Origin of the sequence: Streptomyces sp. Tu 3180 (genome assembly GCF_009852415.1) — a bacterium.
Taxonomy (GTDB): Bacteria; Actinomycetota; Actinomycetes; order Streptomycetales; family Streptomycetaceae; genus Streptomyces.
In genome coordinates this window covers 8,313,791-8,369,511 of record NZ_WOXS01000002.1, presented here as the reverse complement: position 1 = coordinate 8,369,511, position 55,721 = coordinate 8,313,791, and the positions used below count along the sequence as shown (strand labels likewise).

Annotated in this window: 48 protein-coding genes and 1 pseudogene (2 of these 49 running past the window's edge); 9 read left to right on the top strand and 40 right to left on the bottom strand. The window is 75.9% G+C overall.

What is annotated here, in order from left to right:
• Both GL259_RS37395 and GL259_RS37390 read right to left on the bottom strand, forming a co-directional pair.
• Positions 1 to 1,137 carry the 5' portion of an FAD-dependent monooxygenase gene (locus GL259_RS37395; RefSeq protein ID WP_347814643.1) on the bottom strand. 339 nt of this gene lie to the left of the window's left edge, so the window shows 1,137 of its 1,476 coding nt (coding positions 1-1,137); it begins with the start codon at positions 1,135 to 1,137; its stop codon lies beyond the left edge, outside the window.
• Positions 1,138 to 1,335: 198 nt separating this feature from the next.
• Entirely contained in the window at positions 1,336 to 2,538 is a 1,203-nt protein-coding gene (locus GL259_RS37390) for an FAD-dependent monooxygenase (protein ID WP_159538224.1), read from the bottom strand.
• Between the two features lie 368 nt (positions 2,539 to 2,906).
• Between GL259_RS37390 and GL259_RS37385 the strand changes: the two genes are divergently transcribed.
• A complete protein-coding gene (locus GL259_RS37385; protein ID WP_159538222.1) occupies positions 2,907 to 3,683 on the top strand; it encodes an alpha/beta hydrolase in 777 nt (258 codons plus the stop codon).
• A 211-nt stretch (positions 3,684 to 3,894) separates the two neighbouring features.
• Here GL259_RS37385 and GL259_RS37380 read toward each other — a convergent pair whose 3' ends face one another.
• The 5 genes and pseudogenes from GL259_RS37380 to GL259_RS37360 all read right to left on the bottom strand — a co-directional run bounded on the left by GL259_RS37380 (position 3,895) and on the right by GL259_RS37360 (position 11,827).
• The gene (locus tag GL259_RS37380) at positions 3,895 to 4,533 is read right to left on the bottom strand and encodes an SDR family NAD(P)-dependent oxidoreductase (protein WP_347814642.1); all 639 of its coding nucleotides are present in this window, start codon (positions 4,531 to 4,533) and stop codon (positions 3,895 to 3,897) included.
• A gap of 97 nt (positions 4,534 to 4,630) precedes the next feature.
• Positions 4,631 to 6,121 (bottom strand): FAD-dependent monooxygenase, encoded by a 1,491-nt coding sequence (locus GL259_RS37375; RefSeq protein ID WP_208026582.1) that lies wholly within the window; start codon positions 6,119 to 6,121, stop codon positions 4,631 to 4,633.
• A gap of 5 nt (positions 6,122 to 6,126) precedes the next feature.
• The gene (pcaB, locus tag GL259_RS37370; protein WP_159538218.1) at positions 6,127 to 7,620 is read right to left on the bottom strand and encodes a 3-carboxy-cis,cis-muconate cycloisomerase; all 1,494 of its coding nucleotides are present in this window, start codon (positions 7,618 to 7,620) and stop codon (positions 6,127 to 6,129) included.
• Positions 7,617 to 9,598: pseudogene (locus GL259_RS37365) on the bottom strand (FAD/NAD(P)-binding protein). The gene pcaB and the pseudogene GL259_RS37365 overlap by 4 nt, the downstream one beginning before the upstream one ends.
• A 693-nt stretch (positions 9,599 to 10,291) precedes the next feature.
• Positions 10,292 to 11,827: an MDR family MFS transporter gene (locus GL259_RS37360; RefSeq protein WP_243762521.1), complete on the bottom strand. Its 1,536-nt coding sequence runs from the start codon at positions 11,825 to 11,827 to the stop codon at positions 10,292 to 10,294.
• 372 nt (positions 11,828 to 12,199) lie between these two features.
• On the opposite strand from GL259_RS37360, the gene GL259_RS37355 reads away from it, so the two are divergent.
• Positions 12,200 to 13,231, top strand: a complete 1,032-nt coding sequence (locus GL259_RS37355) for a ParB N-terminal domain-containing protein (RefSeq protein WP_159538216.1) — start codon at positions 12,200 to 12,202, stop codon at positions 13,229 to 13,231.
• A 48-nt stretch (positions 13,232 to 13,279) separates the two neighbouring features.
• Here the strand turns inward: GL259_RS37355 and GL259_RS37350 are convergent, their stop codons facing one another.
• The 15 genes from GL259_RS37350 to GL259_RS37280 form a co-directional block, all read right to left on the bottom strand.
• Positions 13,280 to 14,032, bottom strand: a complete 753-nt coding sequence (locus tag GL259_RS37350; RefSeq protein ID WP_243762520.1) for a response regulator transcription factor — start codon at positions 14,030 to 14,032, stop codon at positions 13,280 to 13,282.
• A gap of 186 nt (positions 14,033 to 14,218) precedes the next feature.
• Positions 14,219 to 14,623 (bottom strand): GNAT family N-acetyltransferase, encoded by a 405-nt coding sequence (locus GL259_RS37345; RefSeq protein WP_159538214.1) that lies wholly within the window; start codon positions 14,621 to 14,623, stop codon positions 14,219 to 14,221.
• Positions 14,607 to 15,893 (bottom strand): adenylosuccinate lyase, encoded by a 1,287-nt coding sequence (gene purB / locus GL259_RS37340; protein WP_159538212.1) that lies wholly within the window; start codon positions 15,891 to 15,893, stop codon positions 14,607 to 14,609. Before purB ends, GL259_RS37345 begins: the two co-directional genes overlap by 17 nt.
• 87 nt (positions 15,894 to 15,980) lie before the next feature.
• Entirely contained in the window at positions 15,981 to 17,492 is a 1,512-nt protein-coding gene (locus GL259_RS37335; protein WP_159538210.1) for a glutamine synthetase, read from the bottom strand.
• 3 nt (positions 17,493 to 17,495) lie between these two features.
• Positions 17,496 to 18,896 carry an amidase family protein gene (locus tag GL259_RS37330; RefSeq protein WP_159538208.1) on the bottom strand — a complete coding sequence of 467 codons (1,401 nt, stop codon included), beginning with the start codon at positions 18,894 to 18,896 and terminating at the stop codon, positions 17,496 to 17,498.
• Between the two features lie 57 nt (positions 18,897 to 18,953).
• The gene (locus tag GL259_RS37325) at positions 18,954 to 20,894 is read right to left on the bottom strand and encodes a hypothetical protein (protein ID WP_159538206.1); all 1,941 of its coding nucleotides are present in this window, start codon (positions 20,892 to 20,894) and stop codon (positions 18,954 to 18,956) included.
• Complete coding sequence (locus GL259_RS37320) at positions 20,891 to 21,220, bottom strand: 4Fe-4S dicluster-binding protein (RefSeq protein WP_208026581.1); 330 nt, start codon at positions 21,218 to 21,220, stop codon at positions 20,891 to 20,893. The genes GL259_RS37325 and GL259_RS37320 overlap by 4 nt, the downstream gene beginning before the upstream one ends.
• A gap of 127 nt (positions 21,221 to 21,347) precedes the next feature.
• Positions 21,348 to 22,772: a nucleotide pyrophosphatase/phosphodiesterase family protein gene (locus GL259_RS37315; protein ID WP_159538204.1), complete on the bottom strand. Its 1,425-nt coding sequence runs from the start codon at positions 22,770 to 22,772 to the stop codon at positions 21,348 to 21,350.
• Complete coding sequence (eboE, locus tag GL259_RS37310) at positions 22,769 to 23,938, bottom strand: metabolite traffic protein EboE (protein ID WP_159538202.1); 1,170 nt, start codon at positions 23,936 to 23,938, stop codon at positions 22,769 to 22,771. Before eboE ends, GL259_RS37315 begins: the two co-directional genes overlap by 4 nt.
• Positions 23,939 to 23,942: 4 nt before the next feature.
• Positions 23,943 to 24,815: a TatD family hydrolase gene (locus GL259_RS37305; RefSeq protein ID WP_159538200.1), complete on the bottom strand. Its 873-nt coding sequence runs from the start codon at positions 24,813 to 24,815 to the stop codon at positions 23,943 to 23,945.
• Positions 24,815 to 25,405 (bottom strand): EboA domain-containing protein, encoded by a 591-nt coding sequence (locus GL259_RS37300; RefSeq protein ID WP_159538198.1) that lies wholly within the window; start codon positions 25,403 to 25,405, stop codon positions 24,815 to 24,817. The genes GL259_RS37305 and GL259_RS37300 overlap by 1 nt, the downstream gene beginning before the upstream one ends.
• Positions 25,402 to 26,247 (bottom strand): sugar phosphate isomerase/epimerase family protein, encoded by an 846-nt coding sequence (locus GL259_RS37295; RefSeq protein ID WP_159538196.1) that lies wholly within the window; start codon positions 26,245 to 26,247, stop codon positions 25,402 to 25,404. The genes GL259_RS37300 and GL259_RS37295 overlap by 4 nt, the downstream gene beginning before the upstream one ends.
• Positions 26,244 to 27,101, bottom strand: coding sequence for an SCO3242 family prenyltransferase (locus GL259_RS37290; RefSeq protein WP_243762628.1), 858 nt, complete (start codon positions 27,099 to 27,101; stop codon positions 26,244 to 26,246). Before GL259_RS37290 ends, GL259_RS37295 begins: the two co-directional genes overlap by 4 nt.
• A 116-nt stretch (positions 27,102 to 27,217) precedes the next feature.
• Positions 27,218 to 28,345 carry an inositol-3-phosphate synthase gene (locus GL259_RS37285; RefSeq protein ID WP_159538194.1) on the bottom strand — a complete coding sequence of 376 codons (1,128 nt, stop codon included), beginning with the start codon at positions 28,343 to 28,345 and terminating at the stop codon, positions 27,218 to 27,220.
• A 345-nt stretch (positions 28,346 to 28,690) separates the two neighbouring features.
• Positions 28,691 to 29,773, bottom strand: a complete 1,083-nt coding sequence (locus GL259_RS37280) for a ScyD/ScyE family protein (RefSeq protein WP_159538192.1) — start codon at positions 29,771 to 29,773, stop codon at positions 28,691 to 28,693.
• A 253-nt stretch (positions 29,774 to 30,026) separates the two neighbouring features.
• On the opposite strand from GL259_RS37280, the gene GL259_RS37275 reads away from it, so the two are divergent.
• On the top strand, positions 30,027 to 31,112 hold the full coding sequence (locus GL259_RS37275; RefSeq protein WP_159538190.1) for a methyltransferase: 1,086 nt from the start codon (positions 30,027 to 30,029) through the stop codon (positions 31,110 to 31,112).
• Positions 31,113 to 31,402: 290 nt separating this feature from the next.
• Here the strand turns inward: GL259_RS37275 and GL259_RS37270 are convergent, their stop codons facing one another.
• From GL259_RS37270 to GL259_RS37225, 10 genes are all read right to left on the bottom strand, one after another.
• Positions 31,403 to 32,905, bottom strand: a complete 1,503-nt coding sequence (locus tag GL259_RS37270) for an FAD-dependent monooxygenase (protein ID WP_208026580.1) — start codon at positions 32,903 to 32,905, stop codon at positions 31,403 to 31,405.
• 50 nt (positions 32,906 to 32,955) lie between these two features.
• The gene (locus GL259_RS37265) at positions 32,956 to 34,428 is read right to left on the bottom strand and encodes an FAD-dependent oxidoreductase (protein WP_159538188.1); all 1,473 of its coding nucleotides are present in this window, start codon (positions 34,426 to 34,428) and stop codon (positions 32,956 to 32,958) included.
• Positions 34,429 to 34,430: 2 nt separating this feature from the next.
• Entirely contained in the window at positions 34,431 to 35,375 is a 945-nt protein-coding gene (locus tag GL259_RS37260; RefSeq protein WP_159538186.1) for an aromatase/cyclase, read from the bottom strand.
• 37 nt (positions 35,376 to 35,412) lie between these two features.
• Positions 35,413 to 36,201, bottom strand: a complete 789-nt coding sequence (gene fabG, locus GL259_RS37255) for a 3-oxoacyl-ACP reductase FabG (protein ID WP_159538184.1) — start codon at positions 36,199 to 36,201, stop codon at positions 35,413 to 35,415.
• 13 nt (positions 36,202 to 36,214) lie between these two features.
• Positions 36,215 to 36,484 (bottom strand): acyl carrier protein, encoded by a 270-nt coding sequence (locus tag GL259_RS37250; protein ID WP_159538182.1) that lies wholly within the window; start codon positions 36,482 to 36,484, stop codon positions 36,215 to 36,217.
• Between the two features lie 47 nt (positions 36,485 to 36,531).
• Positions 36,532 to 37,743: a ketosynthase chain-length factor gene (locus GL259_RS37245; protein ID WP_159538180.1), complete on the bottom strand. Its 1,212-nt coding sequence runs from the start codon at positions 37,741 to 37,743 to the stop codon at positions 36,532 to 36,534.
• The gene (locus GL259_RS37240; protein ID WP_159538178.1) at positions 37,740 to 39,011 is read right to left on the bottom strand and encodes a beta-ketoacyl-[acyl-carrier-protein] synthase family protein; all 1,272 of its coding nucleotides are present in this window, start codon (positions 39,009 to 39,011) and stop codon (positions 37,740 to 37,742) included. Before GL259_RS37240 ends, GL259_RS37245 begins: the two co-directional genes overlap by 4 nt.
• The gene (locus GL259_RS37235) at positions 39,008 to 39,337 is read right to left on the bottom strand and encodes a TcmI family type II polyketide cyclase (protein WP_159538176.1); all 330 of its coding nucleotides are present in this window, start codon (positions 39,335 to 39,337) and stop codon (positions 39,008 to 39,010) included. The genes GL259_RS37240 and GL259_RS37235 overlap by 4 nt, the downstream gene beginning before the upstream one ends.
• Positions 39,338 to 39,572: 235 nt before the next feature.
• The gene (locus GL259_RS37230; RefSeq protein WP_159538174.1) at positions 39,573 to 40,271 is read right to left on the bottom strand and encodes an antibiotic biosynthesis monooxygenase family protein; all 699 of its coding nucleotides are present in this window, start codon (positions 40,269 to 40,271) and stop codon (positions 39,573 to 39,575) included.
• A gap of 52 nt (positions 40,272 to 40,323) precedes the next feature.
• Positions 40,324 to 41,793 (bottom strand): FAD-dependent monooxygenase, encoded by a 1,470-nt coding sequence (locus GL259_RS37225; RefSeq protein ID WP_159538172.1) that lies wholly within the window; start codon positions 41,791 to 41,793, stop codon positions 40,324 to 40,326.
• 166 nt (positions 41,794 to 41,959) lie between these two features.
• On the opposite strand from GL259_RS37225, the gene GL259_RS37220 reads away from it, so the two are divergent.
• The gene (locus GL259_RS37220) at positions 41,960 to 42,457 is read left to right on the top strand and encodes a nuclear transport factor 2 family protein (protein ID WP_159538170.1); all 498 of its coding nucleotides are present in this window, start codon (positions 41,960 to 41,962) and stop codon (positions 42,455 to 42,457) included.
• 51 nt (positions 42,458 to 42,508) lie between these two features.
• Here the strand turns inward: GL259_RS37220 and GL259_RS37215 are convergent, their stop codons facing one another.
• The 6 genes from GL259_RS37215 to GL259_RS37190 all read right to left on the bottom strand — a co-directional run bounded on the left by GL259_RS37215 (position 42,509) and on the right by GL259_RS37190 (position 48,614).
• Complete coding sequence (locus GL259_RS37215; RefSeq protein WP_159538168.1) at positions 42,509 to 42,928, bottom strand: TIGR03618 family F420-dependent PPOX class oxidoreductase; 420 nt, start codon at positions 42,926 to 42,928, stop codon at positions 42,509 to 42,511.
• 118 nt (positions 42,929 to 43,046) lie between these two features.
• Positions 43,047 to 43,184 (bottom strand): hypothetical protein, encoded by a 138-nt coding sequence (locus tag GL259_RS37210; protein ID WP_159538166.1) that lies wholly within the window; start codon positions 43,182 to 43,184, stop codon positions 43,047 to 43,049.
• Between the two features lie 33 nt (positions 43,185 to 43,217).
• Positions 43,218 to 44,762 (bottom strand): condensation domain-containing protein, encoded by a 1,545-nt coding sequence (locus GL259_RS37205; RefSeq protein ID WP_159538164.1) that lies wholly within the window; start codon positions 44,760 to 44,762, stop codon positions 43,218 to 43,220.
• 246 nt (positions 44,763 to 45,008) lie between these two features.
• Complete coding sequence (locus tag GL259_RS37200) at positions 45,009 to 45,830, bottom strand: 4'-phosphopantetheinyl transferase superfamily protein (protein WP_159538162.1); 822 nt, start codon at positions 45,828 to 45,830, stop codon at positions 45,009 to 45,011.
• 112 nt (positions 45,831 to 45,942) lie between these two features.
• Positions 45,943 to 47,700, bottom strand: a complete 1,758-nt coding sequence (locus GL259_RS37195) for an acyl-CoA dehydrogenase (protein WP_159538160.1) — start codon at positions 47,698 to 47,700, stop codon at positions 45,943 to 45,945.
• Complete coding sequence (locus GL259_RS37190) at positions 47,697 to 48,614, bottom strand: aromatase/cyclase (RefSeq protein ID WP_243762518.1); 918 nt, start codon at positions 48,612 to 48,614, stop codon at positions 47,697 to 47,699. Before GL259_RS37190 ends, GL259_RS37195 begins: the two co-directional genes overlap by 4 nt.
• 370 nt (positions 48,615 to 48,984) lie before the next feature.
• Between GL259_RS37190 and GL259_RS37185 the strand changes: the two genes are divergently transcribed.
• On the top strand, positions 48,985 to 49,203 hold the full coding sequence (locus GL259_RS37185; protein ID WP_159538156.1) for a hypothetical protein: 219 nt from the start codon (positions 48,985 to 48,987) through the stop codon (positions 49,201 to 49,203).
• Between the two features lie 7 nt (positions 49,204 to 49,210).
• Here the strand turns inward: GL259_RS37185 and GL259_RS37180 are convergent, their stop codons facing one another.
• Positions 49,211 to 50,281, bottom strand: coding sequence for an AfsR/SARP family transcriptional regulator (locus GL259_RS37180; protein ID WP_159538154.1), 1,071 nt, complete (start codon positions 50,279 to 50,281; stop codon positions 49,211 to 49,213).
• A gap of 659 nt (positions 50,282 to 50,940) precedes the next feature.
• On the opposite strand from GL259_RS37180, the gene GL259_RS37175 reads away from it, so the two are divergent.
• The 4 genes from GL259_RS37175 to GL259_RS37160 all read left to right on the top strand — a co-directional run bounded on the left by GL259_RS37175 (position 50,941) and on the right by GL259_RS37160 (position 55,229).
• Positions 50,941 to 51,762, top strand: a complete 822-nt coding sequence (locus GL259_RS37175; RefSeq protein WP_159538152.1) for an AfsR/SARP family transcriptional regulator — start codon at positions 50,941 to 50,943, stop codon at positions 51,760 to 51,762.
• A 169-nt stretch (positions 51,763 to 51,931) separates the two neighbouring features.
• Positions 51,932 to 52,714: a thioesterase domain-containing protein gene (locus GL259_RS37170; protein WP_159538150.1), complete on the top strand. Its 783-nt coding sequence runs from the start codon at positions 51,932 to 51,934 to the stop codon at positions 52,712 to 52,714.
• Positions 52,711 to 53,976, top strand: coding sequence for a beta-ketoacyl-[acyl-carrier-protein] synthase family protein (locus tag GL259_RS37165; RefSeq protein WP_159538148.1), 1,266 nt, complete (start codon positions 52,711 to 52,713; stop codon positions 53,974 to 53,976). The genes GL259_RS37170 and GL259_RS37165 overlap by 4 nt, the downstream gene beginning before the upstream one ends.
• Before the next feature lie 53 nt (positions 53,977 to 54,029).
• A complete protein-coding gene (locus GL259_RS37160; RefSeq protein ID WP_279578648.1) occupies positions 54,030 to 55,229 on the top strand; it encodes a beta-ketoacyl synthase N-terminal-like domain-containing protein in 1,200 nt (399 codons plus the stop codon).
• A 264-nt stretch (positions 55,230 to 55,493) separates the two neighbouring features.
• Here GL259_RS37160 and GL259_RS37155 read toward each other — a convergent pair whose 3' ends face one another.
• A protein-coding gene (locus GL259_RS37155) for an AfsR/SARP family transcriptional regulator (protein ID WP_159538144.1) crosses the window boundary here: on the bottom strand, positions 55,494 to 55,721 show its final stretch. 600 nt of this gene lie beyond the right edge of the window; the window shows 228 of its 828 coding nt (coding positions 601-828); the start codon falls outside the window, past its right edge — the gene reads right to left on this strand; its stop codon occupies positions 55,494 to 55,496.

Sequence of the window (55,721 nt, the reverse complement as noted above, 5' to 3'; positions counted from 1 at the left end):
GTGGTCGCCGGGGCAGGTGCCGTAGTGGACGCCGAGGCCGCTGACCATGCCGGCGAAGTGCTCCGCGGCGCTGGGGTCGTCCATCAGCTCGCGCATGACGGCGCGCAGCGGGTCCATCTCCTCGTCGCTGAGGTAGAGGGCGGTGGCGGCGTGGGTGTTGCGCAGCAGCTGCTCGCCGAGGGGGTGGCGTTCGGCGTGGTAGGTGTCCAGGAGGCTGTCGGGGGCGCGTCCGGTGCTCACCGCGGCGAGTTTCCAGCCGAGGTTGACCGCGTCCTGGATGCCGGTGCTCAGTCCCCAGCCGGCCAGCGGCGGGGTGGCGTGGGCGGCGTCCCCGGCGAGCAGGACGCGGCCGCGCCGGTAGGTGGTGGCCAGGCCCGCGCCGTTGCCGAAGGCGGCCATCCAGCGGGCGCTGCCGTGGTGGATGGACTCGCCGGTCATGCGCTGCCAGGCGTCGGCGACGTCGGTGAAGGTCAGGGCGGCGGAGTCGGGGTGGGGCGGCAGGCTCCGGTCGTGGATGAGGACGCGGTGGTAGCCGTCGCCGAGGCTGACGGACAGCACCATGCTGCCGCCCGGGACGTGTTCGCCGGTGGGCCGCTGGCGCGGTTCGACGCCCGTCACGTCGGCCATGTACATCCCGCGGGTGGATTCCCAGCCGGGGGCGGCGATGCCGGCGAGGGTGCGGACCGTGCTGTCGGGGCCGTCGCAGCCGACGAGGTAGGCGGCCGTGTCCCGGTGGCGGCCGTCGGGGCCGTCGAGGACGAGTTCGACGCCGTCGGCGGTCTCGGTGAAGGCGACGGCCTCGTGGCCGCGCCGGACGGTGACGCCCAGTTCGGCCAGCCAGTCGGTGAGCACCTGTTCGGTGCGTGACTGGGGCAGGCCGAGCACCCCGTGGTGGCTCTCCTCGAGCGTGTCCAGGTCGAAGCCGACGCCGCCGAAGTGGCCTCGCCGGCCGCGGCGGAAGTCGCCCAGCCGGGTGAGCAGGCCGCGCTGGTCGAGGATCTCGGCGACGCGTCTGGTGAAGCCGAGGGCCCGGGATTCCCCGGACGGCGCGGGCAGTTTGTCGTAGACGGTGACCTCCGCGCCGCCGAGCCTGATCTCACCCGCGAGCATGAGGCCCACGGGGCCGGCACCAACCACTATGACGCGATTTTCCACTGTCCGCTCTCCCTTTGCAGCGCCGAAGACACATATCCGCCCACGGCGTCGGGCGCCGATGTGGCTCTCATCATGGCATGCACGCCACCGGCAAAATAGCCGCGCCGGCGGGCCGCGGCCTCTCCACGCACCCTGATCGAGTGAGTACGGGCTTTTTCCCGAGTATTCCTCGAGCGGATTTCAAGCGGATTTCGAGTGGAATTCGAGGGCGGGCTGCGGGGGCGGGACGGGGGCGTCCCAGTCGATGCGGTGGGTGAACTGCCAGTCGAGGGGTTCGGGCCTGAGGTCGCGCGGTCCGCGTGCGAGCGGGCTGGCCTTGCTGGCGTTGGTGCGGGCGGCCAGGGCGATGATCCGCTCCACGCGGGCCCGGCGCAGCCCCTCGTAGGCGGTGAAGGCCTGGTCGTGGGGCAGGTCGCGCAGGCAGCGCGCCAGCTGCACGGAGCTCTCCACGGCCTGTGAGGCGCCCTGTCCGGAGCTGGGGGAGGCGGCGTGGACGGCGTCGCCGACCAGCACCATCCGGCCCCGGCTCCAGGTCGGCACCGGCGGCATGGTCTCCAGCGGGCCGGTGATCAGCAGGTCGGCCGCCTCGGTGCGGGCCAGCAGGTCGGCGGCGGGCGCGCAGTGGCCGGCGAACGCCCGGCGCAGCCGGTCCAGCCACTGCTGCGGCGGGGTGCGCCGGGCCTCGGCCAGGGTCAGCGGCTCGGGGTGCGGGAGGTTGACGAACCAGCCGCCGGAGGAGTCGGCGTGCACCAGGTGGCCGAAGGAGCCACCGGGGCCGTAGCTGACGTGCAGCCTGCCGTCGGTGGCGGGCAGTGCGGTGTCGGCCAGCGGGGCGGCGAAGCCGAGCAGGCCGGCGTAGTGGGGGCGGGGGGCGGCCGGGTCGATGAGGGAGCGCACCGTGGAGCGGATGCCGTCCGTGCCGATCAGGATGTCGGCGCGGGCCTCGGTGCCGTCGGCGAAGCGGGCGGTGACGCCGTCGCCGGTGTCCTCGGCGTCCACCAGCCGCTTGCCGTGCAGGGTGCGGATGCCGCGGCGGGTCGCCTCGTCGTACAGCGCCCGGTACAGCTCGCCGCGCCAGACGAACCGGGACGGCGGCAGGCCGGCCGGCAGGGTGATCTCGCCGAGCGGTTCGCCGTCGCCGTCGCGCAGGACGGTGCCGCGCATGGGGGTGCCGACCCGGCGGATGACGTCGCCGGCGCCGATCGCGTCCAGGGCGTGCACGCCGTTGGGCGCCAGGCTCAGGCCGCCGCCGATGCCGTCGGCGGTGTCGTGGTAGGCCTCGTGGACGCGGGCTTCGATCCCCGCGCGCTGGAGCGCCATGGCCGTGGTCGAGCCGGCGATGCCGCCGCCGATGACCAGTGCGGTGCGGATCTGGGGGGTCATAACTCCTGCTTCGGTCGGTCGGGGCCGTCGGCCGGCCCGCTGCGGGGCGTGGACGGTTTCGGTGTCGGCCGTGCGCGGGCGGTTTCGGTGCCGGCCGTGCGCGGCGCCGACTCGGGGTTTTTTCGACCTGCGCCGGCCGGCCGCGGGGAAGTCCCGGGGCCCGGCCGGTTCACCGGGCGAGGGTAATTCAGCGGGTCCCCGCCGACAACACCCGGCGGTATTTCCGGTGTTCGACTGCGGAATACCGAGGTTGAACAGCCGGGTGTTCAACTGCCCACGCTTTCCGCATTGACCGTCATCGAAATCCCGGGCTACTTTCCCGGGTGGAAATGAAAAGCTGACAGGAATGTGTCCCTGGGGAGTGTGTGATGCACAAGGTCGTATCGCGGGACGGCACCACCATCGCCTACGAGAAGGCCGGTGACGGTCCCCCGGTCGTGCTGCTCGGCGGCGGCTTCCGCGACCACACGGCCTTCGACACGCTCATCCCGTACCTGGCCCCCTCCTGCACCGTGTACGCCTACGACCGGCGCGGGCGCGGCCAGAGCGGGGACTCCCCCGCCTACGCGGTCGAGCGGGAGATCGAGGACCTGCAGGCGGTCATCGACGACGCGGGCGGCCGGGCGGCGGTGTTCGGCGGCTCCAGCGGGGCGATCCTGGCGCTGGAGGCGGCCCTCGCCGGTGCGTCGATCAGCCGGCTGGCCCTGCTGGAGCCGCCCTACCGGGTCCCGGGTTTCCGCACGCCGCCCGCCGGTTTCGCGCAGCACCTGGACGCGCTGCTCGCCGAGGGCCGGCGCGGTGAGGCCGTGGAGTACTTCCTCGCCGAGCACGTGGGCTTCCCGCCGGAGTGGGTCCAGGAGTGGAAGGACAGCCCGCTGTGGCGGTCCAACGAGGCGCTGGCGCACACCCTGCCCTACGACACCGCGGTGATGGGCGACGGGCGGGTGCCGGTCGAGCGGCTGGCCGGGATGCGGGTGGAGACGGTGGTCGTCAACAGCGACCACACCGGTGACTGGCTGCTCGCGGCGGCCGAGGCGACCGCGGCGGCCCTGCCGAACGGGCGGCGGCTGGAGCTGCCCGGGGTGTGGCACCGGGTGCTGCCGGAGGTGCTCGGGCCGGCGCTGGTGGAGTTCGTCACCGCCTGAGACCGGCCCGGCGCGCGCGGGGCGCGCGCCGGGCCGCCGTGCCCCCTGCCGGGGCCGGCGCCGGGGGGGACCCGGAGCCGGCCCCGGCAGGGGGCTCTGCCGTGCGCGCCGCCGGAGGGATCGCTCGCCGCGGCCGGAGGCGTCCTCCCGGCCGCGGGGGACATCCCGCCGGCCGGGGCGTCCTGCCCGGCCGGAGGGCGTCGTCCGGCCGCTACCAGGGGACCGTGCCGCTGTCGTCCTGGGAGGTGCCGGTGGGGCCGTCGGGGCCGATCAGGGCCAGGCGCACCGCTGTGGCGGCGCCCTGTTCGACCGTCTGGTGGCCGCGGTGGCCGTTCATGTCGGTGGCGGTGAAGCCGGGGTTGGCCGCGTTGACCTTGATGGGGGTGTCCCGCAGTTCCCTGGCGTAGGCGAGGGTGAGCGCGTTCAGGGCCGTCTTGGAGGACTGGTAGGTGACCAGGTTGTAGTCGCCGAACCCGGCGCGCAGGTCCGCGTTCAGGGTCAGGGAGCCCACGGCCGAGGACATGTTGACGATGCGTCCGGCCGGGGAGCGGCGCAGCAGGGGCAGCATCGCGTTGGTCACCGTCAGCACGCCCAGGACGTTCGTCTCGTACACCTCGCGCAGCTGCCCGGCGGTGGCCGCGCTGGGCGGGCCGTGGAACGTCCCGGTGATGCCCGCGTTGTTGACCAGGATGTCCAGCCGGCCGTAGCGCTCGTCGATCGCGGCGGCCGCGTCCGCCACACCGGCGGGGTCGGTCACGTCCAGCGGCAGCGGGTGCGCGTCGATTCCCTCGGCGGCGAGCGCCTCGGCCGCCAGCTTGCCGCGCCGTGCGTCGCGGGCGCCGAGCAGCACGCTCGCCCCCGCGCGCCCAGCTGGCGGGCGATCTCGCGGCCCAGGCCCTTGTTGGCGCCGGTGACCAGGGCGATGCGGTGGGGCGGGGAGGTCGCGGTCATGCCGTGGCCACCGCCTCGCCGAACCAGTGGGCGAGCGCGCCGGTCAGGCCCTCGGTGCCGCGTTCGCCGGCGCCGGCCCAGGCGATGTATCCGTCGGGGCGCACCAGGAGGGCGGCGGCGCCGTCGAACGGGTCGTCGGCGCCGGCCGTGTGCGCGGACGCGGTCACGACGTCGACCCGGTCCTGCCAGGGGGCGGCGGCCCGGCGCACCCGGGCGTCGCCGGCCAGGTCGAGCAGCACCCCGCGTGCGGTGTGCAGCAGGTGCGCGGTGGTGGTCTTCACGCCCGCCGCGTCGACCAGTTCGGCGCCGGGCAGGCGCCGGCCGAGCAGCGGGTGGCCGGGCGCCGGCATGGCGTACCGGATGTCCAGGCCGGTGACCATGCCGATGAGGTGCCGGCGGACCTCGGGCAGCTGCGTCAGGTCGGCGAACAGCTCGCGCACCGGCTGCATGTGCTCGCCGGTGATGTACAGGCTGCGCTGGGTGAGGGTGTTGACCAGGACCCGGGCGCCCACCGGGTGCCGCTCGTCGTGGTAGGTGTCGAGCAGGTGGGCGGGGGCCCGGCCCTTGACGGCCAGCGCCAGCTTCCAGCCGAGGTTGACCGCGTCCTGCACGCCCGCGCTCATGCCCTGGCCGCCGATGGGCAGATGGATGTGCGCGGCGTCGCCGGCCAGGAACACGCGTCCGCGCCGGTACTCGCGGGCCTGGCGGGTGGCGTCGGTGAACTTGCCGATCCAGCGCGGGGTGCCGCCGCTGACGTCCTCGCCGGTCAGCCGCCGCCAGGCGGCGGCGACCTCCTCGAAGGAGGGCGGTGCGTCGCCCTTGCGGGGCACGACGCCGGCGTCGTAGTAGGTGACCCGGAAGGTGTCCGGGCCCTGCTGGAAGGCGAGCACCATGCCGCCGGGCACCCGCTCGCCGTTGGGCCGCGGGCGCACCCCGCTCACCCCGACCACCTCGGCGAACGCCATCTCGATGGTGGCGTCGTGGCCGGGGAAGTCGATGCCGGCCCGCTTGCGGACGGTGCTGCGGCCGCCGTCGCAGCCCACCAGGTAGGCGGCGCGCAGCCGGGCCGGGCCGTCCGGGCCGTCCACCGTCACCCGGACGCCGTCGTCGTCGGTGTCCAGGCCGGTCACCTCCCAGCCGCGGCGCACGTCGACGCCCAGCTCGCCGGCCCACTCGCCGAGGACGGCGACGGTCAGCGACTGCGGCACGCCCTTGGCCCCGTAGGAGCCGCCCGGCACCTCCCGGTAGTCCAGCGGGACGCCGCCGAAGTGGCCGATGGGGATGGTGTCGAAGCCGCCGAACCGGGGAAGCAGCCCGCGCTGGTCGAAGGTCTCGATGGTGCGTGCCGTGAAGCCCAGCGCGCGGGACTGGTCGGTGGGCTCCGTCGACTTCTCCAGCACCACGCACCCGACGCCGGCCAGCCGTAGTTCGCACGCCAGCATCAGTCCGACGGGACCGGCTCCGACGACGATGACGTCGGTGTCCATGCGGCTCATTTCGCTCCCGGGTGAGAAGGGGGTGAGGGGGCCCGGGCGCCGGTCAGCGCCCGGTCGACCAGGGCGCCGGCCGCGCCGGTGTAACCGGCCGGGTCCAGCAGGGCGGCCGGCTCTCCGGGGGCCAGCACCCCGTGCAGCTGGGGCAGTTCGGCGAGGACGTCGGCGAGCGGGCGGGAGGTCTCGGCGGCCCGCAGCGACGCCTGCGTCAGCAGTTCCGCGGCCGCCGTCCGGCCCAGCCGCGGGGCCAGGACCGCGCTGACGCGTTCGGAGGCGATCCGGCCGCCGGTCGCCTCGAGGTTGGCGCGCATCCGGTCCGGGTGCACGGTGAGGCCGCGGGCCAGTTCCAGTGCGGTGCGGGCGGCGCCGCCGGTCAGCCGCAGGCATTCGCGCAACGGCTGCCACTCGGTGTGCCACACGCCCGCCGACCGCTCGTCCTCGGTCACCAGGCACTGCGCCAGCACCGCGGCCAGCGCGGGCACCTGCAGGGCGGCGGAGCGGATCAGCGTCGCCAGGACGGGGTTGCGTTTGTGCGGCATCGCCGAGGAGGCGCCGCGGCCCGTCTCCTGCGGTTCGGTGACCTCGCCGACCTCGGTGCGGGCCAGCACCAGCACGTCGGCCGCGATCTTGCCGAGGGCGCCCGCGGTGTGCGCGAGGGCGGCCCCCAGGTCGGCGATCGGGGTGCGCAGCGCGTGCCAGGGCAGCACGGGGGCCGCCAGGCCGGTCTCCGCGGCGAAGGCGGCGGTGAGGTCGTCGACGACCGCGCGGGCGTCCGCGTCCTCGCCGGCGTGCGTGAGGTAGCCCGCCAGCGTGCCGGCCGCGCCGCCCAGGGACACCGGGAGACGGCCGGCGACCCGCTCCAGGCGTTCGGCGGCCTCCAGCACCAGCTGCCGCCAGCCGGCCGCCTTGAGCCCGAACGTGGTCGGTACGGCGTGCAGGGCGAGCGTGCGGCCGGCCATCACCGTGTCCCGGTGGTGCGCGGCCAGCGCGGCGAGCGCGTCGGCGGTCCGGTGCAGGTCGGCGACGGTCAGGCGCAGCGCGCGCAGGGCGACGAGCATCGCGCCGGTGTCGAAGACGTCCTGGCTGGTGGAGCCCCGGTGGACGTACTCGGCGGCGTCGGGGGCGTCGGCGGCCACCGCCGCCGTCAGCGCCTTGACCAGGCCGACCACCGGGTTGGCCGTCTCGCGCGCGGCCAGGGCCAGCTGCCGCAGCTCCAGGCGTTCGGCGCGGGCCGCGGCGGTGATCGCGGCGGCCGCCGGCGCGGGGACGGTGCCGCAGCGTGCCTGGGCGCGGGCCAGGGCCGCCTCGGCGTCCAGCATGGCCTGCAGCCAGGCGGTGTCGCCCACCGCCGCCTCCACCGGGGTGCCCGCCCGGACCGGGGAGAGCAGACCGCTGTCCAGGTCGGGGCCGGCGGCGGGAGCCGTGCCGGGGGCGGTGCCGCCGTGGGGCGGGCCGGGGCGGGCGGCCGCGGTCTCGTGGCGGGCGGCCGTCATGCCGCCGCCTTCGTGGTGCCGCCGCCCAGGGAGGTGCGGCGCGCCCGCACGGCCGTGGGGTCCCCGGCGGCGGGCAGCGCGGGCAGGTCCAGCACGGCCGCCGCGATCGCGTCGGAGTCCTCCAGCGTCACCGAGCCGACGCCCGGCCGGATGCCCGCCGCCGTCACCCAGTGCACGGACTCGGTGGGCACGCCGTAGGCGAAGCGCCGCGGATGGGGCTCCCCCTGCGCGTCGAGCAGGTGGTAGGGCCGCCCGGTGACGGCCAGGCCGCCGGTCTCGTAGGAGGCGCCGTCCCGGCCCGGGACGCAAAAGGGGCGGCACTGCCCGGTGCGCAGCAGGTGCGCCAGCAGCGGATCCGCGGTGCGCCGCAGATCGATCTGCGGCAGCCGGCTGTCGATCAGCGTGGTGGCCCGCACCAGCACGCCCGGGATGTCGCTGGTCCCGGTGAAGCAGCCCCGGTCCGGGTCGGTGCCGGCCCGCGTCCCGGGGCCGAGGACCTCCAGCACGCCCGCGTCCATCAGCGCGGCCATCTCCTCGATGCGGGAGGCGGGCGGGCCGATGGACAGGTAGGCGTTGAGCGGTGTGTACCAGCCGTCCAGGTCGTCGCGGTGGGAGTCGGCGTCCAGGCCGCCGTGGTCGACGGCCAGGCGCACCTCGTTGCGCAGGTCCCGCAGCACGTCCAGGGCCGCCTTGAGCGGGCCGGAGACATTGCCCCGGCGGGCCTGGCGCACGTCCTCGTCGAGGTGGCCGCGCAGCCAGGTCCGGAAGGCCGCCGGGCCGGGGAAGGACCGGTCGGCGCAGGGGCGGGCGATCAGCTCCCAGTCCCAGCGCTCGGCCGGGCCGATCCCGAACGCCTCCAGCAGCTCCTCCCGCCGCGGGCCGGGCTCGGTGCGCAGGTAGCGGGCGGCGAGGTCGGCGGCGCGGGCCGCGGTGCCGCGGGCGGCCAGCAGCGTCTCGTAGTAGACGCTCTCGACCTCCCGGGCGATCAGCGGCCACAGGTCGGTGGCGAACCGCAGCGGCCCGCGGCCCGGGGCGCGCAGCGCCGCGATGTGCTCGGCGGTCAGCAGCCGCGGGAAGTAGCGGCCGTGGGCGCCCTTCTCGTTCTCGCCGCGCGCCTGGTAGGGCACGCCGCGGCGCGAACCGGCGTACAGGCGCGGTTCCCTGCCGGAGGGGCGGTAGACCAGGCGGCCGTCGACGCGTTCGAAGACACCGCCGCGGGCCCGGGTGAACAGCGCCATGTAGTCGAAGAAGTTCAGGCCCAGGCCGCGCAGCAGCACGCTCTCGCCGGGCGCGACGCACGACAGGTCGACGTCGGCGGGGTTGGCGGGGGGAGGTAGGTCAGGCCGTGCCGGGCGGCGAAGCCGGCCAGTTCCCGCTCGGCGGGTCCCGGGACGACGGGCAGGTGTCCCTGCGCCAGCACCACCGCGGACAGACCGGTCAGCCGGGTGCCGTCCTCCAGCAGCACGCTCTGGGCGCCCGGTGCGCCCGGTGTGCCGTCGTCGTCCAGGGCGACGGCGCGCCGGGCGTGCACCCGTACCGTCACGTGCGCGGCCGCGTTCGCGGTGACCTGCTGGAACACCCAGGCCAGGTACTGGCCGTACAGGGCGCGGGTGGGGTAGGTGTCCGGGCCCAGGTCGCGGGCCTCGGCGAGCGTCTCGTCGTCGTAGGCGGTGCCCCGGCTCGGGGTGAGCGCGCTCGGGCCGAGCGCCTTGGCCCACTGGTAGAGGCTGGGGCCCTCCTCCAGGGGGCCGGCGATGTCGACGCTGGCGTCGGTGTAGACCGTCACCTGGGAGGCGACGGTGTTCATCAGCAGGTGCCGGGACTGCGAGGGCCGCCACACCCGGCCCGGGCCGGGCGGGTCCGGGTCGACGACGTGCACGGTGACGTGGTCCCGGCGCAGGGACGTGCGCTCGTGGGCGCACAGCCGTTCCAGCACGGACAGACCGCGTGGTCCGGCGCCGACGAGGCACACTTCCATACGTCCGCTGCTCACAAGGTCACTCCGCTCGGCGTACGGGGGCGCGGGCTCGCGGCGCGGCGGGCACGCCGGGTGTCGTCCCCGAAGGTCTTGGTGAATTCCCGGAGTTCCGGGCGAAGAGAATCGGCCGCCGTCATCGGCGGTCCCGCTGGGGGGCCGGTGAAGCGTCCCGCTCGCCTCCGTGCGCACCGTCCACAGCGCCTCCTTCCAACGCCACGGTCGGCCGGGGCGCTCAAACGGGGCTCGGGTGCGGCTCGGGCCGGGGTCTGCGGGGCACGGGCCGGGACGGACGGGGGCGGCGGGCGGGAAGACGGGGGCGGCGGGCGGGCGGTGGCGGGGTGCGGGCGGACGCGCGGCACCTCCCGCCGCCGGTGGCGTGCGGGAGGTGCCGGGTGGAGCGGCGCGGGGTCGCCGCGCGGTCAGCCGCCGCCGGCGGCCGGGCCGGCGGGGTCACCGCTCGGCGGCCGTGGCGGGAGGGGCTCGGGCTGCGCGGGGTCGCCGCGCGCCGGTGGAAGGGGGCGCCGGGGTCGGCGTCCGGTCCCTCGGCTGAAGAAGGGGGGTGTCCGCGGCCGGCCGGGCCGGCCGCGTCCCGTGCGGTGGCGCTGCCTCAGTCTTGGCGGCGGCGCACGGGGTTGGCTCGAGGAACGCTCGATGCGGCAGGCCGGCGGCGCGCCGGGGCCGGGCGGGGCGGGCCTATGCGTCCGGCGTGGGGGCCGTCGCCGTGCGCAGGGCGACCTCGCGCACCAGCAGGCCGGCCAGCAGGGCGAGCGCGCCGGCGAGGGAGCCGACGAGGAAGGCGCTGTGGGTGCCGGCGGCGGTGGCGTGGCGGTAGGCCTCCTGGACCGCGGGCTCCAGGCGGGCCAGGCCGGCCGCGTCGAGCTGGGCGTCGGCCAGGGGCGGGCCGCCGGGCGCGTGCTCGGCCGTCGCCTCCAGCACGCGGCGGTTGAACAGCGCGCCCATCACGGCGACGCCGAAGGAGCTGCCCAGCATGCGGAAGAGCGTGACGGCGGCCGAGGCCACGCCGATGTCCCGGATGTCCACGCTGTTCTGCGAGACGAGCATGACGACCTGGAGCAGGCAGCCCAGGCCCGCGCCGAGCACCGCCATGTAGGCCGCCGCCTCGGTGCGCGAGGTGGCGGTGTCCATGGTGGACAGCAGCAGCATGCCGGTCAGCATCAGCGCGCCGCCCGCGACCGGGAACGCCTTGTAGCGGCCGGTGCCGCTGGTGATCCGGCCCGCCACCATGGCCGTGACGATCATCGCGCTCATCATCGGCAGCAGCAGCAGCCCGGAGTTGGTCGCCGACGCCCCCTGCACGGTCTGCTGGTACAGCGGCAGGAACAGCACCGCGCCGAACATCACGAAGCCCATCACGAACCCGGTGACCGACATCAGCGCGAAGTTGCGGTTGCGGAAGATGTGCAGCGGCAGCACGGGCTCGGCGGCCCGTGTCTGCCAGAAGACGAACGCGCCCAGGCAGGCCACCGCGGCGACGCACAGCCAGACGATGACGTCCGAGCCCCACGCGTACTCGGTGCCGCCCCAGGTGGCGACCAGGACGACCGCGGTGATGCCCGCCATGAGCAGGGCCGCCCCCGGGTAGTCGATGCGGGCGCCGGACCGGCGGGCCGGAAGGCGCAGCACCATCGCCGCCATGACGAGGACGACCGCGCCGATCGGCAGGTTGATGTAGAACGTCCAGCGCCAGCCGAGGTGGTCGGTGATCGTGCCGCCCACCAGCGGCCCGCCGATCATCGACAGGGCCAGCACGGCGGCGAGCATGCCCTGGTAGCGGCCCTGTTCGCGCGGCGGCACCAGCTCCCCCACGATCGCCATGACGCCGGCCATCAGGCCGCCGGCGCCCAGCCCCTGGACCACCCTGAAGCCGATCAGCTGGCCCATGTCCTGGGCCATGCCGCTGAGCGCCGAGCCGGCCAGGAAGATCACCACGGCGGTGAGGAAGAGTCCCTTGCGGCCGTGCAGGTCGCCGAGCTTGCCCCAGATGGGGGTGGCGGCGGCGGTGGCCAGGGTGTAGGCGGTGACCACCCACGACAGGTGCTCCATGCCGCCCAGGTCGCCGACGACGGTGGGCATCGCGGTGCCCACGATCATGTTGTCCAGCTGGGACAGCAGCATCGCGATCATCAGCGGGAGCAGCATGAGCCGTATGCGGGGCCCGCCTGCCTCCCGCCCTGCTGTGCCCGCCGCCTTCTCGATGGTCGTCGCCACGGTGCTCCCCTCGCTCGATTCGCCTGTCCGCGCGGGCGCGCGGCGTGGGCCGCCCGCCGGCCGTGCCGGGGTGCCGCCCGGACGGCGCGGGCGACCGCGCGGTGAGCAGCGCACAAAAGTCCAGCGGGGATCGCTCGTGCGCCGCTCGCGTCCCGCTCACGGATCGCCGTGCCCGGCACGGGCCGCCGGGCCCGCGGTGAGCTGGGCCTGCGTGCCCGTGCGCGGTTTTCCCGCGGCCGCGGGGGCGGGTGCGGGCGGGCCGGGCAAGGCGGTGTCAGGGGCGTGTCAGCCGCGTGTCAGCGGGCGTTGCCAGGGTCCGTGCCGGGCCTCTTCCGGCCCGTCGGCCCGTTGTGTCCACGAGGAGTCGCGGTGATGGCCCGTCAGACCGTGCGTGTGCACCCCGACAGCAGCTCGGAGCGGCTGCTCTTTTTGAAGGACGCGCTGGGCGAGGCGCCCGTGGAGCGGGTGCGGCTGGCCGACCTGACGGCCTCGTTCACCCCGCGTTCGGGCGGGGTGGACGGCGAGTGGGCGCTGGCCCTGGCGAACCTGGAGGGCGAGCTGCCGCCGATCGTCGTGCACCGCCCCACCCTGTCCGTCATCGACGGGCTGCACCGGCTGCGGGCCGCGCGGCTGCGGGGCCGTACGCACATCGCGGCCCGTTTCTTCGACGGGTCCCGGCAGGACGCGGCCCTGCTGGCGGTGGCGATGAACGTGACCCAGGGCCGGCCGCTGTCCCAGAGCGAGCGGGTCGCCGCCGCGGAGCGCATCGTCGCCGCGCGGCCCCAGTGGTCCGACCGTGCCATCGCCGTGGTGGCGGGGCTGTCCGCGAAGAAGGTGTCCGAGCTGCGGGCGCGGGCGCAGGGGCTGCCGCGGTGCGAGCGGCGGGTCGGGCTCGACGGCCGGGCCCGGCCGCTGAGCACCGTGCAGGGGCGGGAGCTGGCCGGGGAGCTGCTGCGGGCCGACCCCAAGGCGTCGCTGCGGACGATCGCGCGGCGCGCGGGGATCTCCCCGGCGACCGTCGCCGACGTCCGTGACCGGCTGCTGCGGGGCGAGGACCCGGTGCCGCCGCGGCAGCGCGGTCTGGCGGCCGGGCGCGGCGCGCGCGAGGGGCGCGAGGCGGGCGGCCGGGACCGGGAGGAGACGCGGTCGGCCGAGGAGCTGGTCATCCTCTTCGAGGCGCTGCGGCGGGACCCGTCGCTGCGGCTGAACGAGGTGGGCCGCAGCATGCTGCGGATGCTGGACGCGTGTGCGCTGCTCGCCCGCGACCGGGGACGCATCATCGCCCATCTGCCGCCGCACTGCGCCGACCAGCTGGCGGAGCTGATGCGCGGTTACTCGCAGATGTGCCAGGCGTTCGCCGACGAGCTGGGCACCGGCGCGGACCGGCCGGGGCCGGCGCGCTGAGACCGCTCCCCTCCCCCGCCGCCCCGCCCCGGGCGGCCCGGGCGTGCCTCAGCGGTGGCCGAGCTGGAAGCCCACTCCGCGGACCGTCACGATCCAGCCGCTGTCGCCGAGCTTGCCGCGCAGGCTGCTGACGTGGGTGTCGACGGTGCGGCGGGACCAGGTGTCGCCCCAGACCTGCTTGAGCAGCTGCTTGCGCGGAATGACCGTGCCGGGGTGCGAGGCCAGCAGGCACAGCAGGTCGAACTCCTTGCGGGTCAGGGTGACTTCGGCCTCGTCCACGGTGACCCGGCGGGAGTTGACGTCGATCCGCAGCGAGCCGTGCCGGATCTCCTGCACGGCGGCCGGCTGCCACTGGGCGCGGCGCATCACGGCCTCGATGCGGGCCATCAGCTCGCGCAGCCCGTAGGGCTTGGTGACGTAGTCGTCGGCGCCGGCCTGCAGGCCCAGGACGCAGTCCAGTTCGGACTGGCGGGCGGTGACGATGATGACGGGGACGCGGCTGACGGACCGGATGGCCCGGCACACCTCCAGCCCGTCCAGGTCGGGCAGTTCCAGCGTGAGCAGCACCAGGTCCGCGTCCGTGTGCGCCTGGAGGGCCGCGCCGCCGTGGGTGACGCCGACGGGCCGGTGGCCGTGGCGGCGCAGCTGGGTCACCAGCGGGTCGCCGGTGTCGGGGTCCACCACCAGGACGCGCCATGCCGCGGCCGGCGCGGCCGGCGCGGCCGCGGGCGGGCCCTGGGCCGGCCGCGGGGCGGGTGTCTGGAGCTTTGGCGGCGCCTGTGCCGTCATCGTCTGACTCATGCCTTCCCCCAAGGGTCCTGCACGGCCCGTGCGCGCTGCCGCGCACGGCAGCCGGACGCGGCCCGCCCGCGCGCAGGCGGTCACCGGGCCGCACCCCCTGTCCGCGACCCTACGGGCCGGCGGTCGAGTCCCGCTGAAGCGCGAGGCTCGACCGCGTTGAGCCGGCGGTGCCGCCCGGGACACCGCTCACGGGTTCAGCACCCACGCCGAGTGGTGCGGGGCGAATCCGATGTGCGGGTAGTACTCCGTCGCGGCGGGCGCCGACAGCAGCACGATCTTCGCCGTCGGGGCCTCCTTGCGGGTGGCGTCGATCAGGGCGCGGCCGACGCCGGAGCGCTGGTGGGTGCCCGAGACCGCGATGTCGGACAGGTAGGTGACGTAGGAGAAGTCGGACACGCTGCGGGCGATGCCGATGAGGGTGCCGGCGGCGTCCCGGGCGACCAGGACGAGGTTGGCGTTGCGCACCATCGCCGCCATCCTCTCCCGGTCGTCGGCCGGGCGCCGCTCCCCCAGGCCCGAGGAGCGGTACACCTCGAGCACCTCGTCCAGGTCCAGGGCGGCGCCCTCCACCCGCTCAGTCGTCCAGTTCACGAAGCTTCTCCAATCGGCCGCGTATCACGTCGTGGTGGGTGAGGAAGCGCTCGGGTCCGAGCGCGGGCAGGTCGATGCCCTCCCGGGCGAGGGTGGCGGCGAAGTGCTCGCCGGTGGCGACGGTGCGGTTCGCCGCGGCCTGCACCGAGCGGTAGGCCCGTTCGCGTTCGGTGCCCTCGCCCAGGAGCTCGGCCAGGACCGAGGAGCTGTAGATCAGGCCGTCGGTGGCGTCGATGTGGGCCCGCATCCGCTGCGGGTGGACGGTGAGCGTCTCCACCAGCTCGGCCGCCTTCGTGGCCTGGAAGTGGCCCACGGACAGGCTGTCGGGCAGGATGACCCGCTCCACCGACTGGTGGGCGAGGTCCCTCTCGTGCCACAGCGCCACGTTCTCCAGGGCGGTGGTGGCGTAGCCGCGCAGCAGCCGGGCCAGGCCGCACAGCCGTTCGCTGGTGGTGGGGTTGCGTTTGTGGGGCATGGCGCTGGAGCCCTGGTAGGCGCTGGTGCGGTGCTCCTCGACCTCGCGGACCTCGGTGCGCTGCAGCAGCCGCAGTTCCAGGGCGATCTGCTCGATGCACGCGCCCAGGGCCGCCACCGCCTGGAGCAGCTGGGCGTGCCGGTCGCGGGCGACGACCTGGCTGGGCACCGGCTCGACGCCCAGGCCCAGCGCCTCGCACACGTGGGCCTCGACGGACGGGTCGATCAGCGCGTAGGTGCCGACGGATCCGGAGACCGTGCCCACGGCGACGGCCTGGCGGGCGGCGGTCAGCCGGGTCAGGGAGCGGTCGACGGCGAAGGCGTAACCGCCGAGCTTGTGGCCGAACGTGGTGGGCTCGGCGTGGACGCCGTGGGTGCGGCCCACCATCACCGTGTCCCAGTGCGCGAGCGCCGTGCCGGCCAGGACCCGCCGCAGCCGCCGCCCGGCGCCCAGCAGCAGGTCGGTGGCGCGGGCCAGGGTGTGCCCGAGGGCGGTGTCGACCAGGTCGTAGCTGGTCATGCCGAGGTGGACCCAGCGCGCGGAGGACTCGGGGATGTGCTCGCAGTACGCGGCGAGGAAGGACAGCACCTCGTGGTCGCGTTCCTTCTCGATCTCGGCGACCCGGGCCGCGAGCGGGACGGGGGCGCGGCGCATGTCCGCGAGGGCCTGGGCGGGTGCGCGGCCGAGCCGTACCTGGGCCTCGGTCGCGAGGATCTCGACCTTGACCCAGGTGGCGTAGCGCGACTGGTCGGCGAAGAGGTCCGCCATCTCGGGCAGGGTGTAACGAGGAATCATCGGTCGGCCTTCGTCGGTCGGACGGGCGGGCGGTGAGGGGGGCGGGACGTGTCGTCCCGCCCCGGGCGTCCGGGGCGGGACGCTTCCTCAGTACGCCCCGAAGTACTCGCGCTGCTCCCACTCGGTGACGCGTCCCGGTGCGGGGGCCGTCTGGGCGCACCAGCCCTCGAAGCGGCGCAGTTCGCTCTCCTTGAGCTTGGCCAGGCAGGCGGCCAGGGGCGTGCCGAGCAGTTGTGCGGCCCGGCCGGCGGTGAAGGCCTCCAGTGCCTCGCGCAGGGACTGCGGGACCAGCTGGTGGGGGCCGTCGGCCGGTGCGGCGGCGGGGGCGGCCGGCGTGGCGGTGCCCGCCAGGCCCTCCAGGCCGGCGAACAGCTGGGCGGCGATGTTCAGGTAGGGGTTGGCGCACGGCTCGCCCGTGCGGTTCTCGATGTGGGCGCCGGCCCCGCTGCCGACCACCCGCAGCATCGCGGTGCGGTCCTCGACGCTGTAGCCGATGCGGGTGGGGGCGAGCGCGTGCTCGGCGGCCAGGCGCCGGTAGCCGTTGACGGTGGGCACCGACAGCACGCACAGGTCGCGTGCCCAGGACAGCAGGCCGTCGGCGTACGCCTTGCCCTGCGGGGACAGGCCGCCGGAGAGGCCTTCGGCGCCGAAGACGTTGCGGCCGGTGGCGAGTTCCACGACGGACTGGTTCAGGTGCCAGCCGCTGGGGTCGGCGGCGTCCAGCAGCGGCTGGGACATGAAGGAGGCGTGGTGGCCGCGGCGGGCGCAGAACCGCTTGGTGTGGGTGCGGAACAGCAGCATCGCGTCGGCGGTGTCCAGGGCCGGCATGGGGCTGAAGGTGGTCTCCACCTGGCCGGGTCCCGACTCGTGCTCCATCGACCGCAGCGGCAGGCCCAGGGCGAGCAGGTCCAGGGCGAGGGGGTCGGTGAGGGGGGCGACGGTGTCGTAGGCGGCGTCCAGGTTGAACTGGTAGCCGGCGTTGACGGCGGCCACGCGCGGCGCCCTGCCCTGCAGGCCGAAGCCGTTGCCCTGGTTGCCGGGTTCGTCGTCGAGGCGGCGGGTGAGGTACCACTCGACCTCCAGGCCGAGCACGGGGGCGAGCCCCTGTTCGGCGTAGCGGCGCAGCACGCGGCGCAGGACGGCGCGCGCGGACAGCGGGTGCGGGGTGCCGTCGCGCAGGTACTCGTCGCCGATCACCCAGGCGGTGCGCGGGCCGCTGCCGGGCAGCACCTGGAAGGTCAGCGGGTCGGGCACCAGGATGAAGTTGCCGGCGCCGGCGATCTCGTCGACGCCGATGCCGTGGTCGCCGAGGAAGTCGACGGCGACGGCGTGCCCGGTGTCGAACAGGAACGGGCCGGGGCTGAAGTTCATGCCGTTGCGCAGCACGGCGCGGAAGGCCTGCGGGGTCAGCGTCTTGGAGCGGGCCAGCCCGTGCGGGTCGGCGAAGGCGACCCGCACGAGGTCGACGGCGTCGAGGGCGGCCTCGACGCGCTCGGCCGCGGCGAGCTGCCCGGCGTCCCACAGCCCGTGGTCGGCGACGAACGACGGGCGCCCGACGCCGCCGTCCGCGGCGGGGGTGGACCATGACCTGGCATACATGGTTCAGGGTGTCCTTTCGCCGGTGGTGACGGGGGTGAGGTCGGCCGCGGGCGGGTGCGGCAGCGGCGCCAGCATCGCCTCCAGGCGGCGGGCCACCGTCAGGACGAGGTCGTCGGCGCCGACCGGGCCGACGAGCTGCAGGCCGGCCGGGAGGCCGGAGCGGGTCAGCCCGGCGGGCAGGGAGACGGCCGGCTGGCCGGTCATGTTGTAGGGGTAGGAGGCGGGCGCCCAGGCCAGCCACATCAGGTCGCGCGGGTCGGCCGCCCAGGCGGGGCCGATGGCGCCGGCGTCGAACGGCTCGACGGGGACGGTCGCCATGGCGAGCAGGTCGTAGCGGTCCATGACCGAGCGCAGGGTGGCGCGCAGGTTCTGGCGCACCTCCTCGGCCTGGATGACCCGCACCCCGCTGAGGGTGCGGCCGTGGCGGACGATCTCCAGACGGCCGGGGTCGCAGAAGACCTCGTGCTCGGGCGGGGTGCCGGCCGCCTCGGTGGCGGCGAGGATGTCGACGACGGCCGGGTAGAGGTTCTGGCAGCGCACCTGGACCTCCTCGACCCGGTGCCCCTCGGCCACGAGCAGTTCCCTGCCCTGCTCGGTGACCCGGCGGATCTGCGGGTCGGTGCCCTCGTACTCGATCCAGCCGATCCTCAGGGCGCGCACGTCGCGCGGGGAGTCCAGGGAGCCGAGCCCGGAGTCGGGGTCGGTGGGGTGGGGCCCGGCGATCACCTGGCCGAGCAGGGCGGCGTCGGCGACGCTGCGGGCCAGCGGGCCCTGGTGGGCGAGGCGGTCGGCGCCGTTGGGGAAGTAGGGCACCTTGCCGTAGGACGGCTTGTAGCCGACGACGCCGCAGAACGCGGCCGGGATGCGGATGGAGCCGGATCCGTCGGTGCCCAGCGCGCCCTCGCACAGTCCGGTGGCGACCGCGGCGGCGGCGCCGCCGCTGGAGCCGCCGGCGGTCAGGTTCGGGTCGTAGGGGTTGCGGGTGGGCGGGGCGACGCGGCCCACGGTGGAGGCGCTCCACCCGAACTCCGAGGTGGTGGTCTTGCCGACGACGACGGCGCCGGCGGCGCGCAGCCGGGCCACCGCGGGGGCGTCCTCGCGGGGGCGGTCGTTGGGCAGCAGCGAGCCGCGGGTGGTGGGCAGGTCGCGGGTCTGCAGCAGGTCCTTGACGGAGACCGTGACGCCCAGCAGCGGCTGCTCCCACCAGGCCTCGCGGCCCCGGTCGCGGATGCGGGCGTCGGCCCGCTCGGCGGCCCGCAGGGCCTCGTCGCCCGCGGCCGCGACGTAGGCGCCCAGCGTGTCGCGCTCGCGGATGCCCTCCAGGACGGAGCGGACGTGTTCGACGACGGTGATCTCCCCCCGGGACAGGAGGTCCTTGATGTGGCTGATGCCGCGGGCGGTCATCGGGCTCTCCTTCGCGAGCGTTCGGGGTGCGAGGCGGGGCGGGGCCCGCCGTGCGCGTCAGGACGCACGGCGGGCCGGCCCGGCCGCGGTGGGCGCCGCCGCGGGCTCGCCGCCCGCGATGGCCGACCAGTGCCAGGGCGAGTCGAACGCGGTGACCTCGACCGGCGTGCCGGCCGCGGCCAGGGCGGCGGCCAGGCCCGTGGCCCGGGCCACCAGCGCGGAGACCCGGTGCGCGGCGAGCAGGTCCTGCTCGTCGAAGGGGGTGCCCGCGCAGCGCAGCAGCCGCAGGTCGATGAAGCCGTTGAAGACCCGCCCGTCCACCCGCACGGCCTGCGGGGAGCGGATGGAGAACCGCACCTTGTTGTTGACGTGGCCGTGGTGGTGCTGGTCGGAGTAGAACGCGACGTCCGGGATCGTCGGCGGCACGAAGTGGTCGCGGGCGAGCACCTCGTCGGTGCGGGGCAGGTTGCCCGCGATGAAGTGCCAGGAGTTGTACTGCATGCGCGAGGACATCGCCCAGGCGGCGTCGGCGAGGGCGGCCGCGGAGCCGCCGAAGTGCCGTGCGGCCGTGGGGTGGGGGACCACGCAACAGAAGAAGCGGGTGATGTCCCAGTCGCACAGCTCCGGCCAGCGTTCCGCGCGCAGCGCCTCGATCAGGTCGGGCAGCGACCGCAGGCCGCGGCTCATCGTGAAGTCGGCCTCGAACACCTCGGTGACCGCGGCCACCGTCTCGTGCACGAGGTGCTCCAGGCCGGTGCCGAAGCCGCCCTGCGGGGCGGCGAGCCAGCCGGGGGCGGCGGCCAGGTCCTCGCCCAGCTCGTGCAGGGTGGTGCCGGTCAGCGGCAGCCGCTCGGTGAGGCGGGCGGTCATCGCGTCCTCGCGGGCCCGGGCCCGCTCGCCGGGGGCCTGCGCCACGCGTTCGATCTTGTGCATGAGCGCGCCGTGGATCTCGCGGTACAGCTGGGCGCCGCGGGCGGTCTCGGCGCGGCGGGAGCGCAGGGCGAGGGCGAGGTCGTTCAGGGCCGCGGCGGTGGGCGCGGCGGCGGGCGGGACCGGGGTGCCGCCGGGGACGGCGTTGTAGCCGCGCCGGATCCGCTCCAGCATGTGGGCGACGTGGTCGGTGGTCAGCTGGGTGCCGTTGGCCTCCTCGACGCGGCCGAAGCCGGCCGAGCGGATGAGCAGGGTCAGGCAGACGACCAGCTGGACGTCGTGGTCCGACCACAGGGCGAGCGGCAGGCCGTGCAGGCTGCTGAGCACGCACTCCGGGTGGCCGGGCCACAGCGTCTTGCCGGTGAGGTTGTTGGCGTCGCGGAAGTTAGTGTACTGCCGTTCCTGCTGGTAGAGCACGAACGGCGCGGTGCGCAGCGCCGCCTCCCTGGCCTGGGCCAGCAGTTCGTCGCGGCCGCGGGGGCCCTGCTCCTCCAGCCAGCGCCGGCAGTCGGCGGTGCTCTGCCGCAGGCGGGCGGCGGCGGCTTCGGCGTGCTGCCGGTAGGCGCGCAGCGCGCGGTTCGTCCAGGGCACCCGGCGCACGCCGCCGACCAGGTCGTCCTTCTTCAGCGGGCCCTGGGAGGGCACGCGCAGCACGATCCGGCCGGAGGTGGACAGGCCGATCTCGCCGAGGAAGGCGGTGCCGTCGCCGTCCTCCTCCCCCTCCCCCGCGCCGTCCGCGGCCGCGGGTGTGTCCGGGGTGCGCCAGGTCAGGCCGCACAGCGCGTGCAGCGCGGCCTCCTCGGCGGCGGTGAGCGCGCGCAGCTGGACGTCGGCGGGCACGTGGCCGTCGAGGGTGAGCAGCACCTCGACGAAGGAGCGCAGGTCGGCCTCCTGGCCGGCGCGCTGCCAGGTCCGCTGCAGCAGGCCCGGGAACCCGGCCTCGGGGTCGAACTCGCGGTCCGGCTTGACCGTGCCCGCGGGGATGCCCAGGCGGCTGGGGCGGCGGCTGATCCGCTTGCGTGCGTTGATCTGGCGGCGGGACTCGCCGCGCTCGCCGCGCCCGCTCATGTCGCGTCCCCGGCGGTCAGCTCGATGTGGTTCCACATCGTCTCGTCGGTCGGTGCCCAGTCCTCGTCGACGTAGATGCAGTCGACGGGGCACTCCAGGACGCACGCGGGGCAGCCCGAGCACAGCTCGGGGACGATCACGACGTCCAGGCCCCGGTCGAAGATGGCCCCGAACTCCTCGGGGCAGCTGCGCAGGCAGGTGTCGCAGGTGATGCACTCGGACTTCTCGATGCGGCGCGGCGGTTTCTTCCAGTTGTCGGGGCGGGTGCGCTGGGCGATCCGCTCGGCCCGCCCGGACAGCGCAGCCGACGAGGCGATCTTTTTCACGGGCAGGGACCCCTTTGGTGAGTCTTCCGGCCACAGCCGGAAACCGGACGCATCCGATGTTCGGGGCACCGCCTCGACCGGGCCCGGAGCCCGGGTGGGGGGCCGGTCGAGACGCGGCGTGCCCGCTTCAGGCCCGGGCGGCGCCGGCCGGCCGGCGCGTGCCGCCGCTCACCCCGGCCAGGTCCAGCAGCAGCTGCTTGACCTGGGTGGCGGCCATCCGGCCGGGCAGGGCGCCGGGGGCGGAGCACAGCACCAGCGGGGCGTCGTCGTCGCCCGCGGGGAGCCGGCCGTGGGTGCCGCGGACCGGGGACGGGTCGAGGGGGACGACCGCCATCCGGTAGCGCAGGCCGGCCTTCTTGCGGGCCAGCGCGGTCGCCGCCCTGACCCGCACGTAGGGGTCGGCGGGGTCGAGGAACAGCTCGGCGGGGTCGTAGCCGGGCTTGCGGTGGATGTCCACCAGCCGCGCGAAGTCGGGGGCGCGGGCGTCGTCGAGCCAGTAGTAGTACGTGAACCAGGCGTCCGGCTCGGCGACGGCGACCAGCTCGCCGGAGCGGGGATGGTCCAGGTGGTGGGCCCTGCGGCCGGCGTCGTCCAGGAGGCGGGCCAGGCCCGGCAGGTCCTCGAGCGCGGCCCGGGCGGCGTCCAGGTCCTCGGGGCGGCGCACGTAGACGTGGGCGATCTGGTGGTCGGCGACCGCGAAGGCGCGGGAGGCCGCCGGGTCGAGGTACTCCATGCCGTGCTGGGTGTGCACCTGCAGCAGGCCGGCGCGGCGCAGGGCGCGGTTGATGTCGACGGGGCGGCGGGCGGGCGTGATGCCGTACTCCGACAGGGCGACCACCGTGCGGCCCTGCGTGCGGGCCTGTCGCAGCAGCGGGGCGAGGGCCGTGTCGAGGTCGGCGGCCGCCCGCGCCGCGCGGGGGTCGTCGGGGCCGTGGCGCTGCAGGTCGTAGTCGAGGTGCGGCAGGTAGGCCAGGGTCAGGTGCGGGTCGCGGGAGGCCATCACGTACCGGGTGGCGTCGATGATCCACCGGGAGGAGGCCAGGCCCGCGCCCGGGCCCCAGTAGCTGAACAGCGGGAAGGTGCCCAGGCGTTCGGTGAGTTCGTCGTGCAGGGCGGGCGGGCGGGTGTAGCAGTCGGGTTCCTTGCGGCCGTCGGCGTAGTAGACCGGGCGGGGGGTGACGGTGTAGTCGGTGTCGGCGCCCATGGCGTACCACCAGCAGATGTTGGCGACGGTGTAGCCGGGGTGGGCGCGGCGGGCGGCGTCCCAGACGCGTTCGCCCTCGATCAGGTGGTGGCTCTGCCGCCACAGCAGGACCTCGCCGAGGTCGCGGAAGTACCAGCCGTTGCCGACGATGCCGTGTTCGGCGGGGGTGCGGCCGGTGAGGAAGGTGGCCTGCACCGAGCAGGTGACGGCGGGCAGCACGGTGTCCAGCGGGGCGCTGGAGCCGCGTGCGGCCAGGGCGGCCAGGTGCGGCATGTGGGCGAGGAGCTTCGGGGTGAGGCCGACGACGTCCAGCACGAGCAGGGGTGCGGGCCCCTCGGGGCGGGTCATGGCAGTTCCTTCAGGCCGTGGTCGGTCAGCAGGTCGCGGGCGAGGGCGAGTTCGGCGGCGATGCCGTCGGCGAGTTCGCCGGCGTCGCCCGGGCGCAGCTGGGGCGGCAGCGCCTGCCAGGTGTAGGTCTCCACCTCCAGGTGCCGGGTCAGCGGCCGGTCGCCGCCGACCAGGACGGACAGCGCGCGGCGCAGCACCGGCAGGGTGGAGGTCAGGGGCGGGGCGGGGGCCGCGTGCAGGGGGACGTGGAAGTGGGCGCGCCAGGGACGGCCGGCGGGCAGGCCGGCGCCGGCCAGGGCCTCGCCGAGGTCGTCGGTGCCGCGCAGGCCGGCGGCGGTGAGGGTGCGGGTCTGGTGCAGGAAGCGCGGCTCGGCGAACGCGGCCAGGGCGGCCCGTACCTCGGGGCGGTCGGGGTGCTCGGCGTGCAGGGCCGCGGACAGCTGGGCCTTGACCACGCCGGCCCCGGCCGCGGCCAGCGCGGGCAGGGCGGTGTGCGGGTCCTCGAAGGAGGTGGCCAGGTGGCAGGTGTCGACGCAGGCGCCGATGCGGTCGTGGCCCACGGCGGTGAGCGGGCCGATCGCGTCGGCGCAGGTCTCCACCGCGCAGCCGGGCTCGGGTTCCAGGGCGACGCGCACGGAGCGGCCGGTGGTGCGGGCCAGTTCCTCGAGGCGGCCGGCCAGTTCGGTCAGGGCCGCCCGGGCGCGGGCCGCGCGCGGCGCGTCGTGGGCGGTGCGCCAGGCCAGCGGCAGGGTGGAGATGCTGCCCTCGGTGACGTCGTCGGGCAGCAGCGCGGCCAGGATCCGGGCGAGCGCGAGGGTGTGGGCGAGCCGGCGCGGGTCCGCCCAGTCCGGCCGGTACACCCGGTACTTGACCTCGCCGGCGCCGAACCCCTCGTAGGGGAAGCCGTTGAGGGTGACGACCTCCAGGCCGTGGCGGTCCAGGGCGGTGCGCAGGGCGCGCAGGGCGCGCGGGTCGCGGTCCAGGGTGCGGGCGGCGCCGGCGGCCAGCCACAGGCCGATGCCGAGCCGGTCGCGGCCGAGGCGGCGGCGGACGGGCTCGCAGTGGTCACGGAGCTGGCCGAGGACGCCGTCGAGGCTCTCGGCGGGGTGGACGTTGGTGCAGTAGGCGAGGTGGACGACGCTGCCGTCGGGGTGGCGAAAGCGCACCGGGTCACCGCCCGGCGGGCACGGGGGCGGCCGGGGCGCCGCGCAGGATGGAGTTGCCCTCGTGCAGGTCCTGCGGTTGCGGGACGTCGAGGTCGAGGCGGCCGCTGAGGGAGTAGAAGGCGACCGGGTTGCGCCACAGCACGAGGTCCACCGTGTCCTCGCCGAGGCCGGCGGCGAGCATGGCGTCGGCGACCTTGCGGGTCTTCAGCGGGTCGCTCCTGCCCCAGTCGGCGGCCGAGTTGACCAGCACCCGCTGCGGGCCGAACTCCTGGAGCACCGCCACCATGCGCGCCTCGTCCATCTTGGTGTCGGGGTAGACGGAGAAGCCCAGCCAGCAGCCGCTGTCCCGGGCCGCGGCGACGGTCGTCTCGTTGAGGTGGTCCAGCAGCACGTGCTCCACCGGCAGGTCCGACTCGCGCACCACGTCCAGGGTGCGGCGCAGCCCGGCCAGCTTGTCGCGGTGCGGGGTGTGCACCAGCGCGGGCAGGCCGTGGTCGGCGGCGAGCTGCAGCTGGGCGGCCAGCGCGGCGTCCTCGGCCGGGGTCATGGAGTCGTAGCCGATCTCCCCGACCGCCACCACGCCGTCCTTGACCAGGTAGCGGGGCAGCTCCTCCAGGACCGGCGTGCAGCGCGGGTCGTTGGCCTCCTTGGGGTTGAGGGCGAGCGTGCAGTGGTGGGCGATGCCGTACTGGGCGGCGCGGAAGGGCTCCCAGCCCAGCAGGGCGTCGAAGTAGTCCAGGAAGGAGGCCACCGAGGTGCGGGGCTGGCCGAGCCAGAAGGAGGGCTCCACCACCGCCCGCACCCCCGCGGCGTGCATCGCCTCGTAGTCGTCGGTGGTCCGCGACGTCATGTGGATGTGCGGGTCGAAGATGCGCATTACCGTTCCTCCTCGGTCAGGGCGAGCACGTGGTGCAGGTCTTCGGGGACCGCGCGGTTGGCGGCGGTGCGCTCGCCCGCGAACGCGCGCAGCATGCGGGCCAGTTCCCCGTCCCCGCGGGCCCGGCCGGCCAGGGCGAAGACGCAGCTCACCGGCGTGCCGGTGAACAGGCACTTGAGCACCGCGTGCCGCCAGGCGTGGGCGTCCAGGTGCCGGGCGGCGTACGGGCCGAGGGCGGCGGCCAGCAGGCGGGTGTCGTTGGTGCGCAGGGCGTCCTCGAGCAGCGGCACCCCGTGCGCGGGTTCGAGGCCGAGCCGCGGCAGGGCCAGCAGCACGGCGCGGCGTTCGGCGGCCGTGCCCTGCCGGTACAGCCGGGTCACGGTGGCCGCGTCCGGCCGGGCGGCGGCCAGCAGGTCCACCCGGGCGGCGTCGCCGAGGGCGCGGCAGCGGCGGCCGGCCTGCGCGAAGCGCAGTTCCCATCCGGGGTCCCCGGCGGCGGCCGCGGCGCACGCCCGGGCGAGCCAGCTTCGCTCGTCCTGGGCGGGGCCGGGCGCGGCCGGGGGGCCGGCGGGGGTGTGGAGGGCGGTCATCGGGTGCCTCCGTTTCGCAGGAAGGGCAGGCAGCGCGCGGCGAGTTCGGGGCCGGCGTGGGAGTGGCGGGGCAGTTCGACCACGGTCAGGCCCCGGTAGCCGGTGGCGGCCAGGGCCGCGAGGACGGGCGGGAAGTCGATCTCGCCGTCGCCGAAGGGGAGGTGTTCGTGGACGCCGCGGCGCATGTCCTCGATCTGCACGTGGCGCAGCCAGGGCGCGGCCTGGCGCACGCAGTCGGCGGGCGGGTCCGGTTCGAGGCACTGGCAGTGGCCGATGTCCAGGGTCAGGCCGAGCGGGGGCGGGTCGCCGAGGTCGGCCCGCAGCCGGTGGAAGTCGGCGAGGGTGGCGAGCAGGTGGCCGGGTTCGGGTTCGACCGCGAGCGGGACGCCGGTCCGCCGCGCGGCGTCCAGGACCGGTTCCAGCGCGTGCGCCAGGCGCTTCCAGGCGGTGTCCGCGTCGGTGCCGGCCGGCGGGACGCCGCTGAAGCAGTGCACGGCGTGCGCGCCGAGGTCGGCGGCGACGCGGACGGCCCGGACGAGCAGGTCGACGCGGCGGGCGCGGTCGTCGGGGTCGGGGTCCAGCAGGGACGGGCCGTGCTTGCGGCGCGGGTCGAGCACGTAGCGGGCCCCGGTCTCCACGGTGACGCCCAGGCCGAGCGCCTCCAGCCGGCGCGCGACCCGGGCGCTGCGGGCGGCCAGGCCGGGGGCGAGCGGGTCGAGGTGCATGTGGTCGAGGGTCAGGCCGACGCCGTCGTAGCCGAGGTCGGCGAGCAGGGCGAGCGCGTCGTCCAGGCGCAGGTCGGTCAGCCCGTTGGTGCCGTAGCCCAGGCGCAGCCGGCTCATGTGGGGCTCACCTTGCGTGCCAGCCGGGCCGCGACCGGGGCCAGCGCCGCGGTCAGCAGTCCGGCCGCGGGCGCCCCGGCCCGGGCCGCCAGCGCCCCCTGCAGGCAGACGGTGGCCCGGATCCCGGCGCCGACCGCCCGCTGCAGGAGCACGGGGGACGGATGCAGGGCGGCGTGCGCCAGGGGCCGGGCGGCCGTGGCGAGGTAGCCCAGGGCCAGGGCGGTGCGTACGGCCGGGCGGTCCGCGGCCGGACCGGGTGCGGCGGGGCGGGGGGCGGGGGGCAGCAGGCTCGCGGTCACGGCCGCGGTGGCCGCCAGGGCCGTGAGCGGGGCCGCCGGTGAGCCGCCCTCGGTCTCGCGGCGGGAGACCAGGGTGACGGCGCAGGTGTGGCCGGCCAGGGTGGCCGCCGGGACGAGGGCCGGGCGCAGCGGGCGGCCCGCGGCGGCCGCGCCCAGCAGCAGGTCCAGGCCGCGGGCGGCGGCCATGGCGGCGGGACCGGCCGGGGTGTGCTTCAGCTTCAGGTCGTACGCCCACACCGTGGCCGCCAGCGGCACGGCGACGGCGAGGGCGCGCCGGCCCGCGCAGGCGGCCAGGGCCAGGCCCGCCGCGGTCAGCGTGCCCGCCGCGGTGAGGGCGGCCCGCGGCCGGACGCGGCCCGAGGGCAGCGGGCGGTGCGGGCGCGCCACCGCGTCCTCGGCGCGGTCCGCCCAGTCGTTGAGGGTCATGCCCGCCTCGTACAGGCACACCGAGGCGCCCACCGCGAGGACGGCCGGCCGGCCGGGCCGCGCCCCGGCGGCCGCGGTGCCGGCCAGGACGTCGCCGGGCACCGTGAACACCGCGGGCAGCCGCAGCAGTTCGGCCCAGGCCCGGGCCGTGGCGGCGGGGACCGCCGGGCGGGCGGCGGCGGCCGCGGCGGCGGTGTGCGGGGAGCCGGGGCGCGGGCGCCGGGCCAGGCCGGCGGGGGCGGGGCTCACCGGTGCTCCCCCAGCCGGCCGGCGAACGCCAGCAGGGCCGCGTACTGCTGGGCCAGGGACGTGCCGTCGCCGTCGGGGTCCTTGAAGTAGAAGCCGAGTTCGGGGCGCGGCCCGGACAGGCCCGCCTCGTGGGCGCGGGCCAGCAGGCGGGCCAGGTCCAGGACGAGCGGCGCGGCCAGCGCCGAGTCGCAGCCCTGCCAGATCGTCTGGAGCACCATGCGGGTGCCGAGGAAGCCCTCGAAGGCGACGTGGTCCCAGGCGGTCTTCCAGTCGCCGAGCACCGGCACGTCGTCGATGTGCACCTGGCCCTGCGGCGTGTGCCCGAGGTTGTCGGCCAGCACCCGCTCCTTGCCGGCGTTCTTCGCGGCGGCGGTGGCCGGGTCGGCGAGCGCGGCGCCGTCGCCGCCGCCGAGCAGGTTCGTGCCCGACCAGGCCCGCACCTGCAGGGCCCGCTGGCGGAACATCGGTGCCAGCACCGCCCGCAGCAGGGTCTGGCCGGTCTTGCCGTCCCGGCCCGCGCTGGGCAGGCCCGCGGCGGCGGCCGCGCCGGCCAGGTGCGGGTGGTGCAGCCCGGCCGAGGGCGTGAAGTTGACGTAGGAACAGCCGGCGCGCAGGGCGGCCGCCGCGTACAGGGAGCTGGCCGGCCACTCGCCGGGGCCGGGGGCGGGTTCGGTGGAGGCGACGTTCACCACGACGGTGCGGGCGGCGCCGGTGGTGCGGGTGAACTCCCGCAGGTCCCCGGCGAACGCGGTGATCAGTTCCTCGGTGCCGCGCTCGTCGCCGGGCAGCGGCCCGCCGGGGCGGATGCGGCTGTCGGCGGCGGACAGTTCGCCGTGCACGGCGCCCGGCAGCCAGTGCGGCAGCACCCCCTGGGCGGCGAGCTGCTCGGCCCGCTTGGGCAGCGGGCTGCCGGCGGTGTCGTGGCCGCCGAAGACCAGGCCGGACAGGGCGGGCAGGCCGCTGTGGGCGAACGCGGGCGTCTCGGTGACCAGGCCGGTGGGCGGCAGCAGTCCTCCCGCCAGGGCGGCGCAGCCGGCGATGGTCGTCGTGGCGACCGAGCCCCGGGCGCCGACCAGCCACACGCCGGTGGGCTCTGCGGCGGGGGTGGGGGCGTGAACGGACACGGGCGGCCTCCTTGGGCGTGGGCTGAGGGTCCGCGCGAGCGGATGCCCGGCCAGGATGCCGATCCGTGCGGCCGGCGGCGGTCCCCCTCCGGCCGCCGTCGAGCGGCGGCCGAGCCGTTCCCCACCGGAGGCGTGGCCGCCGCCCGGCCACCACGTGTTCCGCCCGGTCGGGGCGGGTGCCGCGCCCGCCGCGGGTGCGGGCACGGCGGCGGCCCCGCCGGCGGGGGAACCCGGCGGGGCCGCGGAAAAAGGGGGGTGCGCCTCGGTCGGCGGCACGGTGGGGGGGCCGGGCCTTCGCCGGCCGCCCGCGGTGGTCGAGGCGCACCTCAGGGGTGGCTGCGCACCTCAGTAGTCGATGCGCACCAGCTGGCCGTTGGTGCCGACGGAGTTGTTGGTGACGTACACGCAGCCGAAGGCGTCGACCCCGAGGCCGGAGGGCTGCTTGAGCTTGCCGCCGGTGGGGATGGTGGTGACCGTCTTGGTGCTCAGGTCGATCTCGGACAGCGAGCCGGCGGTCGGCGCCCCGGCCAGCGAGGAGGAGCTGTAGGACAGGGCGAGCAGGTCGCCCTTCCAGTCGAAGGCGAGGTCCACGAGGTTGGTCAGCCCGGAGACGAGGACCTGCGGCTGCTGGCCCGGCGGCACCTTCCAGATGCGCGAGCCGCCGACCTGCCCGCCTCCCATGTCGGCTATGTAGAGCGTGCCGTCCGACTTCCTGACGATGCCGGTGGGCACCGACTCGGCGGTGCCGTTCTTCGCCAGCACGTACTGGGTGGAGGTGGTGCCGGTGCCCGGGACGGCGACCACGTCGTTCGCGCCGGCGTCGGTGGCCAGGAAGCCCGAGCCGTCCTGCACGAACCGCCACGGGTTGCCGTTGACGTCCCCGCCGTCGGGGTTCAGGGCGGCCTCGTGGGTGACCAGGTCGCCGAGGACCTTGCCGTCGCCGGTGCGGAAGACGGTGCCCAGCGTCTTGGCGGCGTCGCCGAGCGAGGAGCGCAGCTGGGGGGTGCCCGGGCCGCCGAAGCCGGCCAGCACGGTGTAGCCGCCGGCGGCGTCGCGCACGGCCTGGACCGGGCCGCTGGCGTTGACGGTGGTGGGGTCGGCGGCGCCGACGGCGGTGGAGGGCAGGCCGGTCACCACGCGGCTCTTCTTGCCGCCGAAGGGCACCTTGACCAGGGCGCCGGTGGCGCCCAGGCAGCGGGTGCCCGCGGCGCAGCCCGGCAGGCCCTCGCCGGCCTCGGCCACCAGCAGGGAGCCGTCGGACTGGGCGGTGATGCCGCGCGGGTTCTTCAGGTCGGAGGCGACGACCGTCACCGCGGCCAGGGGGTCCTCGTCGGCCTGGGCCGGTGCGGCGGCCAGCGGGGCCGCCAGCATCGCGGCGGCGGCGGCCGCCGGCAGGGTCTTCTTCCAGGAGGTGCGTGAATTCGACATGTCTCTCCTTTGCTGCTGCATGATTCCCCCGATGATTCGGAGAGTCGGACGCGAAACCTGCGCCACCATAGGGGGACCGGCGGGTGTGTCTGACCGCTTATTTTCCGCACTTAAACAGAGTGAATTCAGACACGACCGGAATTCGAGCGGCCCTCCGGCGGGCCCCGAAAATTCTTCCTACCGTGGACAGCCGGGTCCCTTGCCCGTTCGGCGGCTGGGACAGAGTGTGCACATACCGCACGGGAGGAATCGCATGCCCGAAATGCCGCCCCCTTCGGTGGTCCGCGACCTGGAAAAACAGCGGGCGGAACTGCAGAGGCAGGTCAGGGAAATGGCGCCGCCGCCCTTCGCCCTGCTCGAGCTGATCATGGGATCGATGGTCACGCAGGCGCTGCGGGTGACCGCGGAGCTGCGGGTGGCCGAGGCGCTGGCAAACGGTCCGCTCGCCCCGGAGGAGATCGCCGGGCGGGTGGGCGCGCATCCGGACGCCCTGGGCCGGGTGCTGCGGCTGCTGGCCGCGCACGGGGTCTTCGCCGGCCGCCCGGACGGCACGTACGGGCTGACCCCGATGGGCGAGGCGCTGCGCGCCGACCACCCGATGACGATGCGGGACATCGCGCTGCTGATGGGGCATCCGATCCACTGGGAGGACTGGAGCACCTTCCTGGAGACGGTGGTCACCGGCGAGCCGAGCCCGCCGAAGCTGCGGGGCATGGGCGAGTTCGAGTACCTGGAGAGCAATCCGGAGTACGGCGCGGTGTTCATCGGCGGCATGGGCAACATGTCCGCCACCGAGACCGCTCCGGTGGTCGCCGCCTACGACTTCTCCGCCTTCGGCACCGTGCTGGACTTCTGCGGCGGGCAGGGCGGGCTGCTGTCGGGCATCCTGCGCGCGTTCCCCGAGGTCCGCGGCGTCCTGTTCGATCCGCGGGTGGAGGGCAACGGGGCCGCGGAGTTCCTGGCCCGGGAGGGGGTCGCCGACCGGTGCACGACCGTGGCCGGTGACCTGTTCGGCGAGGTTCCCGCCGGCGCCGACGCCTACGTCCTCAAGCACATCGTGCACGACTGGCCCGAGGAGGAGGCGCTGAGGATCCTGCGGAACGTGCGGGCGGCCGTGCGGCCGGGCGGCCGGCTGCTGCTGGTGGAGATGGTCGTGCCGGAGCAGGGCGACGAGCCGCACTCGGGCAAGCTGGTCGACCTGTGGCTGATGCTGCTCGTCGGGGGCCGGGAGCGCACGGCCGCCCAGTACGCCGACCTGCTGGCCCGTGCCGGTTTCCGGCTGGAGCGCGTGGTGGAGACGGCGTCCGCGGTGTCGGTCGTCGAGGCCGTGCCGGTCTGATCGCCGCGCCGGATCCGCCGAGGCCCCGGCCGCGCCCCGCGAAGGGGGGCGGCCGGGGCCTCGGTCGTGCGGCCCAGGGTGCCGGTCCGCCGGGGTTGCGGGGCGGCCGGGGGCCTTTCGGCCGCCCCGGGGCGGGGTCCTGCGCCGCGTTCGGGCGCGGCGGGGCATGCGCGGGGGCGGCCGGGGCGTGCGGTGCGGGGGGGGCACCGCACGCCCCGGCCGCCCGGGGGGTTCGGTGCGGGAAAAAAGGGGGGTGCGCACCGAGAGGGGGGCCGGTCGTGCGTGGGGGGTCAGTGGGCCGCGGCGCCGAACCAGCGCTGCAGGGCGTCGGTGAGTCCGTCGTGGGCCGCGGTGCCGGCCCACGCCACGTAGCCGTCGGGGCGGACCAGCACGGCCGTCGCGCCGGCCAGCGCCTCGGTGGCGGCGTCGTCCGCGGCGGTCACGGTCGCCACGTCCACGCGGCCCTGCCAGCCGGCCGCCGCGCGCCGCACCCCGGCGTCGTCGGCCAGGTCCAGCAGCACGCCGCGCCCGCCGTGCAGCAGTTCGGCGATGCGGGTGCGGCCGCCCTCGCCCCGCAGCGTGCGCGGCGGCATCCTGCGGCCCGTGAGCGGGTGGTCGCCGGCCTGCGGCCCGAGGTCGTAGCGGATGTCGAGGTGGCTGACGATGCCCGCCAGGTGCTTCTTGACGTCGTCGTGGCGCAGCAGTTCGGCGAACAGTTCGCGCAGCGGGTCCGCCTGCTCGCCGCCGAGGAAGATGGTGCCCTGGGCGCGGGTGTTCATCAGCAGCCGCCGGCCCACCGGGTGCCGTTCGGCGTGGTAGGTGTCGAGCAGCGTCCGCGGTGCCGCCCCGCGGGTGACCAGGGCCAGCTTCCAGCCGAGGTTGACCGCGTCCTGCACCCCGGTGCTCAGCCCCTGCCCGCCGGCCGGGAGGTGGATGTGGGCGGCGTCGCCGGCCAGGAAGACCCGGCCGCGCCGGTACTGGGAGGCCTGGCGGGTGGCGTCGGTGAAGGAGCTGACCCACTTGGCGCCGCCGTGGTGGATGTCCTCCCCGGTGATGTGCTCCCAGGCGTCGGCGACCTCCTGGAAGGGGACGCTGGCGTCGCGGTCGCTGGCCGGGGCGCCGTGCGGGCAGGCGATGAGCCGGTTCACGCCGTCGCCCAGCGGGCCGACCATGACCATGCCCCGGGGCAGCCGCTCGCCGAGGTAGCGCGGGCGCAGGTCGCAGCCGACGACGTCGGCGACGTACATCTTGCGGGTGGCGGGGATGCCGGGGAAGTCGAAGCCGGCCGCCTTGCGGATCCGGCTGCGCGAGCCGTCGCAGCCCACCAGGTACGAGGCGCGCAGCCGCTGCGGTCCGTCGGGGGTGTCCAGGGCGATCTCGACGGCGTCGCCGTCCAGGAAGCCGTCGGCGAGGTCGGTGAACTCCCAGCCCCGCCGGATGTCCGCGCCGAGTTCGGTGGCCCACTTCTCCAGGACCTCCTCGGTCTTCCACTGCAGCACGCCGCGCGCGCCGAAGTGGGCGTCCGGCAGGACGGAGTAGTCGAACTGGATGCCGCCGAAGTGCCCGACCGGCATGGTCTCCAGGCCGCCCCAGCGGGGCAGCAGGCCGCGCTGGTCGAAGGACTCCATGGTGCGGGCGGTGAAGCCCAGGCCGCGCGACTGCATGGTGGGGTCGGTCAGTTTCTCGACCACGACGACGCGTGCTCCGCCCAGGGCGAGTTCCCCGGCGAGCATCAGGCCGGTCGGCCCCGCGCCCACGACGACGACATCGGTGTCCACCGCTGTCCCTTTCATGGTGTTTCCTTTCTTCGGATGCGAGCGTGACGCTTGCGGTGGGGGGTGGGCTACCGGCGCCGGGGCGGGCCGAACCAGCGCCGCAGGGCCGTGTCCAGGCCGTGCGGGCGGGAGGGGGTGCCGGCCCAGGCGACGTGGCCGTCCGGGCGCAGCAGCACGCGCTCGGCGCCGTGCAGGGCGCCGGGGTCCTGCGGGGTGACCGCCACCGCGCTCACCCGGTCCGTCCAGCCCTCGGGCGGTTCGGCGGGGGTGCCGCGCAGGTCCAGCAGGACGCCGCCGCCGGTGTGCAGCAGCTGGGCGGGGTGCAGCCGGCGCCGGCCGGTGTGCAGGGCGGTGTGCGGCAGCCGGGCGCCGAGCAGCGGGTGTGCGGGGCCGCCGACGTCGTAGCGCACGTCCAGGCCGCTGATCATGCCGGCGAGGTGGGTCCGTGCGTCCTGCTGGGTGATCAGCTCGCCGAGCAGGGTGCGCAGGGGTTCCACGGTGCGGTCGCCGAGCAGCATGTGGGCCTGGGCGCGGATGTTGGCCAGCACCCGCCGGCCGACCGCGTGGCGCTCGGTGTGGTAGGTGTCCAGCAGGTCCTCGCCCGCCTGGCCGCGCAGGTGCAGGGCGAGTTTCCAGCCGAGGTTGAAGGCGTCCTGCAGGCCGAGGTTGAGGGCCTGTCCGCCGATCGGCATCTGCCGGTGGGCGGCGTCGCCCGCGAACAGGATCCGGCCGTGCCGGTAGCGGGTGAGCTGGCGGGAGGCGTCGCCGAAGGCGTTGACCCACAGCGGGGTGCCGCCGCTGATGTCCTCGCCGGTGACCCGCCTCCAGGCGGTGACGATCTCTTCGAAGCGGGCGTCGTGGGTGCGTGGGCGTGCGGTGGAGCCGAACGCGTGCACCATCACCCGGGTCACGCCGTCGGGGCGGCGGGCGGCGATGGCCAGTCCCTTGTCCAGCCGTTCGAAGCGCCGGGCGGGGATGCGGATGCCGTCGACGTCGGCGCGCAGCAGTTCGCGGCCGGCGTCGTGTCCGGGGAAGTCGGCGCCCAGCAGCCGGCGCACGGTGCTGTCCTCGCCGTCGCAGGCCACCAGGTAGCGGCAGTGCAGGCGCAGCGGGCCGCCGGGGCCGGCGGCCTCGGCCTCGACCCGTTCCCCGGTGTCGTGGACGGCGAGGAGTTCGTGCTTGCACTTCAGGTCGGCGCCCAGCGACAGCGCCCATTCCTCCAGGACCGCCTCGGTCTTGGTCTGCTGCACCTTCCACTGGCCCGGGTGGGTGCTGGGCAGGGTGAGGTCGAGGGGGACGCCGCCGAAGTGGCCGCGGGGCTCGGCGGGCGGGGTGCCGAAGTCGGGCAGCAGTCCCCGGCTGTCGAGGATCTCCATGGTGCGCGCGTGCAGGGTGGAGGCCCGCGACTCGTGGTTGTGGGCGTGCCGTTTTTCCAGGACGACCACGTCGACGCCGGCCTGGGCCAGTTCACCGGCGAGCATGAGCCCGACGGGACCGGCCCCGACGACGACGGCGTCGGCCGCGAGGCGGTCCGCTGCCACGGTCAGGCCTTCTTCTGCTCGGCGTGGGCCTTGGCGTGGGACAGCGTGGCGCGGCTGTTGGTGGACAGCGCCGTGTGCACGTAGGCGCGGGCGTCGGCGACGGTGGCGTCGGCGCCCAGCACGCGCGTGATGTTGTCGGTGTTGAGGGTGACGGTGTGCTGGGAGGAGGCGGTGGTGCCCTCCTCGGTCTCGGTGAACGTCCACTCGCCGGTGTGCAGGGTCATCAGGGCGGGCAGCGTGACCTGCTTGTAGGCGATCTTGTGGTGCGGGAAGACGACGCGGTACGACTTGGTGGTGTGCACCGAGCCGTCCTTGGCGCGGGTGTCCATCTGCAGTTCCTGCAGGCCCGGGGTGTCCTCGGTGAGGCGTACGACGGCCACGTGGGGCAGCCGCTCGGCCCACCGGTCGGCCTCGTTGATGAAGTCGAAGACGTCCTTGGCGCTGCCGGCGACGTGCACGGTGTCGGTGAAGGAGAAGGTCAGCCGCTCGGTGTCGGCGGCGTGCACGCGCTCGACGTTCTCCTTCAGCGCGGCCAGTTCCGAGGTGCTGTTGTGGTCCACGGCCCGCTCGATCCACAGCAGGTCGTGCGGGTCGTCGCCGACGGCGCTGTAGTCGTGCAGCAGCCGCACCCGACAGACGGCCTCGCCGGTCGGCTCGATGATCCAGGTGCCGCCCATGTGCCGCACGGGCGGCGCCGGGATCTCCTGGCGGAAGGCGATGGTCAGGCGGTCGGCGTCCAGCGTCCGGCGCGAGGTCCAGTTCTTGGGCCGGCCGTTGGCGGTGGCCCAGATGCGGATCACCTCCTCGTCGCCCTGCCGCTCGAGCCGGTCGACGTGGATGGTGGGCGGGAAGATCCGCGGCCAGTGGGTGACGTCCGCGAGCAGGTCGTAGACCGCGGCGGCCGGGGCGTCGATGGTGATCTCGTGCTCGACCTCACGCGTGGTCATGAGGTGTCTCCTCGAAGGGGTGTCGGTGGGGCGGAGGTCAGAAGTTGCCCAGGCCGCCGCAGACGTTGAGGGCCTGGGCGGTGATGGAGGCGGCCGTGTCGGAGGCCAGGTAGCCGACGAGGCCGGCGACCTCCTCGGGCGTGGAGTAGCGGCCGAGCGGGATCTTCGCCTGGAACTTCTCCAGGATGGCGTCCTCGGTGGTGCCGTAGGCGGCCGCGTAGCCCTGGCGCACGCGCTGGGCCATCGGGGTCTCGACGTAGCCGGGGCAGACCGCGTTGACGGTGATGCCGGTCGGGGCCAGTTCGTTGCCCAGGGCCTTGGTGAAGCCGACCACGCCGTGCTTGGAGGCCGAGTAGGGGGCGCCCAGGACGACGCCCTGCTTGCCGGCCGTGGAGGCGATGTTGATGATGCGGCCGCGGTCCTTGTGGCGCATGCCGCCGGTGGTCAGGACCGCGCGGGTGACCCGGAAGACGCTGGTGAGGTTGGTCTCCAGCACGTCCTGCCACAGTTCGTCGGTGAGGTCGGCGGTCACGCCGCCGCCGGAGCGGCCCGCGTTGTTGACCAGCACGTCGATGGGGCCGAAGCGGTCGACGGCGGCCTGCACGAACGCCTCCACCGAGGCGGTGTCGCGCACGTCGGCCACGGCGCCGTCCACCTCCAGGCCCTCGGCCTGGAGGTCCTTGACGGTGGCGGCGACGTTGTCGGCGCTGCGCGCGCCGATGAAGACGCGGTGGCCGGTGGAGGCCAGCAGGCGGGCCGAGGCCAGGCCGATGCCGCTGGTGGCGCCGGTGACCAGGGCGGTGCGCGGGGTGCTGTGCTGCGTCATCTCAGGTCCCCTTTCAGGCGGCCTGGGCCGGCGCGAGCTGCGCGTTGACGACGTCGATGAAGGAGCGCGGCGTGTTGGCCTCGCCGACGGCCTCCTCGTCCAGGGAGATGCCGTACTCGCGCTCGATCAGGCTGCCGGCCTCCAGCAGCGCGAGCGACTCGTAGCCGATCACCTCGAACTCGGTGTCGAGGATGTCGCCGTCCAGGTCGACGCCCTCGGCCACCCCTGCGGCCTCCCGCAGGGTGCGCTTGAGGTCGTCCAGGGTGAACAGCTTGGTGGCCATGGTGGGTCCCTTTCGTTCGTGGTTGGGGCTGTGCGGTGTCGGGGGGGCTAGGCGGCGCGCACGACCATCGCGGAGTTGAAGCCGCCGCTGCCGCGGGCCAGGACGAGCGCGGTGCGCACGGGGGCCGGGCGGGGTTCGGCCAGGACCAGGTCGAGCGGGTAGTCCGGGCACGGATCGGTGTGCACGGTGGGGGGCAGGACCCCGTCGCGGATCGACAGGAAGGCGGCGGCCAGGTCCAGCGGCGCGGCGCCGGAGTACAGGCGGCCGGTCATGGTCTTCGGCACGGTCACCGGCACCCCGTGGTCCCCGAAGACGGCGGCGATGGCCCGGGCCTCGACGAGGTCGCCGGCCGGGTCGCCGGCGCCGTCGGCGAAGACCGCGTCGATGTCGGCGGGGTCCGCCGCGGCGTCGGCGAGGGCGACCTCGATGGCCTTGCGCAGGCCCGGTTCGCGTCCGCTGCCCGGGCGCGGGTCGATGGTGGCGCCGTAGCCGGCGATCTCGCCGTAGATGCGGGCGCCGCGGGCGCGGGCCGCCCCGGCGTCCTCGGCGATGAGGATGGCGCCGCCCTCGCCGGGCACGTAGCCGCGCGCGTCCCGGTCGAAGGGCAGGTAGGCGCGGGCCGGTTCGTCGCTGGTGGACAGCTTGCCGGTGGTCAGCTGGGCGACCCAGCCCCAGGGGCAGATCGAGGCGTCGAGCGCGCCGGTGACGATCAGGGCGGTGCCCTTGCGGATCTGCCTGCGGGCCTGCGCGACGGCGTCCAGGCCGCCCGCGCCCTCGCTGACGACGACCCCGGAGGGGCCCTTCATGCCGTTGCGGATGGATATCTGGCCGCTGTTGACGGCGTAGAACCAGGCGAAGGACTGGTAGGCGGAGACGTACTGGCTGCCCCGGCTCCACAGGTTCTGCAGCTCGCCCTGGCCGAACTCGAAGCCGCCGGCGGCGGAGGCGGTGATGACGCCCATGTCGAACTCCGGGAGGCGGCCGGGGTCGGCGCCGGCGTCCTTCAGCGCCCAGTCGGCGGCGACCAGCGCCAGCCGGGTGACCCGGTCGGTCTGCGGCAGCAGCCGGCTGCCCAGGTGTTCCTCGGCGACGAAGGCGGGGACCTCTCCGGCCAGCCGGGCGGGGTAGGCGGAGGGGTCGAAGCGGGTGATGCGGCCGATGCCGTGCTTGCCGGCCAGCGTCGCCGACCAGTAGTCGCGCGTGCCCAGGCCGTTGGGCGCCGCGACGCCCAGGCCGGTCACCACCACCGAGGCGGTCATACCAGGCTCCTTTCCGGGGCGGCGAGCACCATGGCGCTCTGGAAGCCGCCGAACCCGCTGCCGACGGTCAGGACGGCGTCGATGAGCTGGTCGCGGGCGACGACGGGCACGTAGTCGAGGTCGCACTCCGGGTCCGGGGTGTGCAGGTTGGCCGTGGGCGGGACCACGTCGTACTCCATGGCCAGCGCGGACGCGGCGATCTCGATGGAGCCGATGGCGCCCAGGGAGTGCCCGACCATCGACTTGATGGAGCTGACCGGGGTGCGGTAGGCGTGCTCGCCCAGGCTCCGCTTGAACGCGGCGGTCTCGTGCCGGTCGTTCTGCTTGGTGCCCGAGCCGTGGGCGTTGATGTAGTCGATCGACTCCGGGGCCAGCCGGGCCTCGTCCATGGCCCGCCCGATCGCCTCGGCCATCTCCACGCCGTCGGGCCGGAGACCGGTCATGTGGTAGGCGTTGGAGCGGGTGGCGTACCCGGCGATCTCGGCGTAGATGTGCGCCCCGCGCCTGCGGGCGCTGTCCAGCTCCTCCAGCACGAAGAAGGCGGCGCCCTCCCCGAGGACGAACCCGTTGCGGGTGGCGTCGAAGGGGCGGGAGGCGCACTCGGGTTCGTCGTGGCGGGGGGTGGTGGCCTTGATCGCGTCGAAGCAGGCCATGGTGATCGGTGAGATCGGCGCGTCGGAGGAGCCGGCGATCACCACGTCCGCCGAGCCCTCGCGGACCAGTTCCACGGCGTAGCCGACGGAGTCGATGCCGGAGGTGCAGCCGGTGGAGACCACGGTGCTGGGGCCCTCGGCGCCGACCGCCCAGGCGACCTCGGCGGCGAAGGAGCTGGGCACCATGTACCCGTACAGGTGCGGGACGGCGTAGGCGTGGTCCACGACGTCGAGGCGGCCGCCGTCGCTGACGACGCGGTACTCCTCGTCCAGGCCCATCGTGGCGCCGACCGCGCTGCCCACGGTGACCCCGATGCGGTGCGGGTCCAGGGCGGCCAGGTCGATGCCGCTGTCGGCGACGGCGCCGCGCGAGGCGACGACCGCGAACTGCGCGGCCCGGTCCAGGCGGCGCACCTCCTTGGGCGTCAGGCCGTGCTCGTAGGGGTCGAAGTCGGCTTCGGCGGCCACCCGCGAGCGGAACGGGGCGGGGTCGAAGAAGGTGATGCCCCGGGTGGCGGTGCGGCCGTTGCTCAGCAGGTCCCAGAACTTCTCCCGGCCGACCCCGCCGGGGGCGATGACCTCGATCCCGGTGATGACAACGCGTCGCCGGTTCACGCGGACGCCTCCCAGGTGTAGAACCGGCTGGCCATGGCGTCGGCCGGCGAGCGCCAGGTCGTGGGGTCGTAGGCGTCGATGAAGGGCTTGAGGTCCTCGCTGATCCGCTGGAAGCGCGGGTCGGTCTTGGCGGCCTCGATCAGCTCGCCGCCGTTGTCCTCGTCGAAGTCCTGCAGGTGGAAGTACAGGCCCCGGTAGGAGAACAGCTGGCGGCGCCGCGTTCCCATGCGGTGGGGCATGTCCGTCGCGTCGAAGTCGGCGAACAGCCGCGCCACGTCGTTGCTCGAGGCCGCGGCCATCCGGGCGACAATCAGCGTGCTGTGCATAGTGGTTCAGCTCCTCGGCGGTTGCATGGGAGGGTGCGCGAAGCGGCCGGCCCGGGGCCGGTCCCCGTCGCCTTCGACGGTGCGGCCCGGTGGTCGGGCCCGGCCGGTGGGGCGCCTGAGGCGGGCCTGAGCCGCGCGCACGGGCGGCCGGTCGTGCGGCCGGACGCCCGGCCCCGCGAATAAAGGGCCGGGCGTCGGGCGGGCGGCGGGGCGTGCCGGCGGGCGGCACGCCGCCTCACGCGTCGTCGGCGGAGCGGGTGAGCACGACCTGGTAGGTGTTGACGTCGACCTCGGTGGTGACGGCGCTGATGCGGGCGTGGGCCTTGCGGCGGCCCTCCGGCCACTGCTCCTCCGGCAGGTCCCGGTGGGCGTCGTAGGCCTCCTTGCTCTCCCACTGCGCGTAGGAGACGACGAAGGAGCCCTCCAGGCCGCGGGCGCGCAGGCCCCTGAGGACGACGTGCCCGCGGAAGCCGGGGGCGTCGACGATGCCCGCCTGGCCGGGGCCGAGGGCGTCGATCAGCTCGTCCTGGTCGCCGGGCTGGACCTTGTGCACGGCGATGACGGTGTAGTTGCCGCGGTGCGGGCAGATCGTCACCTGGCTGCCGGGGCCGTCGGCGGTCAGGGTGTAGGCGATCTCGTTCTGCAGCAGCCGGATGGAGGTGGTGATCTCGCCGAAGACCGGCAGGGTGCGGTGCTTGAACTCCTCGCCCTGGTAGCGCTTTTCGAGGTCCTCGCCGCTGCGCCACTGGATGAAGTTGGCGGTGCCGGGGCTGTCGACGCCCGCGTGCACGGTGCTGGACATCCAGCCCTCGTACGCCGCCGCGTTGACGATCTTCGTCATCTCCTGGACGAGCGATTCCTGCTTCTCGGGCGCGTCGGTGGTGAACAGGTTGAGGACGGTGAGGTGGTTGTCCTCGACGGAGACGGTGGGCATGGGTTTCCTTCGCTTCCTGTGACGGTGGAACGACGGCTTGGGGGACGGGGGTTCAGGCGGCGGGGCCGAACCAGCGGGTGAGGGCGGCGGCCAGGCCGTCGGCGCCGGCCCCGGTGGGCGCGACCCAGGCGACGTAGCCGTCGGGGCGGACGAGGATGCCGTCGAGGGGGGCCTCGCAGTCGAAGTCGGCGGCCACCGTCTCGACCCGGTCGGCCCAGCCCGCGGCCGCCGCGCGCAGCCCGTGGTCGCCGCCGAGTTCGAGCAGCAGCGGGCGGCCGGTGTGCTGGAGGGTGAAGCTGGAGATCTTCTCGCCGTCCACGACCAGTTCCCGCTCCGGCAGGCGCCGGCCGAGCAGCGGGTGGTCGCCCTCGCCGACGTCGTGGCGGATGTCCAGGCCGGTGACCATGCCCGCCAGCAGGCGCCGCACGGACTCGTAGCCCTCGACGAGCTCGGCGAACACCTCACGCAGCGGGGCGATCTCGTCGCCGCCGAGGTAGAGGGTGCGCTGGGCCAGGGTGTTGGTCAGGATGCGGGCGGCGACCGGGTGGCGCTCGCTGTGGTAGGTGTCGAGCAGGTCCTCGGGCGCCTGTCCCTTGACTGCCAGGGCCAGCTTCCAGCCCAGGTTGACGGCGTCCTGCACGCCCGCGCTCATGCCCTGCGCCCCGATCGGCAGGTGGATGTGGGCGGCGTCGCCGGCCAGCAGGACGCGGCCCTTGCGGTAGGTGACGGCCTGGCGGCTGACGTCGGTGGTGGAGCTGACCCACAGCGGGGTGGCGCCGCTGATGTCCTCGCCGGACAGCCGCTCGAAGGTCCGGGCGACCTCCTCGAAGGTGATCGGGTCCGGGCCGGTGCGCAGCGGCTCGGTGCGGTCGAAGTAGATGACGCGGCTGCGGTCCGGGCCGAGCGGCATCACCATGACCATGCCGTCCGCGACCCGCTCGCCGCTGAAGCGCGGGCGCAGCCGGACGCCGGCCACGTCGGCGAAGCGCAGCTCGATGGTCGGCTCGGTGCCGGGGAAGTCGATCCCCGCCAGGGTGCGCACGGCGCTGCGGGCGCCGTCGCAGCCCACCACGTAGCGGGCGCGCAGCCGCAGGTCGCCGTCCGCGGTGCGGGCGGTGACGGTCACCGCGTCGTCGGCCGGCTCCAGGCCGGTGACCTCGGTCCCGCGGCGCACCCGGGCGCCCAGCTCCTGCGCCCAGCCGCCGAGGACCGCCTCGGTGCGGGCCTGCGGGATGCCGCGGGCGCCGAAGGAGCCGCCCTCGATGACCTGGTAGTCCAGGCCCACCCCGCCGAAGTGGCCGACGGGAATGACGCCGACCTCGCCGAAGCGGTCCATCAGGCCCCGCTGGGCGAATTCCTCGATGGTCCGTGCCGAGAATCCCAGAGCCCGGGACTGCCGCATGGGCTCGCTCAGTTTGTCGAGCACGGTGACCGAGACTCCGTTGAGTCTCAATTCACCCGCAAGCATAAGTCCGGTGGGGCCGGCTCCCACCACGATGACGTCAGCGTCGAAGTCGTTCATTTGCCCCTCTTCCCACTGGTGTCCGGCCAGTATTGCGAGGGCCGCGGACGGCGGTAAATAGCCGCCGGTACAGAACTTCGGCCGCGAATGCCAGAGAAACTTCGGCAATGTCAGATCTTTGTCAGGAAGGTTGCCGGGCGGGGGGCGGAGGATGGAATTCTCAGGTATGACCTACACCCGCAGCATTGATGAATCCGCAACCAGTTCGGCGCGTTCCTCGCAGGAGTCCTGCGCGCTCGTCGCGGCGTTGCTGAACCGCTATCTCGTCTCGCTCGACGACGCCGACGACACGCTCGACGACGCCTGGGCGGCCGGCCTGTTCACCGAGGACGCGGTCGTCGCCTTCCCGATGAGCCGGCACCAGGGGCGCGCCGGCATGGCCGCGTACCACAGCGCGGCGCTGTCGGCGTTCGCGGCCACCCAGCACCTGGGGTCCGCGCCGGTGGTGGTGGTGGACGGCGACCGGGCCACGCTGCGCGCCAACCTGATCTCCACGCACGTGCACCACGCGCGCCACGTCCCTCCGCGGGGCGGGCTGGCCCCGCTGTTCGCCACCGGCACGTTCGTCACGGGCCGGGCCCGGCGCACCGGATCGGGCTGGCGGCTGTCGCAGCTGTCCTTCCGGCTGCTGTGGGCGGACGGCTCCCCCGCGCCGGCGGCGTGAGGGCCGGGCGCCGGCCGTCCCGCCCGGATGTCCGGGCGGGACGGCCGGCGCTCATGTGTTGAGGCTGAGCACCCGGTCCACAGCGATCTCGATGACCACGCGGCCGGGCGGGGCGGGCGGCGCGGACCAGTACCGCCGGGCGTACAGCCGGGCGCCGTGCGCCACCCGCTGCGGGTCGCGCACGACGGTGGCGGTGCCCTCCAGCGTGGCCCAGGCGAACCCGTCCACCTGGCACAGCGCCACCCGGCTGCCGGGCGCGGCCAGCAGGTTGCGGGCCTTGCGCGAGGAGGCGACCGTCATCACCCGGGCGAGGCCGCAGGAGGCGTCCCAGGTGAACCGCACCGGCGCCACGTGCGGTGACCCGTCGGGCCGGATCGTGGTGAAGGCGGCGACGTGCCGGGGGTCGGCGAGGAACGCCTCCAGGGAGGCGGACACCGCCACGGCGGCCGGGCGCGGCTGGGGCAGGGGCATCGTCGTTGCGTCCTTACGTCCTGGAAGAAGGGGGGCGGGGGCCGGGGGGCGGCCCGCGGGCCCGGCGGGCGCCCGGCGGGCGCCGGCCGGGCGGTGGGGGGTGGGGGCGGCCGGGGGGTCAGTCGATGCCGCGGACGATCGTCGTCTCCTCGTCGTCGTCCACGCCGGCCAGCCGCAGCGGTGGCGCGCAGATCACCGCCGCCGGCCCGGATCCGGCCGCGTCGCTGTCCGGGGTCCTGTGGTCGCCGTCGTTCATGGGCACCTCCTTGGCGTCGATCGCCCCAGGGTGTCAACGTTCGCTCGGGGGCGCCTGGACGCCGGGCGGGCCGTGCGTGGAGTGCGGGCGGAGCCACCGGGCGGGCCGTTCGCGGCGCCGAGCCCGTGCCGCGCGCGGCACGGGCTCGGCGCCGAGGACGGCCAGCGCGTCGGCGACGGTGGCGCCGGGCCCGGTGCCGGGCAGGTGGCGCAGCAGGCGGGCGCAGTGGGCCACGAGCCGGGCCGCGTCGGCGTCGGCGAGCCGGGCCCGGTCGTGCAGGGCGGCCAGGGCCAGCGAGCCGTCGGCGAGGTGGTGGGCGAGCAGGGCGACGGGGAAGAGGGTGTGCGCGCCGCTGGCGCGCAGCCGCTCGAAGCGGATGCCGGCGGCCGACAGCCCGGCGCGCAGCGCGGCCGGCCGGCCCGGGACGGTCTCGAGGGACACCAGGCTGTCCAGCAGTGCGGGGCCGGCCGTGCGGCCGGCCCACTGCCGGGCCTGCCCGGCGCAGGCCCACTCGTAGGCGGCCATGTCCAGCGCCCGGTCGCGCAGCGCGGACAGCAGCTGCTCCAGCCGGTGGGCGGGGTCGACCCGCACGGTCACCGGCAGGTGGGTGCGCATCGGCCCCACCAGCCGCTCGACGGCGTCCAGGGCGATGCCCCGCCCGGAGGCGGTGACGCCGAAGCCGACCGTCGCCGGTCCGTCGGTGCCGGCCGCCCGGTACAGCAGCAGGGCCCACACCGCGTGCAGCACGCCGGAGTCGGGCACCGCCCGGGCGCCGGCCCAGCGGTGCAGCCGGGCGGCCTCGGCGGCGCTCAGGCGGGCCTCGGCCCGGCCGCAGCCGCTCTGCCCGGTCCCGGGGCCGGGCAGGGCGGGCAGCAGCACGGGGGGTTCCGGCGGCGCCGTGCGGGTGAAGAAGTCCCGGGCGGCGGCCGGGTCCTGGCGCTCCAGCCAGCGGGCCCGGTCGCGGATGTCGGGCCGGCGTTCCCCGCCGGGCAGCACCCCGCCGGCGAGGTAGGCGCGGCCGAACTCGTCCAGCAGCACGTACGCGCTCCAGGCGTCCAGCAGCGCGTGGTGGAAGGTGAGCAGCACCCGCGTGGCCGGCGCGCCGCCCGGGCGGGCGGTGTCCTGGCCGGGCAGGTCGAAGAGGGTCAGGCGCAGCGGGGCGGGGCGGCGCAGGTCGAAGCCGCGCAGCCGGTCGCGTTCGAGCAGTTCCTCCCAGCCGACGGTGCCCGCGCGGTGGCGCACCACGTCGGCGCGCGCGTGGTCGTGCAGCACGATGCGCGGGCCGGGCGGCCGGGCGCGGGGGTCGTCCTGCCAGTCGACGGCGGCCCGCAGCACCGCCTCGCGGTCCATGACGGACTGCCAGGCGCAGGTGAAGCGTTCGGTGTCCAGCGGGCCGCGCCAGTCCCACGACACCTGCTCGATGTGCCGGCCGGTGTGCCGGTGCGCGAGGGAGTCCAGCAGCACGCCGTACTGCTGGACGGTCACCGGCACGGCCGGCCGCGGCGCGCGCCCCGACGCGGCGCGGGCCGTCCGCCGGTCGGCCCCCCGCCGGCGGCGCGGGCGGCTCGGCCTGGCCATCGGCGCCCTCCTGGTGGATCCGCTCGTCTGCTGCCGGACGGGCCGCGGGTCGCCGCGGTCCCGTGCAGCGCGCGCCCGGCGGGCGCGCCGCTGCCGGGCACATCGTGCAGGAGGGGCCCGCCATGGGGCTGACACCGTCCTGACGCGGCTTCACCTCCGCCGCAGGACGGCTGGAGCGCGCCCGGACGGGCGCGCTCCGCGGCCGCCCGCACCCGAACCCGCCGGGGCGGCGGGGCGGCGGGGTGTTCAGCGGGGCGGCTGCGGGGTGTCCTGGGTCACCGCGGAGAGGAAGCCCCGGTCGAGCATGGTCTGCACGGAGGTGTCGCCCGCGGTGCTCAGGCCCGCGTCGTGGCAGGCCACGCTGAGCAGGTAGCGGTCCAGCACCGAGTGCGTGGCGAAGCCCCACTCGCCGCGGGTGGCCGCGCTTCCGTCGGGGGCGCGCAGCCGGCCGCCGCGGCTGAAGCCGAACTCCTTGAAGCTGAGCCGCAGTCCCTGGCCGAGCGCCTTGCTGTAGGCCTCCTTCAGCGTCCACAGCCGCAGCAGGTGCGCGGCCCGCTCGTGCTCGGGCAGGGCGGCGGCCTCCTCGGCCTCGGCGGGGGTGAGGATGCGGGCCTGCAGCAGGTCCAGCCGCACCAGCCGGTCGGCGAACTCCACGTCCACGCCGATCCGTCCGGTGCGGCTGAGCCCGACGGCCATCACGTCGCCGGTGTGGGTCAGGCTCACCTCGATCTGGTCGAAGCCGCGCAGGTAGGGCCTGCCGCCCAGGCGGTAGGCCAGGTCGAGGTACTCGGGCGGGGAGTCCAGGGCCGCGGCGGCCGTGTACTTGATCAGCAGCCGTGCGGCCGCGAACCGGTGGCGCACGGCGGCGTCGGGGGTACGGCGGTAGCGGCCCCAGTCGGCCCCCAGCAGGTCCCGCAGCCGGGGGTTGGTCAGCACGCTGGGCAGCCACTCGGTCCACGTCGTGTACACCAGCGCGTTGCCGAGCTGCGCCAGGTGCTCGCGCACCCCGTGCCAGGGGCCGGCCGGGCGCGGCACGTGGAGGGGCGGGGCACATCTGACCGGGTTCATCGTCCTCTCCCTGCGTGTCGTTGCCGGGGCGCGCCGGCGGGCGGGATGCGTGGCGGGGGCGGCGGGGCGCCGGGCCGGGCGCGCGGGGGGCGCGTGGTGGGGCGGGCGGGTGTCAGCCGGCCAGCCGGGTGGCGTACAGGTCGAGGCTGCGTCCCGCGCGGCAGCGCTCCAGCGCCTCGGCCAGCACCGACGCCTCCGCCTCGGGCGGCACCTGCGGTGCCCGGGCGCCGAGTCTGCGGGCCAGGCGGCCGAGCGCGAGCGCCGCCCAGGCGGGGTCGGCCAGGAAGCCGTCGCCGGCCTGGTTCTCCCACACGCCGAGGCAGGCGGCGGCGGCCAGCACCAGGGCGTAGCGGTCGGCCAGGACGCAGGCCTGGGGGTCGAAGGCGGTGCCGTCCGAGCCGGGCAGGGCCGCGCACCGGGCGCGCAGCACCCGCAGTTCGTCGACGAAGGTCTGCGCCAGACGGGTGAGCGCGGTGTGCAGCGGATCGCGGGCGGGCGTGTCCGCCAGCCGTCCGGCGGCCGCCACCAGCGTCGCCGACAGCAGGTCGCCGGTGCCGCGGTGGGCGAGCCGGCGGTGGTCGAAGGCGGGCAGCGGCGCCCCGGGGGCGAACAGCTGCGCGGGCGGTTCGGGGGCGCGGAACCAGGTGGTGCGGGCCAGGGCGGGCAGCTGGGGCACGATCACCGCCTGGCACACGGCCGTGCCGGCGTGCCCCAGGCCCGCCACCGGCAGGTCGCGGGCGAGTTTCTGGAAGCCGCCGTAGAGGGGTCCGCGGTCGTATCCGCGGGCGCCGAGCACGGCGGCCAGTTCCTCCAGGTCCTCGCGCAGGATGTCGGGCATGGTGTACTTCACGGCCGCCGCCGGCACGTACGCGCTGTGCGGGGCCAGGCTCAGGGCGCGCAGGCCGGTGACGGCCATGGCGTCGCAGGCGAGCAGGTCGGCGAAGACCCCGGCCAGTGCCCGGTGCCAGCGCCGTGCGGGCCGGCCGCCGGGCCGGTTCTCGGTGGCCGCGCGCACCGCCTGGCGCAGCACGCCGTCCACGCCGGCGATGACCGTGCCGGGCACCAGGCAGTGGCTGATCTGGAAGCTGCGCAGGGCCAGGGAGACGCCCTCGCCCACCGAGCCGACGACGGCCGAGGCGGGCAGGGCGACGTCGGTGAGTTCCAGGCCGCAGAAGCGGGCGCCGCGCATCCCGGAGGTCTCCACCCGGCGGGACCTGTGCACCCGTCCGGAGGCGGGGGGCTCGGGGCCGAGCAGCAGCACCGAGTGGCTGTGGGGGCCGTCCTGGGCGCCGGTGCGCGCGTAGGTGACGAACGCGTCGGCGCGGTCGGCGTTGATGACGGCGTCCTTGCGGCCGTTGAGCAGGAAGCCGCCGTGCGGGGCGGGGGTGGCGGTCAGTTCGTTGCGCAGGATGGCGTTGGCGTGCGCGACCTGCCGGTGCACGATCGAGACCCGGCCGCCGTCCAGCAGCACCCGGGCGACGGTGTGCCGCTGGGCGTCGTCGCCCGCGGTCCACACCGACGACGCGGCGAACAGCGAGGTGATGCCGAAGCCGTAGCCGAGGGCCAGGTCGCGGCGGAAGACGGGGCGCAGCACCCGGGCGAGCCGCTCCAGGTCGGTGAAGCGGCCGCCCAGGTCGTGCGGGACGAACTCGGCGCCGAGGCCGGCCCGGGCGAGCAGGGCCTCGGTGGCCTCGGGCACCGCGCGGGCGTCGTCGGCGCGCAGCAGCGCCAGCTGTCCGTGCGGGTTGCCGGGGTCGAAGGGGTCGCCCAGCGCCGCCTCCAGCAGGGCGGCGCGCCGCGGTTCGCCGCCCGTGGCGGGGGTGCGCCGGGCCGGTGCGGTGCCGGCCGCCGCGCGCCGGGCGGCGCTCACAGGACCCGGACCGCGCCGGCGGCGTGGTGCGCGGCGTGCTCGAGGACGGTCCGGGAGGCCCGGCCCAGTTCCTCGCGCAGGTGGCGGCGGGCCTGCTCGACCGTGGCGCCGGGTCCCAGGACCCGCTCGAGGGCGTCCTCGCGCAGCAGCACGGTGTGCCGGGCGGTGACGTCCAGGCCGGAGGCGTCGGGGTCGACGCACCACTCGCCGGTGTGCGCGGCCAGCAGCGGGGCGGTGCGGGTCTGCTTGTAGACGATGCGGCCGGCGCCGGGGAAGCACATGCGCACCGACTCGGTGCGGTGGGCGCTGCCGTCGCCGGTGGTGCTGTCCATGGCCATGACCTGGACGCCGAGGGTGTCCTCCGTCAGCCGCACGCCGTGCACGTGCGGCAGCCGGCCGGGCCAGTCGGCGGCCCGGTAGAGGAAGTCGAAGACGAGTTCGGCGGGGGCCTTGAGGCGGACGGTGTCCTCGAAGGACAGCACGAGGTCGTCCAGCCGGGCCCACCGCTCGGCGAGCCAGGCCAGCCGGTCCAGCTGGGCGCGGCTGTTGGCGTGGGTGATCCGCTCCAGCCGGGCCGCGGCGGCCGGGTCGTCGCCGGTGACGGTGAAGGCGTGCTCCAGGGTCACCCGGCAGCTGTCGCCCAGCGGGGTGACGCTCCAGGTGCCGCGCATCGACTCCACCGGGGCGGCGGTGACGTCCTGGTGGAACTCCACCCGGTGGCGTCCGACGTCCAGCCTGCGGCGCGAGACCCAGGAGGCGATCTCCTCGCCGGCGGCGGCCCACATGCGCAGCCGTTCGTGGGTGCCGTCGAAGTCCAGCTGCTCCACGTGCAGGCAGGGCTGGAAGAACAGCGGCCACTGGGAGGCGTCGGCGATCAGCCCGTACAGCACGCCGGCCGGGGCCGATGCGGTCACCTCACACACCGCGCGGTGCACTCGCGAATCCGGCATCCTCACACCCCTTGTCGTCCGAAGCGGCTCCTGGCCCGGGCGGCGTCGCCGGGCCGGCACGCCGGGTGCCGCGCCCGCGGCGGCCCGCGGCGGGCGTCGGCGGCGGCCGTGGCACCGATGCTGTCCGGAACCGCTCGGGAGCCGGCCGGACCCGGCTCGCGTCCCGCTCGAACGCGGCGGGCGGCACGGGACGGCGGGGCGCGGGGCGCCGGCCGGGCTCGACGCCGGCCCCGGCCGCGCTCCGCCGTCCCCGGCCGGCGCCTCGAGCCGGGCGGCGCACGGTGGCCGCGCGCCCGGCGGCCGCCGGGCGGCGCCGGGAGAAAGGGGAGCGCTCGTGGGACGGCAGGACGCCTTGCACCCGTACCGGTATCTGCGCGGCCTGTGGGACAGCCTGGTCGCCGTCGGGATGCTGCACCCGCTCGGCGGCGGCCCGGAGCCCTGCGCGGCGGGCGAGGAGCCGCCCGCAAACCGGGTGCGGCTGACGGCGCTGGAGCAGCAGCTGGTGCACCGGATGCGCCAGGAGCCGGGCGGCCGCGGCGGCCGCGGGGCCTGAGCCCGGGTCAGGCCCCGGCCCCCTGCGCGGTGGTGAGCCGGTCCGGCCGGCCGAGCCGGTCCAGCCGGTCCAGCCGGTCGAGCCGGTCGGTCAGCTCCCGCTGCTCGCGGGCCAGGCGGTCCAGCCGCTGCCGCAGCCAGGCGATCTCCTCGTGGAGCGGGCCCGGGTCCGGCCCGTGCGCGCCGGGCCGGTCCGGGGCCGCGTCCCGGGGGCCGGCCCGGCGGGCGCCGGGGCCGGGGTGCCCGGCGGCCGCGGACGGCGGCCCCCCGGCCGCTGCGGCCGTTGCGGGCGCTGCGGCCGTTGCGGGCGGCTCGTCGGGCGCGTGGTGCAGGATGGCCTGTCTGCGGTCGCGCAGCGGCGGGCCCGGCTCGATGCCCAGGTCGTGCACGAGCCTGCGGCGCGCCCGCTCGTAGGTGCCCAGTGCCTCGGCCTGCCGGCCGCCGCGGTGCAGCGCGGTCATCAGCAGTTCGTAGAACCGCTCCCGCAGCGGATGGGCGGTCGTCAGCTTCTCCAGTTCCCCGGTGATCTCCTGGGCCAGGCCCGCCCGCAGGCAGGTGTCGTACAGCGTCTCCAGGGCGACCAGCCGGCTCTCCTCCAGCAGGGCGGCCTCGGTCGAGCAGATGGTGCCGCGGCCGCAGCCCTCCAGGGCGGGGCCGCGCCACAGGGCCAGGCCCTCGCGCAGGACGTCCACCGCGCGGGCCGGGTCGGCGGCGGCCAGGACGCGTCCCCGGGCGATCAGGCGGTGGAAGCGCTGGGCGTCGGTGAGGGTGCGCCCGGGGCGCAGGAGGTAGCCCAGGGGGCGGGTCACCAGCCACTCGTGAGGGGGTGCGTCCGGGCCGGGCGCGGGCCGGGGCAGCAGGCGGCGCAGCCGGGCCACGTGGGCCTGCAGGGCGTTGGCGGCGTGCACCGGCGGGCGCTCGGCCCACAGTTCGTCGACGAGCCGTTCCGCGGGCACGTCCTGCCCGGCTTTCACCACCAGTGCGCCCAGCAGCGCCCGCTGTTTGGCGCCCGTGGGCACGACGGACACGTCCGCGCCGCCGTCGTAGATCTGGACCGGGCCCAGAATCCTGAACTCCATCTCGTCCCCACCAAGAATTCCGACGAGACCCCTTCCCCGGGGCACGGTAGTGCCCGCGATTTCAGAAGGTGGTGTTCACCAGCGGTTCCCAGGCCCGCGTGGACGGTTTCTCGAGGGTTTTCCGGACCCGTCCGGCGGCCGGCCCGGAAAAAAGGCCCTTCGCCCGGCGCGGGCGAAGGGCGGGGGGCGCGCCCGGCCGGGCGGGGGCGGCGTCCGGGCGGGGCGGCGGGTGCGGCGGGAAGTCGCCCCTCGCCGCCCCCCGGCCCCGGGCGGGCGCGTCCGGGGCCGGGGGGCGGCTGACGCCGCCGGGCGAGCCGGCGGGCCGCGGGCGGGAGGTCCGCGCCGCGTGCCGGCGCCGCGCGGCGGGCGGGTCCGCGTGGCCGGGAAACCGGCGGCGGCCGGGCGGGGCGCCCTTTTTTTCACCGGCTCCGCGGCCGGGGCGGGGTTTTCTCCGCGCCGGTGCCGGTCGTCTGGCGCGGCCCGGTTCCCGCGGGCGCCTCAAGACATACTCGAACAGATCTGGGGTGGCGCTCTGCAATGGTTATGACTCGCCTCGTGACCGGCCCGTGGAAATGACGCGGGAAACCGCGAGGGGACAGTATCTGAGGGCTCGATCAGCGCTCTGGTCCAACGGCCGCCGTCTCGGCACGGAGGGAATCATGAACATAAAAGTCCTGGGTGCGTTGAATGCCGAAGTCAACGGAATATCGATCGTGCCGACCGCGGGGAAGCCCCGCCAGGTCCTGGCGCTCCTGGCCCTGTATCCCGGCCGGGTCGTGCCGGTGCCCACCCTCATGGAGGAGATCTGGGGCACGGAGCTGCCGCAGAGCTCGCTGACCACGCTGCAGACGTACATCCTGCAGCTGCGCCGCATGCTGGGCACCGCCATGGGCCCGGACGCGCCGGGTTCGGCCAAGGACGTGCTCGCCACCCGCTACGGCGGTTATCTGCTGCAGATCCCCGCCGAGGCGGTCGACGTCTACCGGTACGAGCGGCTGGTCGGTGAGGGCCGGCAGGCCTTCGAGGACGGTGAGGACGCCCGCGCGGCGGCCCTGCTGCGCGAGGCGCTCGAGCTGTGGGAGGGGCCCGCGCTGGTGGACGTGCGGGTCGGGCCGGTGCTGGAGATCGAGGTGATGCGGCTGGAGCAGAGCCGCCTGGTGGCCCGGGAGCGGCGCATCGACGCCGATCTGCGGCTGGGCCGGCACGTCGAGCTGATCGCCGAGCTGACCGATCTGATCGCCCGTCACCCCCAGCACGAGGGGCTGCACTCGCAGGCGATGGTGGCGCTGTACCGTTCGGGCCGGCAGGCCGCGGCGCTGGATGTGTACCGGCGGCTGCGGCAGCGGCTGATCGACGAGCTGGGCGTGGAGCCCTCGCCGCAGTTGCAGCGGATGCACCAGGCGATGCTGGCCGTCGACCCCCGTCTGGACGTCATCGCCGGGGCGCGGCGCACCTCGACGTTCGACCTGTACGCCGCCTAGCCCCCGCGCCGGCAAGAAGGGACGAGGGGGTGGCGGTCGCGGGGCGGGGGCGGGATCGCGCGGTGCGGGGCGGGTCGAGTGTCGCCCGAGCCCGGGGTGCTTGGCTCGGGGTGCCCGGTGCGGCGACAGCGCGGGCGCTCGGCAGGACGTGCCAGGAGGAGGGTGCGTGATGGCTTTGCGGACGGGGGCCCACGAGGCGGGCGGGCCACGGGTCAGGCTGCACTGCCTGGCCCATGCGGGGGCGGGCGTGGCCAGCTACCGCAGCTGGCCGGCGGCGGTGGGGCCGGCCGCCGAGGTGGTCGCCCTGCCGCTGCCCGGCCGCGACAGCCGCCGGCGCGAGGGCCGGGTCACCGACCGTGCCGGGCTGCTGGCCGACCTGCTGCCGGTGCTGGTGAAGGCCGCCGGGCAGGGGCCGTACGCGCTGTACGGGCACAGCCTGGGCGCGCTGGTCGCCTACACGCTCACCCGGGCGCTGGAGGACGCCGGCGCCGCGGGGCCGCTGTTCCTGGCGGTGGGGGCGTGTCTGCCGCCGCACGTGGCGACCGCCCTGGTGGGCGCGGCCGATCTGCCCGACGAGGAGCTGCTGCCGCTGCTGGGGGATCTGGGCTCGCTGCCGCGGGGGGCGGCCGCCTCGCCGGGCGGGCTGTGGCGGCGCAGCGTGCTGCCCGTGCTGCGTGACGACCTGCGGCTGGCGCGGTCCCTGCGCGAGGCGGCGCTGGACCCGGCCACCGGCGGGCCGGTGGGGTGCCCGGTGCTGGTCTTCGCGGGCAGCGAGGACCCGCTGGCGGCGCCCGACGCCTCGCGGCACTGGCAGCAGTGGGCCAGCGGGCCGATCGTGCGGCACACCGTCGCCGGGGACCACTTCTTCGCCGACGGCGCGCAGGTGCCGCGGCTGGTGGGGCGGGCGTGCCGGGACCTGGTGGGCGCGGCGGTGCCGGGAGAGGGCCGATGAGGCGCGTGGTGATCACCGGGGTCGGGGTGGTGGCGCCCGGTGCGGTGGGCGCCGGGTCCTTCTGGTCCCTGCTGGCGGCCGGCCGTACCGCCACCGGCCCGATCACCCTGTTCGACGCCTCGGGCCACCGCTCGCGCATCGCCGCCGAGGTCGACTTCGACGCGGCCGCGCACGGTTTCACCCCGGCCGACACCGAACGCCTGGACCGGGCGGCGCAGTTCGCGCTGGTCAGTGCCCGGGAGGCGCTCGCCGACAGCGGGCTGGAGGATGCGGGCGACCCGCTGCGCCGCGGGGTGAGCCTGGGCAGCGCGGTGGGCTGCACCACGGGCCTGGCCACCCAGTACGCGCTGCTCAGCGACTGCGGCAGGACCTGGGCGGTGGACCACAGCCGGGCCGCGGAGTGCCTGTACGACTACTTCGTGCCCTCGTCCCTGGCGGCGGAGGTGGCGCGCGCGTGCGGGGCGCAGGGCCCGGTGGGCCTGGTCTCCAGCGGCTGCACCTCGGGCCTGGACGCGATCGGGCACGGCTGGGAGCTGGTGCGCGAGGGCAGCGCCGACGTGGTGCTCGCCGGTGGTGCGGAGGCGCCGATCTCGCCGATCTCCATGGCCTGCTTCGACCGCATCCGGCTCACCAGCCCGCGCAACGACGAGCCGCGCACGGCCAGCCGGCCCTACGACCGCACCCGGGACGGCTTCGTGCTGGGCGAGGGCGCGGCCGTGGTGGTCCTGGAGGAGCTCGAGCACGCGCGCCGGCGCGGTGCGCGCGCCCACGCCGAGCTGTCCGGGTTCGCCGCCCTCAGCAGCGCGCACCACATGACGGGGCTGCGGCCGGGCGGGCAGGAGATGGCCCGCACCATCCGGGCCGCGCTGGACGAGGCGCGGCTGAACCCGGTCGACGTGGACTACGTCAACGCGCACGGCGCCGGGACCCGGCACAACGACCGGCACGAGACGCACGCCCTCAAGGCGAGCCTGGGCGAGCACGCCCGCCGCGTCCCGGTCAGCTCCATCAAGTCGATGATCGGGCACGCGCTGGGCGCGGCCGGCGCCCTGGACGTGGTGGCCAGCTGCCTGGCCATCGGGCACGACACGGTGCCGCCGACGGCCAACCTGCACGAGCCCGACCCGACCTGCGACCTCGACTACACCCCGCTGGTCGCCCGGGAGCAGCGCACCAGCACGGTGCTGAGCGTGGCCAGCGGCTTCGGCGGGTTCCACGGCGCCGCGGTGCTCACCCGGCCGCGGCTGGGGGCGGCGGCATGACGGCGCACCCCGCACCGGCACGGCAGCGGCCCGGCCCCGGCGAAAACCGGGGCGTGGCGGTGGTCACCGGCATCGGCGTCGCGGCGCCCAACGGCCTGGGCGCGCACGCCTGGTGGCGGGCGGTGCTGGAGGGCCGCAGCGGCATCGGGCCCCTCACCCGCTTCGACGCCTCCGGCTATCCGGTGCGCATCGGCGGCGAGCTGCCCGGCTTCGTCGACGAGGAGCACATCCCCAGCAGGCTGCTGCCCGCGACCGACCGGGTCACGCGCATCGCGCTGGCCGTCGCCGAGGAGGCCCTGGCGGACGCGGGCGTGGACGCCGAGGGCCTGCCGGAGTACGGGGCGGGGGTGATCACCGCGAGCTCGGCGGGCGGCGCCGAGTCCGGGCAGCGCGGGCTCGCGGCGCTGTGGGGCAGGGGCGCCCGGTACGTCAGCGCCTACCAGTCCGCCGCCTGGTTCCACGCGGCGGGCGCCGCGCAGATCTCCATCCGGCACCGGCTGCGCGGCACCGGGTCCGCCGTGGTCAGCGAGCAGGCGGGCGGCATCGACGCCCTGGCCCGCGCGCGGCGGCGGCTGCGCGGCGGGGCCCAGCTGATGGTCACCGGCGGCATCGACTCCACGCTGTGCCCGTGGGGGTGGGCCGCGCACCTGGCGGACGGGCGGATGAGCCGCAGCGCCGACCCGGCCCGCGCCTACCGGCCGTTCGACGCGGCCGCCGACGGCCATGTGGTGGGCGAGGGCGGTGCCCTGCTGGTCGTGGAGGAGGCCGCCGCGGCCGCCCGGCGGGGGGCCCGCGGCTACGGGCTCGTCGCCGGCTGCGCGGCGACCTTCGACGGACCCGGCCGGCCCCGCCTGCGGGAGGCCGCCGAACTCGCCCTGCAGGACGCGGGGGCGGAGGCCGGCGAGGTCGACGTGGTGTTCGCCGACGGTGCGGCGCGGCCCGGCGCGGACCGGCAGGAGAGCGCGGTCCTGCGCGCCCTGTTCGGGCCCCGCGGCGTCCCGGTGACCGTCCCGAAGTCGATGACCGGCCGGCTGGGCGCGGGCGGCTCCGCCCTGGACCTGGCGGCGGCCCTGCTCGCCCTGCACCACCAGGTGGTGCCCCCCACCACCGCGACCCGCCGGGCGGCCGACGCGCACGCCGTGGACCTGGTCACCGGGGCGCCCCGCGTCCTGCCCCGCCTGCGCACCGCCCTGGTGCTGGCCCGCGGCCGGGGCGGCTTCAACTCGGCGGCGGTGCTCCGGGCGATGCCGTAACCCCCGCCCCCGCCCCGCCGGCGCATCGGCGGGACGCCGTGCCGCCGTGGCGCCGTGGCGGCCTGCCGGCGTGGCGCCGTGGCGTCGCGGGGCCGCGGCGCCGTGGCGTCGCGGGGCCGCGGCGCCGTGTGCGTCCCGGGGCGGTGCGGTCCGTGCGCGCCCCCCAGGAGGCCGTGCGCCGCCCCGGGGGCGGGTGTGCCGCCCTGGGGGGCCGGGGGGGGCGGGTGTGCCGGGCGGCGCCCTGCGCGCCGGTGTGGCGGCCTGTCAGTTCGCGCGGGCGGCGAGCCGGCGTCCGCCGCCGGCGGCCGGGGCCGGCGGGGCGTCGGGACGGGCCACGAGGATGGAGCGCTGGAGCCGGCCGAGCGCGGCGGACGGCTCCAGGCCCAGCTCGGAGACGAGCGTGGTGCGCAGCCGCTGGTAGACGTCGAGGGCCTCGCCGCGCCGCCCCGACCGGTGCAGCGCCAGCATGAACTGCCCGTGCAGGCTCTCGTG

Excerpts from the sequence above, each read along its gene's own strand:
- GL259_RS37390 (WP_159538224.1), bottom strand. The coding sequence starts at position 2,538 with ATGACCCCCCAGATCCGCACCGCACTGGTCATCGGCGGCGGCATCGCC.
- GL259_RS37385 (WP_159538222.1), top strand. The coding sequence starts at position 2,907 with ATGCACAAGGTCGTATCGCGGGACGGCACCACCATCGCCTACGAGAAG.
- GL259_RS37375 (WP_208026582.1), bottom strand. The coding sequence starts at position 6,121 with ATGGACACCGACGTCATCGTCGTCGGAGCCGGTCCCGTCGGACTGATG.
- pcaB (WP_159538218.1), bottom strand. The coding sequence starts at position 7,620 with ATGACGGCCGCCCGCCACGAGACCGCGGCCGCCCGCCCCGGCCCGCCC.
- GL259_RS37355 (WP_159538216.1), top strand. The coding sequence starts at position 12,200 with ATGGCCCGTCAGACCGTGCGTGTGCACCCCGACAGCAGCTCGGAGCGG.
- GL259_RS37350 (WP_243762520.1), bottom strand. The coding sequence starts at position 14,032 with ATGAGTCAGACGATGACGGCACAGGCGCCGCCAAAGCTCCAGACACCC.
- purB (WP_159538212.1), bottom strand. The coding sequence starts at position 15,893 with ATGATTCCTCGTTACACCCTGCCCGAGATGGCGGACCTCTTCGCCGAC.
- GL259_RS37335 (WP_159538210.1), bottom strand. The coding sequence starts at position 17,492 with ATGTATGCCAGGTCATGGTCCACCCCCGCCGCGGACGGCGGCGTCGGG.
- GL259_RS37330 (WP_159538208.1), bottom strand. The coding sequence starts at position 18,896 with ATGACCGCCCGCGGCATCAGCCACATCAAGGACCTCCTGTCCCGGGGG.
- GL259_RS37325 (WP_159538206.1), bottom strand. The coding sequence starts at position 20,894 with ATGAGCGGGCGCGGCGAGCGCGGCGAGTCCCGCCGCCAGATCAACGCA.
- GL259_RS37315 (WP_159538204.1), bottom strand. The coding sequence starts at position 22,772 with ATGACCCGCCCCGAGGGGCCCGCACCCCTGCTCGTGCTGGACGTCGTC.
- GL259_RS37305 (WP_159538200.1), bottom strand. The coding sequence starts at position 24,815 with ATGCGCATCTTCGACCCGCACATCCACATGACGTCGCGGACCACCGAC.
- GL259_RS37300 (WP_159538198.1), bottom strand. The coding sequence starts at position 25,405 with ATGACCGCCCTCCACACCCCCGCCGGCCCCCCGGCCGCGCCCGGCCCC.
- GL259_RS37295 (WP_159538196.1), bottom strand. The coding sequence starts at position 26,247 with ATGAGCCGGCTGCGCCTGGGCTACGGCACCAACGGGCTGACCGACCTG.
- GL259_RS37280 (WP_159538192.1), bottom strand. The coding sequence starts at position 29,773 with ATGTCGAATTCACGCACCTCCTGGAAGAAGACCCTGCCGGCGGCCGCC.
- GL259_RS37275 (WP_159538190.1), top strand. The coding sequence starts at position 30,027 with ATGCCCGAAATGCCGCCCCCTTCGGTGGTCCGCGACCTGGAAAAACAG.
- GL259_RS37270 (WP_208026580.1), bottom strand. The coding sequence starts at position 32,905 with ATGAAAGGGACAGCGGTGGACACCGATGTCGTCGTCGTGGGCGCGGGG.
- GL259_RS37260 (WP_159538186.1), bottom strand. The coding sequence starts at position 35,375 with ATGACCACGCGTGAGGTCGAGCACGAGATCACCATCGACGCCCCGGCC.
- fabG (WP_159538184.1), bottom strand. The coding sequence starts at position 36,201 with ATGACGCAGCACAGCACCCCGCGCACCGCCCTGGTCACCGGCGCCACC.
- GL259_RS37250 (WP_159538182.1), bottom strand. The coding sequence starts at position 36,484 with ATGGCCACCAAGCTGTTCACCCTGGACGACCTCAAGCGCACCCTGCGG.
- GL259_RS37245 (WP_159538180.1), bottom strand. The coding sequence starts at position 37,743 with ATGACCGCCTCGGTGGTGGTGACCGGCCTGGGCGTCGCGGCGCCCAAC.
- GL259_RS37235 (WP_159538176.1), bottom strand. The coding sequence starts at position 39,337 with ATGCACAGCACGCTGATTGTCGCCCGGATGGCCGCGGCCTCGAGCAAC.
- GL259_RS37230 (WP_159538174.1), bottom strand. The coding sequence starts at position 40,271 with ATGCCCACCGTCTCCGTCGAGGACAACCACCTCACCGTCCTCAACCTG.
- GL259_RS37225 (WP_159538172.1), bottom strand. The coding sequence starts at position 41,793 with ATGAACGACTTCGACGCTGACGTCATCGTGGTGGGAGCCGGCCCCACC.
- GL259_RS37220 (WP_159538170.1), top strand. The coding sequence starts at position 41,960 with ATGACCTACACCCGCAGCATTGATGAATCCGCAACCAGTTCGGCGCGT.
- GL259_RS37215 (WP_159538168.1), bottom strand. The coding sequence starts at position 42,928 with ATGCCCCTGCCCCAGCCGCGCCCGGCCGCCGTGGCGGTGTCCGCCTCC.
- GL259_RS37210 (WP_159538166.1), bottom strand. The coding sequence starts at position 43,184 with ATGAACGACGGCGACCACAGGACCCCGGACAGCGACGCGGCCGGATCC.
- GL259_RS37205 (WP_159538164.1), bottom strand. The coding sequence starts at position 44,762 with ATGGCCAGGCCGAGCCGCCCGCGCCGCCGGCGGGGGGCCGACCGGCGG.
- GL259_RS37200 (WP_159538162.1), bottom strand. The coding sequence starts at position 45,830 with ATGAACCCGGTCAGATGTGCCCCGCCCCTCCACGTGCCGCGCCCGGCC.
- GL259_RS37180 (WP_159538154.1), bottom strand. The coding sequence starts at position 50,281 with ATGGAGTTCAGGATTCTGGGCCCGGTCCAGATCTACGACGGCGGCGCG.
- GL259_RS37175 (WP_159538152.1), top strand. The coding sequence starts at position 50,941 with ATGAACATAAAAGTCCTGGGTGCGTTGAATGCCGAAGTCAACGGAATA.
- GL259_RS37170 (WP_159538150.1), top strand. The coding sequence starts at position 51,932 with ATGGCTTTGCGGACGGGGGCCCACGAGGCGGGCGGGCCACGGGTCAGG.
- GL259_RS37165 (WP_159538148.1), top strand. The coding sequence starts at position 52,711 with ATGAGGCGCGTGGTGATCACCGGGGTCGGGGTGGTGGCGCCCGGTGCG.